This is a genomic window from Mycobacterium sp. URHD0025 (assembly GCF_000426065.1).
In the GTDB taxonomy this organism is placed as follows: domain Bacteria; phylum Actinomycetota; class Actinomycetes; order Mycobacteriales; family Mycobacteriaceae; genus Mycobacterium.
The window spans coordinates 112,387-170,057 of record NZ_AUEQ01000015.1 but is presented as its reverse complement, the minus strand read 5'-3'; the positions used below and the strand labels follow the sequence as shown (position 1 = coordinate 170,057).

The 57,671-nt window shown below is 65.0% G+C and carries 48 protein-coding genes, 1 tRNA gene and 1 pseudogene (2 of these 50 only partly in view); 26 read left to right on the top strand and 24 right to left on the bottom strand.

All coding sequences use genetic code 11. The features are described 5' to 3' along the window. On the bottom strand, positions 1–528 hold the 5' portion of the coding sequence (locus H977_RS0123895; RefSeq protein ID WP_029110229.1) for a hypothetical protein. Its footprint begins 267 nt before the window's first position; 528 of the gene's 795 nt are visible here — the first part of the coding sequence; it begins with the start codon at positions 526–528; its stop codon lies beyond the left edge, outside the window. 547 nt (positions 529–1,075) lie between these two features. On the opposite strand from H977_RS0123895, the gene H977_RS0123890 reads away from it, so the two are divergent. Next, entirely contained in the window at positions 1,076–7,117 is a 6,042-nt protein-coding gene (locus H977_RS0123890; RefSeq protein ID WP_155946801.1) for a tetratricopeptide repeat protein, read from the top strand. Between the two features lie 1,095 nt (positions 7,118–8,212). Here the strand turns inward: H977_RS0123890 and H977_RS0123880 are convergent. The 5 genes from H977_RS0123880 to H977_RS0123860 are packed head-to-tail and all read right to left on the bottom strand — an operon-like array spanning position 8,213 to position 14,389. After that, positions 8,213–9,691 (bottom strand): acyl-CoA synthetase, encoded by a 1,479-nt coding sequence (locus H977_RS0123880; protein ID WP_029110226.1) that lies wholly within the window; start codon positions 9,689–9,691, stop codon positions 8,213–8,215. Then, on the bottom strand, positions 9,688–10,461 hold the full coding sequence (locus H977_RS0123875; protein ID WP_029110225.1) for an SDR family NAD(P)-dependent oxidoreductase: 774 nt from the start codon (positions 10,459–10,461) through the stop codon (positions 9,688–9,690). Before H977_RS0123875 ends, H977_RS0123880 begins: the two co-directional genes overlap by 4 nt. Before the next feature lie 5 nt (positions 10,462–10,466). Then, positions 10,467–12,017, bottom strand: a complete 1,551-nt coding sequence (locus H977_RS0123870; RefSeq protein ID WP_029110224.1) for an AMP-binding protein — start codon at positions 12,015–12,017, stop codon at positions 10,467–10,469. An 18-nt stretch (positions 12,018–12,035) separates the two neighbouring features. Beyond that, entirely contained in the window at positions 12,036–12,773 is a 738-nt protein-coding gene (locus tag H977_RS0123865; protein ID WP_029110223.1) for a GntR family transcriptional regulator, read from the bottom strand. Positions 12,774–12,781: 8 nt separating this feature from the next. Then, on the bottom strand, positions 12,782–14,389 hold the full coding sequence (locus H977_RS0123860; RefSeq protein ID WP_036476976.1) for an SMP-30/gluconolactonase/LRE family protein: 1,608 nt from the start codon (positions 14,387–14,389) through the stop codon (positions 12,782–12,784). Positions 14,390–14,542: 153 nt separating this feature from the next. On the opposite strand from H977_RS0123860, the gene H977_RS0123855 reads away from it, so the two are divergent. The 12 genes from H977_RS0123855 to H977_RS0123800 all read left to right on the top strand — a co-directional run bounded on the left by H977_RS0123855 (position 14,543) and on the right by H977_RS0123800 (position 27,909). Then, positions 14,543–15,391 (top strand): SDR family NAD(P)-dependent oxidoreductase, encoded by an 849-nt coding sequence (locus tag H977_RS0123855; protein ID WP_029110221.1) that lies wholly within the window; start codon positions 14,543–14,545, stop codon positions 15,389–15,391. A 20-nt stretch (positions 15,392–15,411) separates the two neighbouring features. Next, on the top strand, positions 15,412–16,731 hold the full coding sequence (locus H977_RS0123850; RefSeq protein ID WP_051289036.1) for an aromatic ring-hydroxylating oxygenase subunit alpha: 1,320 nt from the start codon (positions 15,412–15,414) through the stop codon (positions 16,729–16,731). Between the two features lie 65 nt (positions 16,732–16,796). Continuing rightward, the gene (locus H977_RS0123845; RefSeq protein ID WP_029110219.1) at positions 16,797–17,969 is read left to right on the top strand and encodes an LLM class flavin-dependent oxidoreductase; all 1,173 of its coding nucleotides are present in this window, start codon (positions 16,797–16,799) and stop codon (positions 17,967–17,969) included. Beyond that, positions 17,966–19,852 carry a flavin-containing monooxygenase gene (locus tag H977_RS0123840; RefSeq protein WP_051289035.1) on the top strand — a complete coding sequence of 629 codons (1,887 nt, stop codon included), beginning with the start codon at positions 17,966–17,968 and terminating at the stop codon, positions 19,850–19,852. The genes H977_RS0123845 and H977_RS0123840 overlap by 4 nt, the downstream gene beginning before the upstream one ends. Beyond that, complete coding sequence (locus H977_RS0123835) at positions 19,849–20,679, top strand: TauD/TfdA dioxygenase family protein (protein WP_029110217.1); 831 nt, start codon at positions 19,849–19,851, stop codon at positions 20,677–20,679. The genes H977_RS0123840 and H977_RS0123835 overlap by 4 nt, the downstream gene beginning before the upstream one ends. Beyond that, positions 20,676–21,596, top strand: coding sequence for an SDR family NAD(P)-dependent oxidoreductase (locus H977_RS0123830; RefSeq protein WP_029110216.1), 921 nt, complete (start codon positions 20,676–20,678; stop codon positions 21,594–21,596). The genes H977_RS0123835 and H977_RS0123830 overlap by 4 nt, the downstream gene beginning before the upstream one ends. Next, the gene (locus H977_RS0123825) at positions 21,593–22,744 is read left to right on the top strand and encodes a CaiB/BaiF CoA transferase family protein (protein WP_029110215.1); all 1,152 of its coding nucleotides are present in this window, start codon (positions 21,593–21,595) and stop codon (positions 22,742–22,744) included. The genes H977_RS0123830 and H977_RS0123825 overlap by 4 nt, the downstream gene beginning before the upstream one ends. Before the next feature lie 23 nt (positions 22,745–22,767). Continuing rightward, on the top strand, positions 22,768–23,946 hold the full coding sequence (locus H977_RS0123820) for an acyl-CoA dehydrogenase family protein (RefSeq protein WP_029110214.1): 1,179 nt from the start codon (positions 22,768–22,770) through the stop codon (positions 23,944–23,946). A gap of 5 nt (positions 23,947–23,951) precedes the next feature. Continuing rightward, the gene (locus tag H977_RS0123815) at positions 23,952–24,875 is read left to right on the top strand and encodes an acyl-CoA dehydrogenase family protein (protein WP_029110213.1); all 924 of its coding nucleotides are present in this window, start codon (positions 23,952–23,954) and stop codon (positions 24,873–24,875) included. Continuing rightward, the gene (locus H977_RS0123810; RefSeq protein ID WP_029110212.1) at positions 24,872–26,035 is read left to right on the top strand and encodes an acyl-CoA dehydrogenase family protein; all 1,164 of its coding nucleotides are present in this window, start codon (positions 24,872–24,874) and stop codon (positions 26,033–26,035) included. The genes H977_RS0123815 and H977_RS0123810 overlap by 4 nt, the downstream gene beginning before the upstream one ends. After that, positions 26,035–27,075 carry an acyl-CoA dehydrogenase family protein gene (locus tag H977_RS0123805; RefSeq protein ID WP_029110211.1) on the top strand — a complete coding sequence of 347 codons (1,041 nt, stop codon included), beginning with the start codon at positions 26,035–26,037 and terminating at the stop codon, positions 27,073–27,075. Before H977_RS0123810 ends, H977_RS0123805 begins: the two co-directional genes overlap by 1 nt. Positions 27,076–27,135: 60 nt before the next feature. Beyond that, positions 27,136–27,909 (top strand): VOC family protein, encoded by a 774-nt coding sequence (locus H977_RS0123800; protein ID WP_029110210.1) that lies wholly within the window; start codon positions 27,136–27,138, stop codon positions 27,907–27,909. On the opposite strand, the gene H977_RS0123795 is transcribed toward H977_RS0123800, so the two are convergent. After that, on the bottom strand, positions 27,884–28,336 hold the full coding sequence (locus tag H977_RS0123795) for a cupin domain-containing protein (RefSeq protein ID WP_029110209.1): 453 nt from the start codon (positions 28,334–28,336) through the stop codon (positions 27,884–27,886). The two genes, H977_RS0123800 and H977_RS0123795, sit on opposite strands and share 26 nt — an antisense overlap. 19 nt (positions 28,337–28,355) lie before the next feature. Here H977_RS0123795 and H977_RS0123790 point away from each other — a divergent pair, with 19 nt between their 5' ends. Then, a complete protein-coding gene (locus H977_RS0123790) occupies positions 28,356–28,793 on the top strand; it encodes a hypothetical protein (protein WP_029110208.1) in 438 nt (145 codons plus the stop codon). A gap of 30 nt (positions 28,794–28,823) precedes the next feature. Next, positions 28,824–29,429, top strand: coding sequence for a GNAT family N-acetyltransferase (locus tag H977_RS0123785; RefSeq protein WP_029110207.1), 606 nt, complete (start codon positions 28,824–28,826; stop codon positions 29,427–29,429). Here the strand turns inward: H977_RS0123785 and H977_RS0123780 are convergent. Beyond that, on the bottom strand, positions 29,426–29,875 hold the full coding sequence (locus H977_RS0123780) for an Hsp20/alpha crystallin family protein (RefSeq protein WP_029110206.1): 450 nt from the start codon (positions 29,873–29,875) through the stop codon (positions 29,426–29,428). The two genes, H977_RS0123785 and H977_RS0123780, sit on opposite strands and share 4 nt — an antisense overlap. A 535-nt stretch (positions 29,876–30,410) precedes the next feature. Here H977_RS0123780 and H977_RS0123775 point away from each other — a divergent pair. Together H977_RS0123775 and tnpB are read left to right on the top strand one after the other, a co-directional pair. Continuing rightward, positions 30,411–30,920, top strand: a pseudogene (locus H977_RS0123775) (IS607 family transposase); the annotation flags it as partial. Then, on the top strand, positions 30,913–32,373 hold the full coding sequence (tnpB, locus tag H977_RS0123770; protein WP_029110204.1) for an IS607 family element RNA-guided endonuclease TnpB: 1,461 nt from the start codon (positions 30,913–30,915) through the stop codon (positions 32,371–32,373). The pseudogene H977_RS0123775 and the gene tnpB, both read left to right, overlap by 8 nt. A gap of 166 nt (positions 32,374–32,539) precedes the next feature. Here the strand turns inward: tnpB and H977_RS33825 are convergent, their stop codons facing one another. From H977_RS33825 to H977_RS33820, 4 genes are all read right to left on the bottom strand, one after another. Continuing rightward, entirely contained in the window at positions 32,540–33,442 is a 903-nt protein-coding gene (locus tag H977_RS33825; RefSeq protein ID WP_036477026.1) for a winged helix-turn-helix transcriptional regulator, read from the bottom strand. A 40-nt stretch (positions 33,443–33,482) separates the two neighbouring features. After that, positions 33,483–34,934 (bottom strand): carotenoid oxygenase family protein, encoded by a 1,452-nt coding sequence (locus H977_RS0123760; RefSeq protein ID WP_029110203.1) that lies wholly within the window; start codon positions 34,932–34,934, stop codon positions 33,483–33,485. A gap of 2 nt (positions 34,935–34,936) precedes the next feature. Further along, complete coding sequence (locus tag H977_RS0123755; RefSeq protein WP_029110202.1) at positions 34,937–36,151, bottom strand: acetyl-CoA acetyltransferase; 1,215 nt, start codon at positions 36,149–36,151, stop codon at positions 34,937–34,939. A gap of 113 nt (positions 36,152–36,264) precedes the next feature. Continuing rightward, positions 36,265–36,492: a hypothetical protein gene (locus H977_RS33820; protein ID WP_036476970.1), complete on the bottom strand. Its 228-nt coding sequence runs from the start codon at positions 36,490–36,492 to the stop codon at positions 36,265–36,267. Positions 36,493–36,803: 311 nt separating this feature from the next. Between H977_RS33820 and H977_RS0123745 the strand changes: the two genes are divergently transcribed. After that, positions 36,804–37,622 carry a mycofactocin-coupled SDR family oxidoreductase gene (locus H977_RS0123745; protein ID WP_029110201.1) on the top strand — a complete coding sequence of 273 codons (819 nt, stop codon included), beginning with the start codon at positions 36,804–36,806 and terminating at the stop codon, positions 37,620–37,622. A gap of 77 nt (positions 37,623–37,699) precedes the next feature. On the opposite strand, the gene H977_RS33815 is transcribed toward H977_RS0123745, so the two are convergent. After that, positions 37,700–38,413 carry a DUF1326 domain-containing protein gene (locus tag H977_RS33815; protein ID WP_036476967.1) on the bottom strand — a complete coding sequence of 238 codons (714 nt, stop codon included), beginning with the start codon at positions 38,411–38,413 and terminating at the stop codon, positions 37,700–37,702. Between the two features lie 105 nt (positions 38,414–38,518). Between H977_RS33815 and H977_RS0123735 the strand changes: the two genes are divergently transcribed. Next, positions 38,519–38,956 (top strand): rhodanese-like domain-containing protein, encoded by a 438-nt coding sequence (locus tag H977_RS0123735; RefSeq protein ID WP_029110200.1) that lies wholly within the window; start codon positions 38,519–38,521, stop codon positions 38,954–38,956. Positions 38,957–38,968: 12 nt separating this feature from the next. Here H977_RS0123735 and H977_RS0123730 read toward each other — a convergent pair whose 3' ends face one another. Next, complete coding sequence (locus H977_RS0123730; protein ID WP_029110199.1) at positions 38,969–39,496, bottom strand: hypothetical protein; 528 nt, start codon at positions 39,494–39,496, stop codon at positions 38,969–38,971. After that, the gene (locus tag H977_RS0123725; protein ID WP_029110198.1) at positions 39,483–40,424 is read right to left on the bottom strand and encodes a hypothetical protein; all 942 of its coding nucleotides are present in this window, start codon (positions 40,422–40,424) and stop codon (positions 39,483–39,485) included. Before H977_RS0123725 ends, H977_RS0123730 begins: the two co-directional genes overlap by 14 nt. A 120-nt stretch (positions 40,425–40,544) precedes the next feature. Here H977_RS0123725 and H977_RS0123720 point away from each other — a divergent pair, with 120 nt between their 5' ends. Then, positions 40,545–40,844 (top strand): hypothetical protein, encoded by a 300-nt coding sequence (locus H977_RS0123720; protein WP_502691200.1) that lies wholly within the window; start codon positions 40,545–40,547, stop codon positions 40,842–40,844. A gap of 72 nt (positions 40,845–40,916) precedes the next feature. On the opposite strand, the gene H977_RS0123715 is transcribed toward H977_RS0123720, so the two are convergent. Both H977_RS0123715 and H977_RS0123710 read right to left on the bottom strand, forming a co-directional pair. Further along, positions 40,917–40,992 (bottom strand) — tRNA-Arg (locus H977_RS0123715). A gap of 149 nt (positions 40,993–41,141) precedes the next feature. Next, on the bottom strand, positions 41,142–41,867 hold the full coding sequence (locus H977_RS0123710; RefSeq protein ID WP_029110196.1) for a Type 1 glutamine amidotransferase-like domain-containing protein: 726 nt from the start codon (positions 41,865–41,867) through the stop codon (positions 41,142–41,144). Between the two features lie 252 nt (positions 41,868–42,119). On the opposite strand from H977_RS0123710, the gene mraY reads away from it, so the two are divergent. Next, positions 42,120–43,199, top strand: a complete 1,080-nt coding sequence (gene mraY, locus H977_RS0123705; protein ID WP_029110195.1) for a phospho-N-acetylmuramoyl-pentapeptide-transferase — start codon at positions 42,120–42,122, stop codon at positions 43,197–43,199. Between the two features lie 133 nt (positions 43,200–43,332). On the opposite strand, the gene H977_RS0123700 is transcribed toward mraY, so the two are convergent. Next, on the bottom strand, positions 43,333–43,950 hold the full coding sequence (locus H977_RS0123700; RefSeq protein ID WP_029110194.1) for a TetR/AcrR family transcriptional regulator: 618 nt from the start codon (positions 43,948–43,950) through the stop codon (positions 43,333–43,335). A gap of 70 nt (positions 43,951–44,020) precedes the next feature. Here H977_RS0123700 and H977_RS0123695 point away from each other — a divergent pair, with 70 nt between their 5' ends. Both H977_RS0123695 and H977_RS0123690 read left to right on the top strand, forming a co-directional pair. Beyond that, complete coding sequence (locus tag H977_RS0123695; protein WP_051289034.1) at positions 44,021–47,266, top strand: arabinosyltransferase domain-containing protein; 3,246 nt, start codon at positions 44,021–44,023, stop codon at positions 47,264–47,266. A 33-nt stretch (positions 47,267–47,299) separates the two neighbouring features. After that, on the top strand, positions 47,300–47,875 hold the full coding sequence (locus H977_RS0123690; protein WP_029110192.1) for a protease inhibitor I42 family protein: 576 nt from the start codon (positions 47,300–47,302) through the stop codon (positions 47,873–47,875). Between the two features lie 19 nt (positions 47,876–47,894). On the opposite strand, the gene H977_RS33810 is transcribed toward H977_RS0123690, so the two are convergent. From H977_RS33810 to H977_RS0123675, 3 genes are all read right to left on the bottom strand, one after another. Further along, positions 47,895–50,078 carry a hypothetical protein gene (locus tag H977_RS33810; RefSeq protein WP_051289033.1) on the bottom strand — a complete coding sequence of 728 codons (2,184 nt, stop codon included), beginning with the start codon at positions 50,076–50,078 and terminating at the stop codon, positions 47,895–47,897. A 264-nt stretch (positions 50,079–50,342) separates the two neighbouring features. Continuing rightward, a complete protein-coding gene (locus tag H977_RS0123680) occupies positions 50,343–50,804 on the bottom strand; it encodes an SRPBCC family protein (RefSeq protein ID WP_029110191.1) in 462 nt (153 codons plus the stop codon). Between the two features lie 133 nt (positions 50,805–50,937). Continuing rightward, positions 50,938–51,408 (bottom strand): MarR family winged helix-turn-helix transcriptional regulator, encoded by a 471-nt coding sequence (locus H977_RS0123675; protein WP_029110190.1) that lies wholly within the window; start codon positions 51,406–51,408, stop codon positions 50,938–50,940. A gap of 269 nt (positions 51,409–51,677) precedes the next feature. On the opposite strand from H977_RS0123675, the gene H977_RS0123670 reads away from it, so the two are divergent. From H977_RS0123670 to H977_RS0123660, 3 genes are read left to right on the top strand one after another with little or no spacing between them, the layout of a single operon-like run. After that, complete coding sequence (locus tag H977_RS0123670; RefSeq protein WP_081681824.1) at positions 51,678–52,169, top strand: MmpS family transport accessory protein; 492 nt, start codon at positions 51,678–51,680, stop codon at positions 52,167–52,169. Next, positions 52,166–55,006: an MMPL/RND family transporter gene (locus tag H977_RS0123665; RefSeq protein WP_502691198.1), complete on the top strand. Its 2,841-nt coding sequence runs from the start codon at positions 52,166–52,168 to the stop codon at positions 55,004–55,006. Before H977_RS0123670 ends, H977_RS0123665 begins: the two co-directional genes overlap by 4 nt. A gap of 1 nt (position 55,007) precedes the next feature. Continuing rightward, positions 55,008–55,454 carry a hypothetical protein gene (locus tag H977_RS0123660; RefSeq protein WP_029110187.1) on the top strand — a complete coding sequence of 149 codons (447 nt, stop codon included), beginning with the start codon at positions 55,008–55,010 and terminating at the stop codon, positions 55,452–55,454. Here H977_RS0123660 and hchA read toward each other — a convergent pair. The 3 genes from hchA to H977_RS0123645 all read right to left on the bottom strand — a co-directional run. Continuing rightward, positions 55,445–56,326, bottom strand: coding sequence for a glyoxalase III HchA (gene hchA / locus H977_RS0123655; protein ID WP_029110186.1), 882 nt, complete (start codon positions 56,324–56,326; stop codon positions 55,445–55,447). The two genes, H977_RS0123660 and hchA, sit on opposite strands and share 10 nt — an antisense overlap. A 73-nt stretch (positions 56,327–56,399) precedes the next feature. Continuing rightward, a complete protein-coding gene (locus H977_RS0123650; RefSeq protein WP_029110185.1) occupies positions 56,400–57,101 on the bottom strand; it encodes an anti-sigma factor in 702 nt (233 codons plus the stop codon). After that, positions 57,098–57,671 carry the 3' portion of a sigma-70 family RNA polymerase sigma factor gene (locus H977_RS0123645; RefSeq protein ID WP_036476962.1) on the bottom strand. 8 nt of this gene lie beyond the right edge of the window, so 574 of the gene's 582 nt are visible here — the last part of the coding sequence; its start codon lies beyond the right edge, outside the window; its stop codon occupies positions 57,098–57,100. The genes H977_RS0123650 and H977_RS0123645 overlap by 4 nt, the downstream gene beginning before the upstream one ends.

The following is a 57,671-nucleotide window of genomic DNA, read 5'->3' as shown; positions in this document are numbered from 1 at the left end:
GTCTGTAGGGCGGCTGGCGAGCGCGAGTTGGAATGTCAGCGCCCCAACGGCCGCCCCGATCGCGAGCACGAGTGACAGAATGCGACTTTGCTTGAATAGTCCAGAGACACTGTAGAATTCGGCTTGGTTGAGGTAGCTGTCTGCCGCGCGGTTGTAAATCTGCGCGTTGCGCTGCGCTTGCTCAGACAGAGTTTTAAGCTGATCACGCCGTAGGTCGGCGTGATGAGATTTGGAGTCTATTCGCGCTAACGCATCGGAAGTCGTAGCGGCGATCGTTCTGTACTTGCGGTAGTTGCCTAGGAATTCAGAGTACGTCCTTGACCCGGACGGCAGACGCACATCTGCGGCGGCGTTGAGGTCACGGATCATGTCCTCGGGAATGTTCTCCAGGCTCAGTTTCACTGGAGTGAGGACATGCGCGATCTGACCGATCAGCAGAATGAGGGAGATCAATCCGACCGCACCGAACATCAGCGCGAGGAGTAGCTGATAGCGATTGTCTGACCACGACAATTCGGGCCGGTTCACAATGGGACCCGCACCAAATATCAACGCTCCAGCTGCGGCGAGGCTGCCGATCAGCCACTTAGCTGTAGTCCTGGTTCCCGCCGCGCCCAGGCTCCATCGGCTTAGACCCGCGCCCGGGCTAGCGATTGTCGACCCTGCCTGATCTAACGGCTTGCCGTCGGAGTCTGCTCCAGACGATTTCGTCACAAACGATCATTCCCGTCAGAATCCTGCATGTTTCGTTGTCGGATAAGCGCGTCGGTCTCGCTCGGTAGACTCGCTACCCAATCGGACCCCCCAAGACAGATCCAGGTACTGGCGCCGTCGAAGTGAATGTCGCCGACCGCTCCCTCTTTAGTAGGTTTTGCCATGACCTTCCTGCCGTGTCGTAGGGATCGACTAATACTTGAGGCATCGTATTGCCACCTTCGTAGCAAGGAACAGTGATGGAGGTAAAAGACCCACTCGATGCGGTGAACACCGGTCGCACCGGGGATGATTGGTGCGCTCGCGTCCGTCCCAACGCTGTTGCTGACGTGCTCCCACGGTGCAGTTCGAGGGGCTTGACATGAACGAAACGCGGGACTGGGCGAACAGCATTGACGTCGTCTTGAGCGTTTCGCAGTCCGCCACGACGCTTGCCGGTAGCAACGTTTTCGAGCGAGCGGTGCACAGGGGCGCCGGACCCGGTTTGGAGAATGCGGTTGCGGACGTACGGCAGGTCCGCGCTTCGACTAGCCGACTTGGTCAGAACTCATCGTATTCCCTGGACCCGCAATGGCTCGATGGTGCTCGCTCAGCGTCGCTCGCGCGAGCAGGCGTGTTGGCATGGCATGCGTTTGTTCAGCCGCCTGTCTCGACGGTCCTTCAAAATCTCCTCGAACAGGCGGCGACCACGAATCGAACGGTCCGCATCGGCATCGATCCTGGGGAATTCGCATGGGTACCTTGGGAGGGATTGTGCGATCCCGAATCGATGGAGCCTCTCGCCCTGCGAACCGGTATCGCCATATATCGCGTGTCGCACAGTCACAGAACAGAAGTGACACCAGGGCCGTTGCGCATTCTGGTGGCAATTGCTGCGCCCAATGGCCACGACGGCGGAATACTCGATTATGAGAATGAGCTCCGGAACGTAGAGGCTGCCGTTAGTGGTGCGCGCGATGCCGACACCGATATCCACATAGTTCAGTTCGCTACGGCTGACGCTCTACGACAGGCTCTGTCAGAGGCAACCGTTCATGTGCTTCATATATCGGGGCATGGCTCACCAGGTTCGATAGTGCTAGAGGACGACCATGGAGGGCCTCGCGTGATCAGTGCTGCTGAGCTCGTGAACGAGGCCTTCGCCGGAGTCTCTGCGCCACCGGTTGTGTGCCTGGCGGCCTGCCATACCGGGGCATCTGAAAGTCCGGGTGGATTGTCCTTTGCCGACGAACTGATCGACAACGGCGTGCCTGCCGTGGTTGCGACGGAGACATCAGTCACCGATACATACGCAACAGCCTTCTTCTCGACCCTCTACCGCGAACTTGCGCGCTCTGAGGTTCCCGACCTCGTGTCTGCGGTCGCTGACGCGCGACGGTCGACACAGAACCGCATCCGGACCAACTCGAGGATGGGTGACTCGCGGCTCGCTGACCTTGATGAATGGAGTGTCGTGACCGTCCGAACTCCATCACCGCGTTTCGAGTTGTACGGCCGGACTCACACCGATTCGCAGGCTCGCACTGGCGCATCTCGAGGACGCGTAGTCGGGAACTTCGTGGGGCGCCGAGCGGAGCAGCGCATGGTGGTCGAGGCTCTCGCAGCGGCGGGCGCCGGAAGCATTGTCATCCAGGGCATCGGGGGAAGCGGCAAGACTGCGTTACTCCAAGGAGTTCTCGCGCATCAGCTCGCCGGGCGGCCGAACGCGGTGATACGGGCTCCTTCGACGATGAACGACATTCTCGGTCCAATCGGGCGAGCCTTGATTTCGACCGCAGATCTCTTTCAGGGCCTGGAGGCTGAGGCACAGCGCCTACTCGCACACGAAATCCTGGACGATCGCCGGCCTCAGGCGGATCGTCTGCGCGCTCTGGACCGGGCGGCGGCAGGAGGCCTGCCGCTGATCGTCGCTTGGGACGACTTCGACAGAACTCAGGTCGACGCCGATATGGCTCAGTTCCTCGCAGATTCGATTCCGAACCACGCTAGGTGGCGGTTCATCTTTACAACGCGGCGAGGTTTCACCCTGGCCAACGATGCGCACAAGAAACTCAGGTGGATTCACCTTGGATCGCTATCTCGCGGGGAGTCGCTAAAACTCATGTGGTCGCTTCCGCACCTCGGCCAGTTGTCGGACGTTGCCTTGCAACATGTCTGGGATGATGTAGGTGGGCATCCGCTCTGCCTCCAAACTGTCGATTCAGCCCTCGCGCTGCAAGACGAGAGCAGGCAAGTTGATGGGCAGTCTGGAGTATCCGACTCTGAATGCGATATCAATGCCGCACTGTCGGCCGCATCCAGTGGCGTGGCCGCGCAGGTCGGAATCCCCGAATTGATAGGGGGTCTCGGCGAATTCGAGCGGGATCTCTTACTTCGGATGTCGGTCTATCGCGAACCGGTCGACCCCACGGGCCTGCTCTACCAAACAGGTGATCCGGATCCTGACGCGTCATCCACGCTCGCCCACGAATCTCTTAGCCATCTTGCCGAAACCCTCCGCACCCACGGGGTCGACCCGTCAGAACCGGAGCCCGATTTGAGCGTATTGAACGCCGATGCCGTAGCGGAACTCGCGCCACACCTCGTTGCCTTCGTCCGTTCTATCGTTCCGCCGGTCATCCCGGATGAACGTGCAGCAGACGCCATCGAGACACTTGTGAGACTCAGTCTGCTGAGCATTTCTCCTCACGATATGAAGGTGTCCGTCGAGCGTCTCGTCGCAGCATTTCTCCGCCGCAGCGATGCCATTGCTCCTGCAGCGATTCGAGATGCTCACAAACGCGCTGCCGGGTACTGGGATTGGCGTGGAGGCATTCTCATTCTCGGTATCGACAGCTGGCTGCACAGCCTCCAACAGGCTCGCCACCACCTCGTCTTGGCGGGCGACCTCGACGAGGTGGCGAATGTGACGGATTCCATCTGCGACCGGTTGCATGATGTGGGGGATTGGGACGCGGAGAGTCGGCTCGTGGACCAAATGCTGCAGATGTTTGATTCCCAGCCCCTTCGGCAAGGAATCTGGCTGCACCGGCGCGGGAACCTCTACTTCCAGAGAGGACAAGTTGACGCAGCGGAAACTGATTATCGACGCGCTGCGCAGATCCATATCGCCAACGGCGCCGACGCTAGCCTTGCTTCTGAGTACGGACAGTTGGCGATCATCGCCCGCGAACGTGGCGATTACGACGAGGCCACGCGGCTCTTCAATGACAGTCTCGCGATTGATGAGCGTCGAGGATCGAACAGTGGAATCGCGCGCACACTTGGTCATTTGGGCACACTTGCCTCGCTGCGCGGTGATGACGACGAGGCTCAGCGATTGCTCCAGCGATCCTTAGACTTGCGCGAGGATGATGAGGACCACGTAGGCATAGCGGCGAGCTGCTTCAAGCTCGGAGTTTTTGCGCAGCAGCGCGGTGATGTCGAAACCGCACGAACAATGTTTGAACGATGCTTTGACATCAGGAGCCGCCTCGGGCTTGTAGCCGACATGTCCGACCTCTTACTGCAGATGGGGATCCTCGAATGTAGTCAAGGCCAAAATACCAAGGCCAAGAGGCTGTTTGCTGAAGCTCGAAAACTAGCGGAGCGAACTGGCGACCATTCCGCCCATGCAGCGGCGATTCTTCAGCAGGCGGTACTGGCACTCGCACTCGGGGATCTGGATGAGGCGCAGCGTTTGTGCGACGACTCGATCGCTCTTGGAATCGGAAACCGACGAGTCGGATCCACGGGGCGAGCACGACTTCTAAGTGCGCACATCGCTTCGCGCCGCGGAGATTTCGAGTTGGCCTTCGAGACTCTCATGGACATCGTGAACGACGGCGAAGAGTCGACACTTCCTGTCGAGCCTGGAACAGTCCAGCACGAACTCGGACAGGTCGAGAGAGCTCGGTCGAACGACGAAGCCGCTATGAGGTGGTACTTGAAAGGAATTGGCCTCCGGCTCGATGCCGGCCGTCGGGTTGAGCCTGAGGTGCTTGAGTCGTTAGACGAACTGGTAATGGATTTCGGCCAACACAGGTTCGAAGAACTCACTGAGACGGTGCTGAGCGCCGAGCAGCGGGAAAAGCTCGAGGATCTACTTTCCTGCGCCGAGGAAGATCGTTTGCAACGATCGCGTAGTCTGTCAGAACGTCTCGCTGCACAGACGGGCAGCCGTCTGCGTCACAGGCTGAGAAGCGTTCTGGACGCTGTAGAGGTCGACCAGAAGGCGGGCCGCCTGGCGGAGGGGATCGCCAGCCAGCGCGAAGCGGTCAGCATCGCCCGATCGATCCAGATGCAGGAGCGGGGTGTTTCCGCCCTTCTGGTTGCAGAGACGCTCCGCAACTTAGCAACTCTGGTCTGGAACCGTGATCGGACGACGGAGTCCATCGCCCTTGCAGCTGAAGCGGCCCACGTCTTCGGCTCGGTACCTGCAGCCCTGTTCGAGGAGGATCCGTTCGAGATTGTTCAGGCGCAATCGACGGCCATGTGGACGCTTGGAATCATACTCGCCGAAATCGCCAGTGAGTTCGACAAAGCCCTTGAAGTGACGAGCGAGGCTGTGGTGATGGTGAGAGCCGCGCAGAACGGTGAGCGGCCCCAAATGGACGCCCTTGCACTCGCGCTTCACAATCAAGGTGTCAGGCTAACCGAGTGCGGCATGCTCGACGAAGCGCTGGATGCAAACTACGAATGCCTCAGACTTACCGAGGAACTTGCTCGAATACATCAGTCGAGGTATGACGAGCGTCTAGCATCGAGTTTGGTCAATTTGGCTAACTCTCTATTGCTGAAGGATGATCCGCGTTCGGCACTGGAAGCAGCAACGAGGGCTCGTGCGATTCGCGCGAGCGCGCTGAGTGATGTCCAGTCAGAGGAGCACCTCAGAGACTTCGCGCGTGCGCTCCAAGTTCTCGGACGTGCACATTGGGCAGCCAGCGAGTACGCCGAAGCTCGGGATTCGTTACAACAAGCAATCGACATCTTTCGGATGGTCGCAGAGACGAACCCTGCGGTGACCCTTGAAATGAACGCCGCCACACACGAGTTCACCGAAGTGTCGGCTCAACGGGAGTTCCTCCCAAGCGGCGGAATCGATCGGCGCCGCTTCGATCCGAGCCTGCTGACCATTGATGCGATTGTCGGCGGTTGTCCCGACGGCCTCCGCCATCTCCTAAAGGTCATCGATGCCGCAAAGGCCGCGGTCAAGCGTGAAGATTACGATCAAGCCCTTCAATTATGTGACGACGTCGACAGTGAGTTGGCTGCACTCGAACGGACCTCAGACGAGAACCTTCCTAATCTCGAACTCGATGTAAGGCGCATTGATCTGCTACATGAGTTCGCCGAACATCTGGACCGGATTGGGGATCCCAATGGATCCATGGGATTCCGTGAACGCTCCCTCAAACTCTTACGGTTACATTCCGAACACGTCGATCAACTGAAGTCGTCACACGCGAACCTCGCTCACCTTCTGGCCGCGGCCAAGCAGGGATTAGCCGATTTTGAATCGGCAATCGCACTCGCTGAGGAAGCAGTGGCCGTTCGCCAGAAGCTCGTTGACAGACCGGAACCGCATCATCGATTCCAACATCTCCCGGCGCTGGTTGCACACATGTTTCTAGCCGGTGAGCTGCTGTTCCGCAATGGGAATCTGGGCGCGGCTGCGTCGGTATTGCGCAACGCGGTAGAGATATCGCGCGAGTGCCTTTACGACCACTGGAATCTGGACGATTGGGAGCCGATAACGCAGATGCATGTCCGTGGTGTGCAATGGCTCAGTATCACTCATGTAGCCCTTGGAGACTTCTGGCCGAGCGTGACGACTGCGAACGATGCCGTACGCGTCGCTCGCGAGTTGTCGGCTCGCGACGGCGATCGCGCGACGCTACTGCTTCCTCAGGCCCTCGTACTTCAGTCCCATCACGCGCTCAATGTGGCTCGACACAAAGACGCGAGAAGGGCGGCTGAGGAGGCCATCGGCTATCTCGAGGCGGCTGATTCCGTTGCCGCGGAGAACGACCGAGACGCGCTACTTGGCGATGCCTACCTCGCCTTGGCGCAGAGTCGTCTCGGAGATGACGTCGACGACGCATTGAATGCCATGTTTCGGGCTGCCGGACTGTACCTTTCTCTTGCCACCCGTACGGGACGATTCGATGCGCTGGTGGCCGTGGTAGAGATTCGCGTGAGGATCAGTGACCAGCTCGTACTTAACGAATCACCACCGACCCATGTAAGGAGCAACGCGGAGGCGCTCACCGAATTGTTAGAAAGGCACGGCCCTGCGCTGCATGGTCTCGTATCGCATCGTGTGCGCGACTTTCTCGCCAAGGTGGCAACCTGCGATGATTCGTACTGGTCGGACGATCTTAAACGTAGGGCCGAGCAGTTACTCGGCGATATCCTGCCTTAAGTTGCGGGGGTCTAAGCGGGCCCTGCGGCGACCGCAAGCGGAGGGCCGAAGTTCTTCCAGAATGCGACTGCCTGAGCTGCGGAGTGTGTTGCGGGCAGAGGAACGTTGACTGGAGACGTTTTTGGCCACAACCGGATCCGTTCGATCTCAGCGGACGCCTCCTCGACGAAGCTCACCGCATGCTGGAGAAGACCATCATCAGAGCCGTATACGCAGACCAGGGTTAGGTGTGGAATGCTGATCATCGCGGCTGCGAATTGGAGCGCGCTGTGTGCCGTGTGTACCGCAGTCCGGACTAGGCTGCGAAATTCGACCGGCGCGACGTGTCCCTCACGCATTCCGAAGGCATCTAGCACTACCGTTCCGGGTAGTTCGGCCGTCGTCGCTATACTGTGCAACGTCTCTGCCACATTTTCACTCAAAGTCTGAGGCGCGGCCGAAACTAGCAACAAGGTCGTCATCAAGGACCACCGGGCTAAAGTCTCGTGGTCGAACTTCGATAGGGCATATCGAGGGCCACTGATGATTCGATCAATGATGGGTCTGGCAGGTAAGTCGACATTGATGCGCAATTGGTCTTGACAGTCCGGACAGATTGCCGGGACACGTAGTTCGTGAAGGAGTCCATCCGCGTTGGTGACCGAAGTCGTGCCGTCTACAAGGGGAACGTGCAGCGGTGTAGTGCCCGGGTGAGTTCCAATCATGATGTGGAAGAAGTCGGAGAAGACAGGAAACCAGAGTTCAGTCGAGGGGGGCACACCTCGGCCGCAGAGCGAACATCGAAGCGAATCGGATGTGTCGCTAGCTGGCGTCATACACCCAATCTAGGTGCATTGGGTGAGTATAAGGTGATTCCGCGCGTTCCTGTTCGGCGGGACTCCATCAAGTTCACTTGACTCAGACTTGCCGGTTGTGAATTTCAGGTCGCGGTTGCTGCGGGTGCGGAGCAAATCGGGCGGGGATCGCTGGGTGTCTTAAGTGCCGGTGAAGCGGTTGGGCCAACACGACGAGATCAAACGCTGCGGTGGTGTTCATGACCTCAGCCCAGAGCAGCGTCATGACCGGGGTGGACGTGGCTATCGACGGTGGGCAGACTCAGCTTTGATGTGCGAGCCGCTCCCGCAGTTCGCGTTTGAGCACCTTGCCGTAGCTGTTCTTGGGTAGCGCGTCGATGAACTCGTAGCGCTTGGGCCGTTTGAACCGGGCGATGCGTTCCAGCAGGTGCGCGTCGAGGTCGGCGGCGTCGACATCTCCGACCACGAACGCGACCACCACCTCACCCCAATCGGCGTCAGGAGCACCGACCACGCCGGCCTCGACAACGCCGGGGTGTTCCAGCAGTGCTTCCTCCACCTCGCGGGGATAGATGTTGCTGCCGCCGCTGATCACCACGTCCTTGGATCGGTCGCGCAGCGTGAGATAGCCGCGCGCATCGAAGGAACCCATGTCGCCGGTGTGCAGCCAGCCGTCCTTGAGCGTGGCGGCGGTGGCGGCGGGATTGTTCCAGTAGCCGGACATCACGACGTCGCCGCGGCAGACGATCTCGCCGATCTCGTCGACGGCTGCCGGTTCGCCGGTCTCGGCCAGCACGGCGACTTCCACACCGGAACGCGGGTACCCGACCGAGCCCAGCGTCGCGTCGTCCGCTCCGATGTGGTCGGCCCGGCGCAGCCCCGTGATCGTCATCGGTGCCTCGCCTTGCCCGTACAGCTGTACGAAGATCGGACCGTAGGCGGCGAGTGCCTTCTTGAGGCTGTCGACGTACATCGGCCCGCCCCCGTAGACCACGGTTTTCAGGTTGTCGGGGCGGGGCCGGCCGGTCTGGATCAGTCGCTGCACCATGGTCGGCGCCAGGAAGGCGCTGCTGCCGGGATGGTGGCCACACAGGTCCAGGAACTCGTCGGGCTCGAATGCGGCGGACTCCGGCACCACCTGGCTGGCACCGCGCAGCACGTACGGCGGGATGTACAGACCGGAGCCGTGTGACATCGGGGCGCCGTGGATCAGGCTGCAATTCTCGTCCGGGTCGTCGAAATCGGCCAGGTGTGCCACCGTCATCGCCATCAGGTTGCGGTGGGACAGCATGGCGCCCTTGGACTTTCCGGTGGTGCCGCTGGTGTAGAACAGCCAGGCCAGGGTGTCCGGATCGGTCACCGGCGGGGTCGCCGGCTCGGCGTTGAACAGGTCCGAGTAGGACTGGCTGCCGATGATCTCGACCGGGACGTCGGTGACGGCGGCAAGGCCCTCGGCGATCTTGGCCGACGCGAACACCTGTGCCGCACCGGAATCGGCCAGGATGTCGGCCATCTCGCGGGGATGCAGCTTGTAGTTGACCGGAACGAATACGCATTCGGCCGCCCAGATGGCGAACATGAGCTCGACGATCTCGGGCCGGTTCTCACTCGCGACGGCGATGCGGGTGCCGCGATCGCCGAGCGTCTTCAGCGTGGTGGCCAGCCGTAACACTCGATCGCGCAACTGCGCCCAGGTCAGTAGCCGACGTTCGCCGAGAAACAGCGCACCCCGGCCACCGAATCGTGCCGCGGCCTGGTCGAGTACGGCGAACACATTCATTGGGCAGTCCACTTTGCGTTGAGTGCGAAATCGGACAGGTACTTCGTCGAACTCCAACCGCCGTCGACGACGATGGTCTGGCCGTTGATGAAGCTGCCGCCCTCGGAGCACAGGAATGCCACGGTGGACGCGATGTCCTCCACCCGGCCGAGCCGGGTGTGCGGGGTCATCTCGGTTTGCATCTTGCGAAATCCGTCATTCTGCAGGCGGTGCTCGACCATCGGCGTCACCGTGACACCCGGTGCCACCGCGTTGCACCGGATGCCCTGTGCACCGTACTGGCAGGCGATATGGGTGGTCAGTGCCGTCAACCCGCCCTTGGCCGCCGAGTACGCGCCGCCGCGCAACCCGCCGACGACGGCGAAGGTCGAGGTGATGTTGATGATCGCAGAGCCGGGGCCCATGTGCGGCAGCACATCTCGCGCCAGCCGGAACGGTGCGCGCAGCATGATCCCCAGGAAGTAGTCCAGGGTGTCGTCATCGGTTTCGTGCAGAGGTTTGGGGCTTCCGATGCCGGCATTGTTGATCAGGAAGTCGACGTGACCCCAGCGCCGCACGGCCGCCTCGACCACTCGGCTCGGACCGTCGTCGGAGGTCAGGTCGGCCGCGACGGTCTCCACCCGCTCCGGATCACCGATCGCGCGTTCCAGTTCGGCCAGCCGGTCCTCGTCGCGTCCGGTGCCGAGCACCGCCATCCCCGCGGCGGCAAGGGCGGTGGCACAGCCGAATCCGATGCCGCTGCTGGCCCCGGTGACGATCGCAACCTGCATTGTGGTCAACCCTTCAGCGTCGCTCGAATGTGGTGCTTGAGCACCTTGCCCGCATCGTTCTTCGGCAGGGCATCCCAGACCTCCACCTGCTCGGGCGTCTTGAACCGGGCGAGCCCGTGTTCGGCCAGCACCCGACCCAGTTCGGTCACATCCGGGCGGTGACCGTCGGCGGTCACCAGGACTGCGCAGGCCCGTTCCCCGGTGCGGTCATCGGGCAGACCGACCACGGCCGCCTCGACGATGCCGAGGTGACCGACCAGGATGTCCTCGACCTCCTTGGGAGAGATGTTCTCGCCGTTGCGGATGATGAGGTCCTTGGCCCGCCCGGTTACCTGCAGGTAATCGCCGTCCACCCATCGGCCGAGATCTCCGGTGCGGAAAAAGCCGTCCTCGTCGAAGGATTCGATCTCGTCCTCCGGATGTAGGTAACCCCGCAGCATCTGCGGGCCCCTGGCGCGGATCTCGCCGGCAACCAGTCGGACCTCGGCGAATCCGGGACGACCATCGGTCTCGGCGGCGTGCTCGACGCTCCGGGGGGCCAGCGAGCCGACAGTGGTGACCGGTACCTCGGTGGAGCCGTAGACCCGGCTGACCGCGGCGCGTTCGAAATAGTCCGACGCCCGTCGGATCAGCGATGGGGGCACCGATGCGCCGCCGCAGATGAACACCTTGAGGTCGGGCAGTCGGGTGCCGGCCAGCTCGGCGGCTCCGAGCAGTTGTTCCAGAAACGGTGTCGCCCCGGCCATGTGGGTGCACTTGCGCTCGGTCATCAGAGCCACGCCGGCCTCGGCGTTCCACCGTTGCATCAGCACCGCGGTGCTGCCGAGCAGCAGCGGACACTCGAAGGCGTAGATGGAGCCGCCGATGTGGGCGATGGGCGAGGGCACCAGGAAGGTGTCACCGGGTTCGATCATCCAGTGCTCACGCAGTTGTCGGATCAGCGCGTGGATCGAATTGTGGCTGTGCAGTACTCCTTTGGGGCGGCCGGTGGTGCCCGAGGTGTACATGATCATCCGGATGTCGTCTGCATCGAGTGCCGGTAGCTCCCGGTCGGGTGCCGCAGGAAGGTCGTCGAACGACCGGTGTGGGCCAGAATCGCCCCGCAGCACCACCACGTGCGGCGGCGTGTCCATCCGGTCGCACACCCGGGTGAGCATCGCGGCGTAGTCATGGTTGCCGAACTCGGCGGGGATGAAGATCGCCCGGCTGTGCGCATCATCGAGGATGAAGCCCAGTTCCCGGTCGCGCAGTGACGGCAGGATCGGGTTGACCGCCATTCCGGCCAACGTGGCGCCCAGGTAGATGATGGCGGCCTCGTGCCAGTTGGGCAGCATGAAGGACACCACGCTGCCCACCGGCATCCATTCGGCCAGCTGCATCGCCAGAGCCTTTGCCCGTTGGTGCAACTCGCGAGCAGTCAGCGTGGTGTCGCCGTCGACCACCAGCACCCGGTCGGGGTTGTCACGCGCCGCGTCGGCCAGCGCGTCGGCCAACGTGGTTCTCACCCACAGGCCCCGGGCGTAGGCGTCGGCCGTACGTGCGTCGTCCTGTCGCACCAGGCTTCGCACCGCTGCTCAGCCCTTGACCCGGCGCATCGTCATGGCGTGACGGAACCGGTCCGACGGATGCGTGTTGACGGTCACCTGAGCGATCTCGCCGTCGGAGGTCGTATACGTGCGCTGCATCTGTAGGGCCGCTGTGCCCGCCGCGACCTTGAGGCCTGCCGCGAGCTCTGGTGAGGTGACGATCGCTGAGATCTCCTGGTGCACTTCGACGATGCTGACCCCGAACAGATCCTCGATGAGCGGGAAGATCGGACCGGAATGTCGCTGCAGCAGTCGCCCGACGGCGGCGAAGCCACGGTTGATGTAGTACTCGGTACGGCACACCGGTGCGGGATCGCCTTCGGACTGCCGGTAGCCCAGTACCGCCAGCCATTGCTCGCCCAGTGGAAGCCCGGTGCGCCCGGCCAACTCGCCATCGATCGTGACCATGGCATTGGACTCGATGGTGAATTGGGCTCCGGTGGCGAATGCCAGCAGGTCGTTGATCGAGACCACGTCCTGGGCATAGGTATTGGTCGCAGCCCGGGGTGCGACGGTGGTCCCCGCGCGGGGCCGTGAGGTGACGAGGTTGTCGTCGCGCAGCCGCCGTAGCGCCTCGCGCACGGTGTAGCGGCTCACCTCGAAGCGCTCACACAGTTCGTGCTCGGTGGGCAACTGAGCGCCCACCGGGTACACCCCGTCGACGATCTCCTTGCGAAGGGTGCGTGCCACCTGCAGATAACGGTGATCCGCTGGGGTGATTGTCATGGTTCTGATCAACCCCGTCGCAGCGCGAGCACACTGCCGTCGCCGTCGCCCGAAATATAGAGTGTGCCATCGGGTCCCGCGGCGATCCCGGCGAACGGGCCCTGCGGGCCGGAGAACGGCGGCATGCCCTTCAAGGGCTTGGGGGTGACTCCGGGCGGCGGGCCGACTGGCAGGCCGCCCGCGATCGTGGTGCGCGCCGCATCGGACAGGTCGTAGCTGATGAGTTCCTTGCTTCCAGAATCGACGATGTACAGCGCACCGTCGCGCACCAGGATGCCGTGCGGTGTGTGCAATCCATCGACGAGCGGCCTGACATCGCCACCATTCACGCTCACGACGGCACCGGCCACTGACACCAGCGGCGCCCCATCGGGTCCGATCGCGACACCTACCGGGGTGTCCAGACCCGAGGCCAGGACCGTGACGGATCCGTCGCGTACCGATACCAGCCGTCCCGCACCCTGTTCGACCACGAGCACCGAGTCGTCGGGGGCGAGCGCAAGGCCGTAGGGCTGATCGACGCCGCCGGCGAGCACCTCGCTCACCTCGTCGTCGGCGCCCGCTGGACGGAATCGGGCCACCGTATCGGCAGCGGTGGTGACGATGAATTCTCCTGGGCCCGAGGCGATCACCCCACGCAGGAACCCTGGGTAGCCGGGGGAGAACAGCATGGCGACGGTCTGCAGGGCGCCGCCGGGGCCGACCCGGTAGAAGTAGGTGCCGTCGGCGACATACAGGTTGCCGTCCGGGCCCACGGTCAGATCCAGCGGCCAGTTCAGCCCGCCCGGAAGCAGGGTCCTGGTGCTGCCCGACAGAATCTCGGTGATCTCACCGGTGAAGTTGGAGACGAACAGGCGGCCGTCGACGAAGGTGCAGTTGTCCAGCCCGGGCGACAACTGGGCCAGCAGCGTCTGCTCACCGTTACGTGGATCGATGCGCAGCACCTGACCGCTCGCCACCTGTGTAGAGACGATGTGGCCGTCGGCGTCGAACTTGACCGAGTCCGGAACCCCGAGTCCGCTGGCCACCACCTGCGGCTCGACAGGGCCTCTCTGGTCGGGGTCCAACCTCCAGATCTCGTTGGCACCCATCACGGGGAAGTAGAGCAACCCGTCGGGGCCCACCTCCATGGCGTTGGGCGATGGCACGTCCTCCAGCAGGATGCGCGGGGCGCCACCGGCCAGGTCGAACTCCATGAGCCGACCGCCCTCGCGGCACTCTCCGACGAACAGGCGGCCCTGATGAAACGTGATGCCGTTGGCCGACGGCACGTCGTCACGCAGGACCCGGGTGGTGCCATCGGCTCCCCGGACGCTGACCCGTCCGTCCATCACCTCGGTGGCATAGAGGTTGCCGCTCGAGTCGAACGCCACGTCGTCGGGGGCGATGATGTCGCCTCCCTTGGCACTGACGGTTTCCAGCTGCCCGGTTTCCAGGTCGATCGCGCTGATCTGGCTGCCGGTGACCTGCGCGACGTAGATGCGCCCGTCCGGGCCGGTCCGCAGGCCGTTCGCGCCGAACAGCCGGCTCGGGCCGGTGACCTGCTCCAGCGCCCAGTTCTCGGCCACGGTCGGGTTTGCGGTGTATCTCGCATCGGATACCGGAGGCGCGCTCATGACCTCGGACGTTAGCAACTGGCCGTAGTCCAGACAATAGCTGCCTGAAACTGCGAATCGACCCTTGACGGTCGAATAACTGCTGGGGAATAGTGTTCTCCAGTATGAAGATCGCTATATGTTGTCCGGACAATTAAGCGAGTTGGGGTGCGAATGGACAGTTCCCTGAGCTTGGACGGCCGAGTCGTGGTGGTGTCGGGTGCCGGTGGTGGCGGCATCGGCACCACGGTCACGCGAATGGCGGCCGAGGCCGGGGCCACGGTCGTGGCGGTGAGCCGATCGCAGGACAACCTCGACACCCACGTCGCGCCGCTGGCCGACAAGGGACTGAACGTGGTGACGGTGGCCGCCGATGCGTCGACGGACGAGGGCATCGCCACGGTGCTCGAGGCGGCACGACAGGCCGACGGCACGCTGTACGGACTGGTCAACGTCGCCGGGGGCGCAGCCCCGTCGACCTGGATGCCGGCCACGCGGGTGTCACGGGCCGACTGGCGTGAATTGTTCACCGCGAACCTCGAAACCATGTTTTTCATGAGCCAGGGGGTGGCCGCGGAGATCCGGTCGCAGGGCACTCCGGGCTCGATCGTGTCGGTGTCCTCGATCAGTGGGATGAACACCGCGCCCTATCACGTCGCCTACGGCACCGCGAAGGCCGCGATCGTCGCGGCCACCCGCACGATGGCCGCAGAGCTTGCAGCCGAAGGCATCCGCGTCAACGCCGTCGCCCCCGGCGTGACCGAAACCGCCGCCTCGGCAACGTATGTCGACGCCGACCCGGAGCGGGACCAGCGGGCCATCGCGATGGGCCGGCGAGGAACCCCCGAAGAGCAGGCCGGGGCCATCCTGTTCCTGCTCTCGGATCTGTCGAGCTACATCACCGGCCAGACCATCCTGGTCGACGGCGGGCTCAACCTGCGCTGGACGCATCTCGGCGCCGACAACACCTCGCTGTTCCTCAAGGACGACGACTTCCGCGCGGCCATAAGGAGGCATGAGTGACCGAAGAGCTTTCCAGCCCCATGACCATCGGGGTCGATGCCTACATCTCGCCGGAGTACGCGCGCAACGAGCGGGATCGCTTGTGGCGCAAGGTGTGGCAGCAGGTCGGTCGCGTCGAGGACCTGCCCGAGGTGGGCAGCTATATCACCTACGACATCCTCGACGATTCGATCCTGGTCGTACGAACGGGCGCGGACACCTTTGCAGCGCACCACAACGTCTGCATGCACCGCGGACGGCGCCTGATCGATACGCCGGCCGGCGCCAAGAACGCCTGCGCCCGCACCCGCAAGTCGTTCACGTGCGGATTCCACGGCTGGACGTACGACCTCGAGGGTGCCTGCACCCACATCCGGGAGCAGGACGACTGGCAGGGCACGCTGACCCCGCAGAACACCCACCTGGCCGGAGTGCGGGTCGACACCTGGGGCGGCTGGCTGTTCATCAACATGGACCCCGACTGTGAACCCTTGGCGGACTTCCTGTTTCCGGCCGCCAAAATTCTGGACCCGTTCGGTCTGGAGAACATGCGCTACAAGTGGCGCAAATGGCTGAAGTTCGACTGCAATTGGAAAGTCGCGATGGAGGCCTTCAACGAGACCTACCACGTGTTCACCACCCACCCCGAGTTCAACAAGTTCGGTGAATTCAAGGGCTGGGCCAAGGCGCAGGGCAAGCACTCCAACATCGGCTACGACGCGCCGAAGGACATGGAGGAGACCAAGTCCAAGATCCGGCTCGGCACCGGTGATCCCCGCATCTCGACTGCCGAGATGCAGGTCTACACCATGGAAGAGACCAACGCGACCACCACGCAGACACTGGTCAACGCCGCCAAACGACTCGTCGACGAACTGCCCGAAGGCACGCCCGCCGACAAGGTGCTCGAGCACTGGTTGTCCTCGGCCCGTCGTGACGACGAGGCGCGCGGCGTGGTCTGGCCGACCATCCCGCCCGACATCCTCGGACAGAGCGGCACCGCATGGCAGATCTTCCCCAACTTCCAGATCGGCCAGGGCCTGACCAGTGCGCTGTGCTACAGCGCCCGCCCCGATCCGGGTTACGACCCGGACAAGTGCATCTTCGAGGTGAGCGTGTTCGAGCTCTACCCCAAAGGCGAAGAGCCGCAGACCGAATGGGAGTACACCCCGGCCGACAGCCCGAACTGGCGCTCGGTGCTGCCGCAGGACTTCTCGAACATGGCCGCGGTGCAGCAGGGCATGAAGTCGGCAGGATTTCCGGGCACCAAGCCCAATCCGTACCGCGAACGCAGCACCGTCAACCTGCATCACCAACTTTCCAAGTACATGGGCACCGGAGAGCCCACCGAGATCCAGTGATTTGGGTGCGTTCAGTAACGCTCGGCGTTACCCAACGCACACAAATCGCCCAATAAGGAGCGAACATGAAAGTCAATCTGGGTACCGGGGCGCAGAACTCCCACGACTGGGAGCGTGTGCTCGCCGGTGACTTCAGCACCCCGCCCGCCACACCGGACTACAAGTGTGTGCAGGCCGCGCTGGCTCTCGGCGACCTCGCCGAGCCGCTGGGCTTCGACGGGATCTGGTTTCCCGAGCACCACGGAACGCCATATGGCATGACGCCCAATCCGATTCAGGCTCTGACGTACTTCGCCGGCCGCACCGAGCGGGTCAGCCTGGGCACGTTTGTGGCAGTGGTGCCGTGGTGGAACCCGATCCGGCTGGCCACCCAGATCGCCTACCTCGACATCGTCTCCAATGGCCGCTACACCACGATCGGGCTGGGCCGTGGGGTGTCCAAGGGCGAGTTCGCAGCGGTCGGCGTGCCGCGTGAGGAGAGCCGCGACCGCTTCAACGAGACGCTGGACATCCTCAAGCTGGCCTTCTCCGGCGAGCGGTTTTCCTACGAGGGCAAGATCTTCAGCTTCCCGGAGATGTCGCTGCGCCCCGAGCCCATCAGCACCGACCTGTTCGACCGGATCTACAGCTCGTCCTCGACCGCCGAGTCGTTGGAGATCCTGTCCCGGCGCGGCATGGTTCCGCTGTTCGTGGGCAACAAGCCGATCACCGATGCCGGTGAGGAGGTGCGCAAGGTCAACACCTTCCGCGCCGAGGAGGGCCTGGGACCATGTCAGCCCAAGAATGTGATGTTCATGTACTGCGTGGGCTCCGAGGATGAGGTCGCTCAAACAGAAGAGTGGATCTGGACGGCCAATCGGGACGTCAACGTGCACTACGGCTTCGCCGATGCCTCGAACTTCAAGGGGGTCAAGGGCTATGAGGCCTACGCCGCCCGCGAGGCCAGCGCGACGGCCGTGCTGGCCTCGGAGGTCGGCAACCAGAAGAAGGGCGGCCCGCCCGGATACCACGCGTCCAACCTGCTGATCGGCACCCCCGAGACGGTGTTCGAGAAGCTCAAGGCCGCGCAGGAGGCCTGCTCGTTCTGTGAGGTCACCATTGTCCCGCAGTTCGGCACCATGCCGTACGAGAAGGCGATGGAATCGACCAAGCTGTTCGCGGCCGAGGTGCTGCCCGCGGTGCACGACATGCCCGCGCCGCTGCACGCTGCCGCGCTGCCGGAGGAGGCCAACGTATGACGGCCGACGAGCGCCTGCGCGAGGAGCCATCAACCCAGCCGACATGCGGGCCCACCGACACCCCCACCGACATCGACATCGACGCGATCCGGGAGCGGTACGCCGCCGAACGGGCCAAGCGTCTGCGGCCCGAGGGTGCCGATCAGTACCTCGAGCTGGAAGGGGAGTTCGCCGAGTTCTATGAGGTGGACCCGTACACGACGGTGACCGAACGGGATCCGATCGTCGAGGACGCCGACGTCGTCATCCTCGGCGGTGGCTTCGCCGGCTTGCTGGCCGGGGCGTACCTGAAGAAGTCCGGCGTCGAGGGCATCCGCGTCATCGAGATGGCAGGTGACTTCGGCGGGGTGTGGTACTGGAACCGCTTCCCCGGAATCCAATGTGACAACGACGCCTACTGCTACATCCCGCTGCTCGAAGAACTCGACTTCATGCCGAGCAAGAAGTTCGCCGACGGAGCCGAGATCCTCCAGCACTGCAGCAACATCGGTAAGCATTTCGGGCTGTACGACGGTGCGCTGTTCTCCACCCAGGTGCGTGAACTGCGCTGGGGCGACGCGACGCAACGCTGGCAGATCAGCACCGACCGGGGCGACGACATCCGGGCCCGCTTCGTGGTCATGGCGCAAGGCTCCTACAACCGTCCGAAGCTGCCGGGTATCCCCGGGATCAAGGACTACAAGGCTGCCGGAGGCCACGTATTCCACTCCGCACGTTGGGATTACGACTACACCGGTGGTGACGCCAACGGTGGTCTGCACAAACTGGCCGACAAACGCGTCGCCCTCGTCGGTACGGGTGCCACGGGCATCCAGTTGGTGCCGCATCTCGGCCGCGACGCCAAGGAGCTGTTGGTTTTCCAGCGCACGCCGTCATCGGTCGACGCGCGATCCAACCCATCCACCGATCCGGCCTGGGCCGCGTCCCTGCAACCGGGCTGGCAGGAAGAACGAAAGCGCAACTTCCACAACTGGTCGCCGTTCGTCGGGGTGGTGTTCGGCGAACCAGACCTGGTGTGCGACTTCTGGACCGAGCTCGGGCGCAACCTGACCGCGCGGATCGCCGCCACACCGAACCCCGCTGAAGTGACCATCGAGCAGATCATGGCCTTCCGCGAAGAGGAAGACTTCAAGATCATGGAGCGGCTGCGCCGACTCGTCGGTGAGATCGTCGAGGATCCCGCGACCGCCGAGGCGCTGAAGCCGTACTACCGATTCATGTGCAAGCGGCCGACTTCCAGCGAGCAGTATCTGGCCACCTTCAACCGACCCAACGTGAAACTCGTCGACGTCTCGGCGTCCAAGGGTGTGGAACGGCTGACGGAGAAGGGAATCGTTGCCGACGGTGTCGAATACGAGGTCGACTGCGTGATCTTCGCGAGCGGCTTCGAGATCTCCACCGAGATCAGCCGGCGGTTCGCGATCGACCGCATCGTGGGCCGCGACGGACTGTCGCTGTTCGACTATTGGCAGAACGACTACAAGACCCTGCACGGGATGACCAGCCGCGGCTTCCCCAACCAGTTCTTCATGGGCTTCATCCAGGGTGGCGTGTCGGCCAACACCACGGCGATGTTCGAGCAGCAGGCCCAGCACATCGCCTACATCATCGCCGAGGCGCAGAACCGCGGTGCCACCACGGTCGAACCGAGCCAGGAAGGCCAGGACGCCTGGGTCTCGACGGTCCGCGAACTGTCGATCGACAACTCGGCGTTCGAGCTGTCGTGCACGCCCGGCTATTACAACAATGAGGGACGCGGTGGCGCCGAACGTAACGGCGCTTTCCTGGGCGATTTCTATTCGCCGGGGTTCTACGCGTTCGACGATCTGATCGCGGAATGGCGCGCGAAGGGTGATCTGGACGGATTAGAGCTCACCACATGACGACAACCACAGCGCTGCAGACGCGGGAGATCAAGCCGCGCATCGGAACCGAGATACGCGCCGACAAGGCCACGCTGCTCTCCGGGGACCATGCCGGGCGCATCCGCGAGCTGCTGGAGCAGCGCGGGGTGCTGGTGTTCCCGCAGATCGGGTTCACCGACGACGAGCAGATCGCGTTCACCGAGACCCTCGGTACCTTCGCCGCCGAGCACCAGGGCGAAAAGCTGTACAAGGTCAGCCTCGACACCGAGGTGAACAAACAGGCCGACTATCTCAAGGGCTCCCTGTACTGGCACATCGACGGCACCATGAACGAGGTGCCGATCCTGGCCTCGTTGTTGCAGAGTGTGGCGCTGGGTAACCCGGAGGAGGGCGACACCGAGTTCTGCAACACCTACGCCGCCTATGACGACCTGTCCGAGGAGGACAAGGCCGAGATCGACGGGCTGCGGGTCATGCACTCGGCATGGAACACGCTGTTCTATTACGACCCGGAACCGAGCGCGAAGACGCTGCGCCGCATGATGGCCATCGGCGATCGGGAGCTGCCGTTGGTGTGGACGCACCAGTCGGGCCGTAAGTCGCTGGTGCTCGGCGCCACCGCGCGTCATATCGTCAACATCGATTTCAGAAGAAGCGCGGAACTGCTCGTGCGGCTGCGGGATTGGGCCACCCAGCCGGACTTCACCTACCGTCACCACTGGACCGTCGGTGACCTGGTGATCTGGGACAACACCGGGACCATGCACCGGGCCACCCCATACGACCCGATGTCCGGTCGGTTGTTGCAGCGCACCAAGCTCGAAGGCGAGGAACCGTTCGCTTGAGCACACTCAGATTCGACGAGCGCGTCGCCGTCATCACTGGTGCAGGCCGGGGCCTGGGCCGTGAGTACGCGCTGCTGCTGGCCGCCAAGGGCGCAAAGGTCGTCGTCAACGATCCGGGTGGCACTCTCACCGGAGATGGCGTCGATTCCGCACCTGCGCAGGCCGTCGTCGACGAGATCGTCTCGGCCGGTGGGGAAGCGGTGGCCGTCACCGATTCCGTCGCCACCGCCGAGGGCGGTCAGGCCATCGTCGACGCCGCCGTCGAACACTACGGCCGCCTGGACATCCTCATCCACAACGCCGGTACGGTGCGCCGTGGCTCGCTGAAGGAGATGAGCTACGACGACTTCGACGCGGTGCTGGACGTTCATCTCCGCGGCGCGTTTCATGTTGTGCGCCCGGCCTTTCCGCTCATGTGCGACGCAGGCTACGGCCGGGTGGTGCTGACCTCGTCGATCGGCGGGCTGTACGGCAACCACGAGGTGGCCAACTACGCGGCGGCCAAGGCGGGGATCCTCGGGCTGTGCAACGTGGTGGCGCTGGAGGGTGCCGCCGAAGGCGTGGTCTGCAATGTGATCGTGCCCGGCGCGGTGACGCGGATGGCCGAAGGCCTGGACACCTCGGCGTATCCGCCGATGGGCCCGGATCTGGTGGCACCCGCGGTGGGCTGGCTGGCGCACGAATCCTGTTCGGTCACCGGTGAATTCTTCGTGGCGATCGCCGGGCGGCTGGCCCGCGCCGTGATCGCCGAATCGGCAGGGGTGTACCGGCCGTCGTGGACCGTGGAAGAGGTCGGTGAGCAGATCGACAGCATCCGAGACACCGGTGACCCGGTGATCTTCCCGGTTGTTCCCGACGGGCACGCCGATCACATCCGCTACAGCTTTGGGCGCACAGTCGAGGGGGCGCGATCATGAGAACCGGTCCATTGCAAGGGGTTCGGGTCATCGACCTGACGGCCATGGTGATGGGGCCGTACTGCACGCAGATCATGGCCGACATGGGCGCCGACGTCATCAAGGTCGAGACACCGGCCGGTGACAACACCCGGTACATCTCGGTGGGCCCGGCGCCCGGCATGAGCGGTGTGTTCGTCAACGTCAACCGTGGCAAGCGCAGCGTGGTGCTGGATCTGCGTTCGGAGCAGGGCAAGGCCGACCTGCGGGCGCTGATCGAGGACGCTGACGTGTTCATCCACTCGATGCGGGCCAAGGCCGTCGCCAAGCTCGGCTTCGGCTACGACGATGTGGCCGCGATCAACCCGGGCATCGTGTACACCAATTGCTACGGGTATGGCCGGCGCGGCCCAGACGCCGACCGCCCGGCGTACGACGACACCATCCAGGCTGAGTGTGGATTGCCTGCGGTGCAACAGCAATTGACCGGTGAGGCCTCCTATGTCGGCACGATCATGGCCGACAAGGTGGCTGGCCTGACCGCGCTCTACGCCACCACCATGGCGTTGTTCCACCGGGAGCGCACGGGCGAGGGGCAGGAGGTCGAGGTCAGCATGTTCGAGACCATGGCCTCCTTCATGCTCGTCGAGCATGCCAACGGCGCGATGTTCGACCCTCCGCTGGGGCCTGCGATCTATCCCCGGGCGGTCACGCCCAACCGCAGGCCGTATGAGACCAAGGACGGCCACATCGCGGCGCTGATCTACAACGACAAGCACTGGAACACTTTCATCGAGCGGGTGCAGCCAAGCTGGAACGGCCCCGAGTTCGCCACCTTGGAGCAGCGGGCCCGCCAGATCGACACGGTGTATGGGCTGGTGGCCCAGACGCTCAAGGAGCGCACCACCGCGGAGTGGCTGGATCTGTTCGCCGAGTTGGAGATTCCGGCGGCGCCCATGCTCACTCCCGATGAGCTGTTCGACAACGAGCACCTCAACGCCGTCGGATTGTTCGAGACCGTCGACACCCCGCACGGCAAGGTGCGCATGCCCGGCGTGCCGACCTGGTTCTCCAGGACACCGGGCCGGATCGCGGGGTACGCACCGGAACTGGGAGCGGACACCGCCGCAGTGCTCTCTGAGCTGGACGCGCGAAATATCGCCGGCTGACGGCCGGAACAGAAAGGCCAGGAGTGGATTTCGATTTTGGTGAGGCGGCCGACACGCTGCGCGGTGAGCTGCGTGCGCTGATCGCTGACCAGGTGCCCGCCGACTTTCTCGGCGCGTTCACCGATGACCCCGCGGATCTGGCTGTGGCCCAGCAGTTCTGCCGGACACTGGCGGAGCGGCATCTGCTGTGCATGTCGTGGCCGAAGGAGTTCGGTGGTGGCGACGCGTCGGTCTGGGAACAGACCGTGGTGCGCGAGGAGATGTGGGCACACCACGAACCGCGTGGCGCGCAGTACATGGGCGTCAACTGGGTGGGTCCGATCATCATGCGGCACGGCACCGAAGAGCAGCAGCGCAAGCACCTGCCCCCGATCGCGAACGGCGAAGTGATCTGGTGCCAAGGGTTTTCCGAGCCGGAGTCGGGTTCGGACCTGGCTTCGCTGCGCACCTTCGCCCGCCGGGACGGCGACGGCTGGCGGGTCAACGGCCAGAAGATCTGGACTTCGTACGCCACCATGGCCCAGTGGTGCTTCCTGCTGGCTCGCACCTCGAAAGGTGAGAAAAAGCAGCAGGGCATGACGATCTTCCTGGTGCCGATGGATTCACCGGGTATCCAGGTACGTCCGATCCGCACCATGATGGGCCCCCATCACCTCAACGAGGTGTTCTTCGACGACCTGTTGGTCACCGAGGCCGATGTGTTGGGCACCGTTGATCAGGGCTGGTCGATCGTGCAGGACGTGGTGTCCTTCGAGCGCGTCGGCATCGCCCGCTATGCGCGTTGCGAGCGGCTGCTGCAGGCTGCCCCGGGGATACTCGGCGACAAGTGGGACGAGCTGCCGGCCGAGCTGCGCGGCCGGTGGACGCGGATGCTCACCCACTGCCGCCGCGCTCGCCTCATGGCCTACCGGGTGGTGTCGATGCAGGCGACCGGCCGGGTGAATCCCGGTGACTCGGCGGCATATCGGATCGCGGTGACGCGCCTGGATCAGGAGAGCGCGGAGGTGCTCATGGAGATCGCCTCGGCGGTGCCGCGCATCAACCCCGCGGCGGTGCCGCGCGGTGGTGACAGTGAAGCCGAGTACTTCCGGGCGGAGGTGGAGGACCACTGGCGGTACTCGCAGGCGTCGACCGTGTCCTCGGGCAGCATCGAGATGCAGCGCATCCTGTTGTCGCGAACCATGCTGGCCGGAAAGGCGTGACGGCGATGATTCTCGATCTCAGCGACGACGCCAAGGAGTTCGGCCGCCAGGCTCTCAAGGCGTTCGAGGCCGCCGGTGGCGATCAACTGTTGGCCCAGGCCGACGCCAAGCCCGACACCCGGGCCGCACTGGTCGTGCCCGTGCTGGACAGCCTCGGTGTTTTTGAACTCGAACCCCGCTCCGACGCCGACTCACTTGAGGCGGCGGCCGCGGTGTGCCGCAGCGCTGGATATTGGGCCTTGCCCTATCCGGTCGCCGAGCGGTTGGCGTCCCCGCACGACCTCGATGCCGACGGGCTGGTCGTCGTCGATCCGGCCGCTCCCGAGGCCGCGTTGCAGGGGCTGGACAACCGTTGGGCCACCGTCACATTGGACGGTGTACGCAGCACCGTGGCCAGACTGGGTGCGGCGGGCCCGTCGTTCGCGACCGCCCTCGAACTGTCCGCAGTGGACGATGCCGGCTGCGATGACGTGGCTCTGGCCCTGACCCTGCCGTGCTGGACCCTGCTCGGAATGCTGGACAGGGCCATCGATCTGACCACCGCGCACGTCAGCCTGCGTAAGCAGTTCGGGCAGACGTTGTCGTCGTTCCAGGGGGTGCAGTTCCAGCTGACCGATGCCGAGGTGGAGCGCAGCGGCGTCGACATGCTGGCCAAGTACACGCTGTGGAGTGTGGGCACGAACCCGGCAGACGAGGCGATCAACGATGCGCTGGCACTGCGCCTGGCCGCGATCGAGGCCGCCGAGGTGGTGTTCCGGGTCTGCCATCAGCTGCACGGGGCCGTGGGATTCTGCGACGAGACCGTGCTCTCGTGGTTGTCGCGCTACAGTCAGCCGTTGCGTCGCTTGCCATTCGGGGTGTCCAAGACCCGCGATGTGCTGACCTCCCGGCTGGGTCGGCGCGGGCTTACCGGATTGTTCTCGTCATGAGCGACCTCGACGAGTTCCGCGCCACTGTGCGGGACTGGTGTGCAGCGCACGTCCCGAAAGACTGGCGCTCCAGCCAGACCGGTGTCAGCGACGACGAGTTCGCGTCGTTCCAGAAGGCCTGGTTCGCCGAACTGCACACCGCCGGATACGCGGTGCCGCACTGGCCTGCCGAATGGGGAGGCGGCATGGGCGTTCCTGAACAGATCGTGCTGTACCAGGAACTGGCCGCGCACGACGCGCCCAGGCTGGTGCTGGCGTTCGTCGGCATCCACCACGCTGCCTCCACCCTGCTCGCCGCGGGCACCGAAGAACAACGCGGCAGACACCTGCCCGCCATCCTCGACGGCGAGATCTGGGTGCAGGGGTTCTCCGAGCCTGAGGCCGGTTCGGACCTGGCCGCGCTGCGTACGACAGCCCGCGCCGAGGGCGACAACTTCATCGTCAACGGTCAGAAGCTGTGGGCCAGCGGAGCGATGCACGCCGACTGGTGTCTGCTGCTGGCCCGGACCGATCCGGAAGCGCCCAAACGACACGGTATCTCGTACTTCCTGATGGACATGACCACGCCCGGTATCGATGTGCGGCCGATCCGGAACGCGGTGGGGGACTCGCACTTCTGCGAGATCTTCCTCAACGACGTCGCGGTGCCCGCGGCCAATCTTGTTGGGCCGGTGAACAAGGGTTGGCAGGTCGCGCAGGCCACGCTCGGCGCCGAGCGCGGCATGACCATGCTTGAGTTGTCCGAACGGCTCGGCAATGCGGGCTTCAAGTGGTTACTCGAAACCGCCCCAGTCGAGGATCCCGTGGTGGCAGATCAATTGGCGCGGTTCGAGACCGAGCTGACAGGCCTGCGGGGGCTGTGCCGAGACCTGGTGGAACGCAGCGAGGCTGGGAAAGCCGGTCCGGCGGACGCCTCGATCGTCAAGCTGTACTACAGCGAACTGCTGCAGCGGATGACAGGTTTCGGCACGGAGATCGGTGGCCTGGCCGCCCACACCGTGTTGACCAAACCGGCCTCCAGCGGCTGGGAGTCGGGCGCCTGGATGCTCGATTTCATCGGATCCTGGGAATGGACCATCCCCGGCGGAGCCAGCGAGATTCAGCGCACCATCATCGGCGAGCGCGGACTGGACCTGCCCCGAGAACCGAGTGCGGTGTGATGAGCGAATTCTCAGAGCTTCATGACGAACTGCGGTCTGTCGCAGCCGATCTGCTGGCCAAGGATGCCGTCGACTGGCCATTGCTCGTCTCGGCCGGCTGGGTCGGACTGGATGCCCCCGAAGAGGCCGGCGGTGCCGGCGCCACCTTCGCCGAGGTCGCGGTGATCTGTGAGGAGCTGGGCCGGGCCGCTGCGGCCACCGGCTACCTGGGCGGTGCCGTCCTGGCCATCGGTGCTCTCAACGCGGTGCAACCCAACGCCTCACGCGACGCGCTGCTGCGAAACTTGGTCACGGGAAGCTCCCGGGCCGCCCTCGCCCTGCCTGGGACCGGTGAATCGGCACCCTTCGATCTGGCCACCACCCGACTGGGCTGGCGCGTCCACGGCCGGGCCACATTCGTCTCCGACGCGGTGGGAGCTCAGCGGTTGCTGCTGCCCGCACGCGACGCCGACCGGGTGGCGGTGCTGGTGGACGTGGCCGCCGACGCCCCGGGGCTGACGATCACCGAGCAACCGGTGCTCGACGAAACCCGCAGGCTCGCAACAGTGACGGCCGAGGGCGTCGAGGTCGGTGAGGATGCGGTGTGGCGGTTCGACGGTCGCCCTGACGCCGCGCTACACGCGCTGACCGAACGCGCTGCGCTCGCGGTGGCCTGTGACAGTCTCGGCGTCGCGCAGGCCATGCTCGACACCACGGTGTCCTACGCCCGGGTCCGTCAGCAATTCGGCCGGCCGATCGGTTCGTTCCAAGCCGTCAAGCATGCCTGTGCCGACATGCTCGTCACGATCTCGGTGGCCCGGCAACTGGTGAACGCCGCCATCGCGGCCGACAGCGACGCCGTAGCTCCAACATCAATGGCCAAGGCCTATGCCACCGAAGCAGCCGTCGATGTGGCAGGCAAGGCCATGCAGTTGCACGGCGGCATCGGCTACACCTGGGAGAGCGGCGTGCACGTCTACCTCAAACGGGCCGCGCTCAACCGATCCCTGTTCGGCTCGCCGGCCGAACACCGCGCGAGGATCTCTGCGCGCTACCGATGAGTTTTCCGCGCGGCGATGGTCAAACTTAGCGACCGACCCATCCCGTGAAGGAGACATATCGTGGTTACCCGTCAGAGCCTGCCCTTGGGCGCTCCCAATTGGATCGACTTGACCACCTCCGACCCGGAGCGTGCCCAGCAGTTCTACGGCGCGGTGTTCGGTTGGACGTTCGAAACCGGCGGCGCCGAGTACGGCGGCTACGTCACCGCAGCCGTCGACGGTCATGTGGTGGCGGGGCTGATGCGCAACGACCCGCAGTGGAACGCCCCCGACGCCTGGACCACCTACCTACACACCGCGGACGCCGACGCCACGGTGGCGGCGGCCACGGCTGCCGGTGGGGGTAATTGCGGTGGGGTGATGGACATCCCGGCGAAGGGGCGGATGGCGATGATGACCGATCCGGCCGGCGACTTCTACGGCATCTGGCAGCCCGCCGGACATGAGGGCTTCGCGTTGTTCAACGAGGCCGGTGCACCGGCATACCACCAGCTGACCACGCGCGACTACGCCGGCGCGTTGGACTTCTACCGCACAGTGTTCGGCTGGAGCACCGAGGTCGTGTCGGATACCGATGAGTTCCGGTACAGCACCGCGAGTTTCGACGGGGAGGCGCTGGTCGGTGTGATGGACGGTTCGGCTTTCATCCCCGAGGGTGTGCCAGGAGCGTGGACCACGTTTTTCGGTGCCGAGGATGTGGACAAGACGATCGAGGTGATCGTGGCCAACGGCGGTTCGGTGGTGCGTCCGGCCGAGGACACGCCCTACGGCCGGTTGGCCGCGGTGACGGATCCGACCGGTGCCGGGTTCAATCTGACGTCGCTGCAGGGCTGAGCGCGAAGTCGGCGAAGTCGAAGCCGGGCACCACCACGCAACTGACCAGCGTGGGCTCGTCATCGCGAGGTTTGGCGCGTTGCCAATGGCCGGGCGGCACCAGCAGTTGCGGGTGCTGCCCGGCCGAGATGTCGGGGCCGAGCAAGTGCGTGGCTGCGGTGTCCTTGTGCGCACCGATCTCCAGCAGCAGCGGGCTGCCGCGATGGTGGAACCACAGTTCGGCGCTGCGGACTGTGTGCCAGGCCGATTGCTGGCCGGGCATGAGCAGGAAGAGGATCGCGGTGCCGGCGCTGCGGGGCCCCGAGTAGCCGGCCGACAGGGACGACTGACTGATGGTCAGATCGCTGCGCCAGGTCTCGCGGTACCAGCCGCCCTCCGGGTGCGGGGCGAGATCGAGCTGTCTGGCCCAGTCGGGTAGTTCGGTCACACCCGATAGTCTCGTCGCCATGGTTCGTCTGCGTCCAGGGTGGCGCGTGGCCCCGGGGTGGCTGACAGCGCTGTGTGCCGCAGTCCTCGTCGTGGTGGCCTGGTTGCCCTGGCTGACCACCGGCGCCAACGGCGGTGGCCGGGCGAATGCGATCGGCGGGTCCGTGGGAAGCATCGTGCTACCACACGGTTTCGGCGTCGGGCAGTTGATCGTTCTGCTGGCGGCCGGGTTGATCGTGGCCGGTGCGATGGCCGGGCGCGGCCTGTCGCAGCGGTGGGCTTCGGCTGCGGGGCTCGTAATTTCGCTCGGCCTGGTGGCGTTGACGGTGTGGTACTACACGCTCAACGTCAAAGCGCCGGTGGCCGCGGGTTACGGGCTGTACGTCGGCGGTGCCATGGCGGTGCTGGCCGGGTTGTGTTCGGTGTGGTCTCTGTTATCGACGTTTGGGGCCCGATGAGCGCTTGCGCGAAGAGCAAGAGGTGAAGTGGTGACCGAATTTGTGACGCCCGTGGAGTTGACCGGGCAACGCTGGGTGACGCTGGAGCCGTTGACCACCGCACATGTTCCCGAGATCGATGCTGCCGCCGCCGATGGTGAGCTGGGATCGCTCTGGTACACCACGCCGCCGGCGCCCAGCGGTGCCGCCGAGTGGGTGCAACACATGCAGCAACTGCGCGCCGCTGATCACGGCGTCAGCTTTGTGGTGCGCACTCTGGACGGCAGGTTGGTGGGGTCATCGAGCTATCTCAATGTCGACGGCCGGAACCGAAGGCTGGAGATCGGACATACCTGGTATGTCGCGGACGTCCGCAGAACAGGCGTCAACGCCGAGACCAAGCTACTCATGCTCGGTCATGCCTTCGACGAGTTGAATTGTGTGGCAGTGGAATTGCGCACTCATTTCTTCAACTTCACCAGCCGGGCGGCGATAGAACGGCTCGGCGCGAAGCTCGACGGGGTGCTGCGCAGCCATCAGCTGCTGCCTGACGGCTCCCGCCGTGACACCGTCGTCTACTCCATCTTGGACATCGAATGGCCCGCAGTGCGGTCCAGCCTGGAGTTCAGGCTGGACCGCCGCGGCGGGATCAACTAGTCCGCGTCGACCGTGGTGGTTTCGATCGACTTGCGGTCGGCGCCATGGGCCACCTCGATCTTGCGTGGCCGGGCGCGTTCGGCCATCGGGATCGTGACGGTGAGGACACCGTTCTCGTACGTCGCGGAGATCGCCGACGTCTCTATTCCCTCGCCGAGCGACAGCTGGCGTCGGAAATTGCCGAAGAACCGCTCATTGGTGAGCCACTGGGCGGATTCCTCGGATCGGGCGGTCCGGTGCGCCGAGATGGTGAGCGTGCCGTTGTCCACATTGACGTCCACCGAGCCCGGATCGACGCCCGGAAGGTCGGCTGTCAGGACGTAGTGGTCCCCGATCTTGCAGAGGTCCATGGGCATGAACCTGGGTGTACGCGTTGACCCTGAATCACCTGTTAGCAAACTCCTGGTCAACACATCAAGGTCGCTGAACGGATCAAAACGAAGCACAGCAATTCACCTCCCGTACCGTCTCAGAGCCCGCCACCCTGGCGGGCAGCCAATCACTGTGCAACGCCGATATTAGCACTCGGCATTGGAGAGTGCCAGAGTATTTGTGGCGAGATTTTCGACAGTTTTGCATGTCACAGATGTGCGTCTCGGTGTGCGGAGTAAATTGGTGCCGCCGATGGGGTGGGAGGTGCAAGGCCGCGCCGCGTCCTCGGTCGGGAACGCCGCATCGGCCCGGGCAGCTGCCCACCACGGTGTCCCCGAGCTCGCCGGCGGCGCACCCGCGGCGTCGAGATGGGAATGGCAGCAACCTAGACCCGGGGGCCTTCTGCAACGTCTTCAGATTAATTTCGGTTGTCATTGCGCCCCGGGCGTTGAGTAGGGCTGGCATGTTGAGCCCGGAAGCGTACGAGTTGGGGTTTGAACTGCTCGCCGGAATGTGAGTATTCGTGATCGTGTGTGTTTGTGGGCGTGTAGTTGGCTGTGTGGGCGCGTGCGAAATGGTGTGCATCCGCAGATGGCGCACTAGCGGTTGCGTGAGGACCGGATGCCGGTGCGCGCTCGCTGGCTGGACATCGGGGCTGCGTCGGCCGCAGAGGCCGGTTGGACGGTGGTGTATGCACGGGTGTCCTCGCATGATTGGCGCCATGATCTGGTCCGGCAGGTCGCACGGGTCACTGATTGGGCCACCTCGAGCGGGTGTGTGGTTGGTGAAGTGGCGTGTGGGGTCGGGGTTGAACGGGAGCGGCCGAAGTTGCGCCGGATTCTGTCGGGCCCGTCTGCTTGGCTAGTGATCGTGGAGCATCGGGACCGGTTGGCCCGCTTGGGGGTCGAGCATCTCGAAGCGGCGTTGTCTGCGCAGGGCCGCCGGATCGTGGCCGCTGATCGGGGCGAGACCACCGATGATCTGGTGCGCGACATGATCGGGGTGTTGACCTCGATGTGCGCGCGACTGTGCGGCCGCCGCGGCGCCCGGAGCTGCGCGATGCGGGCGGTCACCGCTACCAGGCAGGCTGAGCCTGTCGAGGTGGGTGGCGGTGGCTAGGTTCGAGGTTCCCGAGGGGTGGACGGCGCAGGCATACCGGTTCGCGTTGGATCCCACTGCAAAACAGGTGCGGGCGTTGGCGTCTCATGCTGGTGGGGCACGGTTCGCGCACAATCACATGCTGGCGTTGGTGAAGGCGGTGATGGACCAGCGCGCCGCTGAACGCAGCTACGGCATCGACGAGGCGCAGTTGACTCCGGTGTTGGGGTGGTCTTTGCCGGCGCTGCGCAAGGTCTGGAATCAGCGCAAGGCGTCATGCGCACCGTGGTGGGGTGTGAACTCCAAGGAAGCCTACAACACCGGGCTGGACGGGTTGGCCCGCGGACTCGATGCGTGGTCGAAGTCCCGTACCGGTAAGCGCAAGGGTCGGGTGGTCGGGTTCCCTCGGTTCAAGTCGGCCCGCAGCCCGAAGTCGGTGCGGTTCACCACCGGGGCCATCCGGGTCGAGGCTGACCGTCGCCATGTCACCCTGCCGCGGCTGGGTGCGGTCCGCACGCATGAGTCGACCCGCAAGCTGGCCCGTCGGGTCGAGGCTGGGTCGGCGCGGATCTTGTCTGCCGCCGTGTGCCAAGACAGCACTGGGCGCTGGCACTGCGCACTGGCGGTAATCATCGAGGGTAAGACGCGGCCGGCGCACGCACGCCGGTCGGCCCATTCGGTGGTCGGTGTCGACGTCGGGGTGAAAGCCGACAGCCTCCTGGTGGTCGCGACCCCGGACGGGATTGAAGTCGGTCGCATCGCCGCGCCGAAGTCCTTGAGCGCCGCGCAAGCCCGGTTGCGTTTGCTGCAGCGCCGGGCCGCCCGCCAGCACGGGCCCTACGATCCTGCCGCCACGGCCAAGCAGACGCCGTCGAAGCGGTGGCGCAGAACCCAGGCCCGGATCGGCCGCACGCGCGCCCATGCCGCGGCGGTGCGCCGCGACGTGCTGCACAAGGCCACCACCGCCCTGGCCCAGCAGCACGATGTGGTGGTGGTCGAAACCTTGAACGCCGCGGGTATGCGCGCCAAGGGAGGCGGCCGCAAGCGGGGTCTGAATCGATCACTCGCCGATGCTGCTCTGGCCGAGATCCGTCGCATGCTCGGATACAAAAGTCGTTGGTACGGCAGCCAGATGGTCGAAGCCGACCGGTTCTATCCGTCATCGAAGACCTGCACGGCCTGTGGGAGGCGAAAGTCAAACCTCACCCTGGCCGATCGAATCTTCGAGTGTGACGGCTGCGGTATGCGGATCGACCGTGATCTGGGTGCCGCGATCAACCTCGCCCGACTCGGCGTACCCACAATGTTGGGTGAACAGAGTCCCGCCGGGAGTGGCCCGGTGGCAGGACGTGGAGCCACGCGTGAGACCGAACCCGCGCCAGCGGGCGACGCAGCCGGCGATGAAGCGCCAACCCCGCACCACCACACCGTGGGTCAGACGGGGACCGCTTCACCGCAAGGCGAGGCTGCCTGATGAACACGCGGACTCACATTCGCTCACCAAAGGGCAACGGCTTTCGGTCACGCCGTCACCCCCGGCATCCACTGACTTCTTGAGTCTTTGCGCGCCTGGGTGCTGGCGGCGGTCTCGCTTAGTGGCCCGGCCGGCAACCTGGGCCCGGTGTGGGTCAGCGTTGTACTCACCGTCGTTGCGATAGTGGTGGCCGTGCCCATGACCATTCGACGGCGGACACGGTCGCGCCGGTGAGCCGATCTCCGCAACCATCGCACCTGAGCACCGGGGAGAAGTCGTGCCCGGGACCGGTGTGCGTGAGGATCACGGCGGGGCCTTCGACGGCCGGGAACGACCGCTGGGCCCAGGCCAGCGCCGTCACCAGTACAGGGAGAAACGCCGCGCCCTTCGGCGTCAGCCGATACCGCGGATCATCGTCGGCGGTGGTGAGGATGCCGTTGGCCCGGAATGTCTGCAGGCGGTCGGCGATCGATGTCGGCGGTGCGCCGAGCACGCGCTGAAACTCTGAGAACCGGCTGGTGCCGGTGAATGCCGCGACCAGGATCGCAAATGCCCAGCGGTTTCCCAGCACACTCATGGTCTGGGGGAACAGCCCGGACGGGGAGTCACGCCGATCATCCTCGGAGCGGCGCCGGGTCGTCACCGCGGGCAACGATCGCCGCCACCCGCCACTGGGTCCCCATGCGGCAGTCACCTCATCGGAGGTGGTTGGCGCCCCGCACTCGGCGCACGTGAGAACAGGCGTGACATCGGCGCCACAGGCCAGGTGACGCATCCGGGGCAGTGACTCACTGTGCTCGGAAACCCAGTGGCGTTCCCACTCCCAGATCGACACCAGCACCGGCCACAGTGCCCGCCCGCGCGGCGTGGTGAGGTATTCGGCCCGTGGCGGGCGCTGCTGATAGCGGTGACGTTGCAGCAGACCGTCTTCGGTGAGAGAAGCCAGGCGGCGCGTCAGCACCGAGTTTGAGATCGGCAGCCTGGTTGTGAACTGCCCGTAGCGAGTGGCGCCCAGCAGGGCCTGTTGCATCACCAGCAACGTCCATTCGTCGCCGGCGAGCGCCAGCATCTGCCCGACGGCGTTCGTGGCGCCGCCCGGCAGTGCTGCGTCAGTCACGCACCAGCCAACGACGCAGCTCGTCGCCCGGCGCCCAGGTGGCGTGGGTGCCGCTGGAAACACGTTCCGGCAGAGCGAGTTTGCACACCGGGCCGTCAGGAACCCGGGCCGCGTCGAACACCAGGCAATAGGATGCGTCGTCGTTCATGTCCGTGGTGATGGTGACCAGGTAGCCGTCGTCCTCACCGCGGCTGCCCACTCGCGGGGCCATGGCCGTCTCGCTGCCGTACACCCCGTCCTCGAAGGCATAGCGTTGTTCCGAACCGGTGTGCAGGTCGTGGCGGACCAATCCATCGAACAGGAACCAGCCCGGCTTGCCCGTGGCGGCATAGGCGTAGCGGTACTCGCGTCCGGCGTGCCGGGAGTTGATCATGCCGAATTCGGTGATATTGTCCGACAATTGCTCCTCCCGGGTCCGCCCGGTGACGAGGTTGAACCGCCAGCGGTGCAGCCTGGTCTGCATCTTGTCGAGCGCCAGGGCGGGTGCCGCGTTGCCCTGGAAGAATCCGTCGAGCACGATCTCGTCGCCGTCCTCGAAGGCGTTGGTGAAGTGCAGCACGTAGGTGGTGTCGGCCTCGAACCACTTGACGTCGCCAGCCGTGCCGCGCCGGGGGAGTACTGCGAACCGGGATGGCATGTCGCGGTGCAACTTTGGCAGGTGCACATTGTTCTTCAGGAACTCGGCGTCCCAGAACAGCGGAAAGTCGTTGAGAATCACGTAGTTTTCGGTGAATGCCATGTCGTGGGGCAGCCGTGGTCCGGGCAGTTCTACGTCGATGTAGTGCACCAGCCGGTTGTCGGCGTCCACCACGCCGTAGTGCATGTAGGGCGCCTGCTTGCCGTAGTTGAAGAACAGCAGTTCACCGGTGGCGTCGTCGGCCTTGGGGTGCGCCGATACGCCCCAAGCGGTGGGGAAGGCTCCACCCCAATCCTGCTTGCCCAGGGTGTCTCCGGTGTACGGGTCGACGCGGTACAGGTCGCCGCACTGGTAGAAGCTGGTCAGCGCGACGCCACGGTGCACGGTCACGTCGGTGCTCGAGGCGTCCTTCATCAGCGTGCGGGCGCCCCAGCCGTGGTCGCGGCGGGCCAGTTCGACGGGCTCGGCGATACCGGGCCACAGCGGCCCGCCGGCCTCGTTCTCCGCCAGGAAGCCGTCGGTGCGGATGAACCTGTTGCGGTAGAACGCTTTTCCGTCGCGGAAGCCGACGATGTGCAACATTCCGTCCCCGTCGAAGGGATGGTAGGTCTGCAACGCCGGATGCAGCGGGTTCTCGGTGTTGCGCAGGTAGACGCCGTCGAGGTCGGAAGGGATCTCACCGTCGACGACCCATAGGTCATCCGCGTCGAATTCGGTGGTCTGCGGACGCCACGCCCCGGTGCGGTAGGGGTGGGTGTCATCCTCGGGCAGGGTGGACAGGAATTTCGTCACGATCTCGGTGTGCATGCCTACTCCTTGCCCGCCGTGACGACGAAGCTGACAGTGGTCGCGGTGCTGCCGCCGAAGTTCAAGGTGCCGAAGGTCTTTGCGTTCTCGATCTGATACGCCCCCGCGTCGGCGCTGACCTGTTTGGTGGCGTCGAGCAGCATCCGCACTCCGGAGGCACCGACCGGGTGGCCGCCACCGATGAGGCCGCCGCTGGGATTGATCGGCAACCGGCCCCCGATCTCGATCTCGCCGTTCTCGATGGCCTTCCAGGATTCGCCGGGATCGGTCAGCCCGATGTGGTCGATGGCGAGGTACTCGCTGGGGGTGAAGCAGTCGTGGACCTCGAACCCGTCGACGTCATCGAGGGACACCTTGGCCCGGCCGAAGGCATCGAGCACCGCGCCACGGACATGTGGCAGCAGATAGGGATCATCGGCGCTGTGGTCAAGTTTCTGGCGCAGGCCGAGGCCGACGGTACGGTGGCCCCAGCCCTCGATGCGGGCGATCGGCCGGGCGTGTGGATGCGCGCGCAGAAAGCTGTCGCTGACCAGCACCAGCCCCGCTCCGCCGTCTGTCATCTGGCTGCAGTCGAAGCGGCGCAGCCGGCCTTCCACCAACGGATTGGTCGCATCGTCGTCCTCTATCGGGTCGGGCACCGTCCAGCCCCGGGTCTGGGCGTTCGGGTTGGCCCGGGCGTTGCGGAAGTTCAGCGCGGCGATGGCACGCAGATGCTCGGCGTCCAGGCCGTAGCGCCGGTCGTACTCGTCGGCGATGTCGGAGAACATCGACGGCCAGATGAACCGGGCGTCATCGGCTTCATGACCGGTCCAGGCGGCGGCGCCCAGATGCGCCGCCGCGGTATTGCCGGGCACTGTCTTCTCCAGCTCCACCCCGATGACCAGGGCACTGCCGTACGCGCCTGAGCGCAGGTCGGCGACGGCCGCCAGGATCGCGATGCTGCCCGACGCGCATGCGGCCTCATGTCGGGAAGCGGGGGTGCCCCACAGGTCGGGATGCACTGTGGCGGGCATGGCACCCAGGTGGCCCTGGCCGGCGAACAGCTCACCGAAGGCGTTTGCGACGTGCACGACGCCGATGGCTTCGGCGTCGACGCCGGCGTTGTCCAACGTGCGGTCGACGACCTCATGGGTGAGGCCGGCGAAGTCGACATGCTCACGAGTGAGATTGCGCGCGAAATCGCTCTGATAGCCGCCGAGAATCCAGACGTCCTCCATGGCGGTGACGCTACTACAACTAAGAGAGTGACTCGGGACCTTGAAACGAATAACGCCGTGGCGGAAATCCATTCTTGGATTCCCGCCACGGCGTCACCGTGGTTAAAGCCGAATCAGTCGTCGTGCCCGTGGCCGTGGCCACGACCGTGCCAACCGTTGTCCCATCCGTTCCAGCGACCCCAGCCGGGTCCTTCGACGCAAGCCTGTACGTAGCCGTACGGACCGGTCGCGCAGATCTCGGGACCAGCCGATGCCGGTGCTGCACCCGCCACTGCGACGCCGACCGGCACGGCCAACGTACCCAGCCCGACTGCAGCGGCTTTCATCAGTTTCGAACGCATCTTTCTCGCCTCCGGGTTGTTAGCTGTGTGTGAGCTGAAGACCCCCGTCTGGAGATAACATTAGTACAACTCACGATATTCCTGAAAACCGCCTGGGACCTCACGGTGCAGCGGATTTGCTCTCAAGGAACTCTCCCCGGTCAGGCCATTGAATTCATTTGCCAGGGAAAATAAGGCTCGCCGACGACTTCTCGGTGTGTTGCCAGCCGGCTCCTGTGACACGTGAGTCCAGTGGTGCGGCCAGGCGCGTCGACGAGTTTTGCCGCCGCTTCTGGTCTCCATCTGTAGGCCGAACTACAGGAGGGGTATTCGTGGGAGCGCTGGATGGCAAGACGGCTCTGGTGACCGGAGGGGCCCGCGGACAGGGGAGAGCGCATGCCACGACGCTGGCACGCGAAGGCGCCGACATCGTGGTGTGCGACATCGTCGCGCCGGTCGAATCGGTTGACTATCCGTTGCCCACCCCGGCCGATCTGGAGCGGACCGAGCACGAGGTGTCCGCGCTCGGCCGGCGCTGCCTGGCAGTGACCGCCGACGTTCGCGACCTGGCAGCAATGCAGTCGGTGGTGAACGCCGCTGTTGCGCAGTTCGGTGGAATCGACGTGGTGCTGGCCAACGCCGGCATCGCCAGCAGCGGCCCGATCGCGACCATGGACGCGCAGCGGTGGCAGACCATGATCGACATCAACCTGACCGGGGTGTTCAACACCTTCCGGGCGGTACTGCCCCACCTGATCGAGCGCCGGGCCGGGCGGGTGGTCGCGACGTCGTCGATCGTGGCGAACAGTGGGGCCACCAACGCCGGGCACTATGCCGCGGCCAAGGCCGGGGTGGTGGCGCTGGTGAAGTCGGTGGCATATGAGGTTGCCGAGTACGGCATCACGGTCAACGCGGTGCTGCCGTCCGGAGTCAATACGCCGATGATCCACAACCCGGCGACCTACAAGATGATCCGCCCGGACCTGGAGAATCCGGGCCTCGAGGATGTCGAAGAGATGTTTCAGCAAGGACGGCCGCGACCGGGTTTGCTTGAGCCGCACGACGTCGCCGAGGCCGTGCTGTACCTCGTCTCGGATCGAGGTCGGTTGCAGACCGGAGAGTCGATGATCTTGTCGAATGGGTTGAACTGACCCGCTTCTGAGGAAGCATCGTGGCCCGAGGCCGGGCGGAGGCGGTGGTGCCTCCGCCCGGCTGACGGCCGACCGACTCAGCAGCCGCAGGTGCAAGAGGCCTGCGCTTCCGTGTCGGCCTCACGCGAGCCCTTGTTCTCGGACTCGGGACGCCAATCGAACGGGAAGTGCTTACTCGAGTCGCCACTGTGCTCATGTGACCAGTCGAAGCCCACGGCGTGGTCCTCCTTGACCACTCCCCATGTCGCGACCTGGCCCGGCCCGACCTCGGCGCCCGGCGCGTTGGTCGTGGTCACCCGTCGGTTCGGGTCGGCTGTCGGACCGGTCAGGGCCTCCACTTTGAGGTCGACCTTGCCCGGAATCTCGGCGCGCCAGTAGGCGAGGTCGTCGGCGGCCTCGAAATTGATCGGCGCGTATTCGATGCCGCGCAATTCCTCGATCAGGCTGGCGAATTCGGCCGGCCAGCCGCCTTCCTTGCCGGTGAAGATGCGCTCGAGTGCGTCACGCTGAGCGGCGTCACCCTTTTCGTCGATGTAGAACATCAACTTCATCGTCGCGTTCGGATCGCCGATCCACATGTTGCCGGCGAACTCGCCGAGCGCGATCACGCTGAGGCCCGCCAGGTCGGTGTCGCCGTAGTGTCCTTCGCGGACGTGCCATACCAGGGTGAACAAGCAGTCTCCGTGCGTCGGCTCCTGGGCGAAGCTGCACGGGCAAGGCAGCTTGCAGCTGCACACGTCGAACCATTCTCCGCGCAAATGCCAATCGACCTGCGTCGACGAAGTTGTCATCGATTCCGCTCCTTCTGTTTGATACCCCCTGAGGGTATGTGACACGGCGACCGTAGCACCGGAGAACTCCCGCCTGCAAGTACCCCCTGGGGGTATGATTCAGGCATGTTCAAGAGGATGTGCACTGGGGCAGTGGCCATGGCCGCCTCGGTGGTTCTGACGTCATGCGGTGCCTCGGCCGACCCGCCGGCGGCCGCGCCCGCCGGATCCGGCACGGTGAACGTTGTGTCGCACCGCCTGGTCGGCGCCGCCGAATTCGCTACTGTCATCGCCGAATCCGAGACGTTGACGGTCAACGTTCACGTTCCCTACGAAGGCGACATCCCTGGCACCGACCTCTTGATTCCATTCGATCGGGTCGCCGAGCAATCCGGCCGGCTGCCGAATGATCGTGATGCCACGATTGCGATCTACTGCCGAACCGGACCCATGAGCGCGACTGCCGCCGAAACGTTGAAGAACTTGGGCTACACCGATGTGGTCGAACTCGACGGCGGAATGAAGGCCTGGCAGGCCAGCGGTCGTCCCCTCGTGGACAACTGAGCGCCGAGCGGTCTATCCGTCCGAGGACAGGGCGAGCAGGCGTCGCAGGACCCACACGACCCGCGCGATCGACGCCACGGCCGCGAGGGCTGCCCCGATGATCGCGGCCTGTATCCACCAGTAGCCCTCGTCGCGGTTGGCGTCGGTCATCAGCCCGACAAGCGCCACGACGAACAATGTGAACAGGGTCGGCAACGCCGAGACGAATGCGGTGCCCACCCGGCGTTTGTCATCGGCGGGTAGGAGCTTGTCCACGGTCGTCATCGGTGCCCGCAGCAGGTTGACCAGGATCGAGATGCTGGTCAGCGTGAACCCGCCCATGGTGGCTGCCACCGTCGCGACCACCTGATACGCGGTGCGGCGGGTATCGTGCGGAACCTCGGTCAGGGCCCATGGCAGCCAGTCGGCCCAGCCCAGCGCCAGCCACACGCCGACCACCGCCAGGGCGAGCAACCAGTCCGCCCATTGGTGGCGAACCCAGTTGTGCTGCAGCCTTTCCCGAAGGCTGAACGGCACAACCGGGCGCTTATTCGCGTTCATCGTCGGGCGTTTCGATGAACGTGTCGGCATAGGGCGCGGGCTCGGCGGAAACCTCCGCGACGGCCGACAACAGATACTCGCGATTGCGAGTCACTGACTGCCGCAACAGCTCTCGCGCATAGGCGGTCGACCGTACCGGATCGTTCAGGCGGTCGGCATCGACCACGGTCCGCTCGACGAACCTGTCCTCGAGCAGATCGACCGACTGCTGCGTGCCGCTGACAGATCCGACGACGCGCGCACTCTCGAACTCCGACAGCGCGCCGGAGCCCCGCAGATGATCGACCAGCTCGCGCAACCGCCGGCGGATCGCGTCCTTCTGCGCCCCGGTACCCCGACGGCCCACCGAGATCCCGATGCGGACGACACCGTCCTGGGCCAGCGCGCGGGCCCCGTCCAGCGCCTGTACCCAGTCACCACCCACCAGCTCGCGGTTGATGCGGGTGGCCGGGATCGCGACGTCGATCCTCGACACACTCATCTCATCGAGGGCCTGCTCGAGGTTCTGTGTGAGTACCGGCTCGATACCGACCTCGATGTCGAGCTTGTGCTCGAGATAGTCGACGAGCCGCCGCGCCCTGGGGCCGTCACCGCTTGTCAGCATGGCAACGATGTTGCGCTCACCGAACAGACAATATGTCGGTTCCAGCAGACCCTCGTCCGGAGTGAGACCGATGGCGCGCCGGGCGCCGGCCGCGCTGCCGATGCTGGGCAGGTTCTCCCGGCGCACCTTGTCGAGGATCAGCATCCGGTTGTCGTCCGTACCGTGCGCGATGAGCAGCATCCCGTCCGGGCAGCGACGGTAGCGGTTGAGGTCGCCGGCCTCGGCCCGGCGGAGCCGGCGCACCACCTGCTCGGCCGGGAACTCGCCGGGTAGCGGAGTGCCGTCCGGCTGCAGAAGCCGCCAGTACTGCACGGTGCGGTTCACTCGTCATCCCCTCGTCAATCTGCTGCTGACGCTACTGGCGCTCGCCGACAAAATCGGGATGAAGCGCGACCTTCACGCAACAGCGGCAGCGTTCGAACATATGATCGACAAGTGGGCGACATGCAGGCCATCGGCTATGGCGGTCAGCCGGTCCGCGACGTGTTCCGCGTCGTCCGGCCACCGGCCACCGTCCTGGTCGACCTGATGGCCCTGTTTCCCCGCGAGCCGCACTCGCTCGGCCGCTATCACCCGTGCGGCATCCAGATGGCCCGCGTTGTCGAAGGCACACTCACCTGCTGGGCGTTGTGCGAGCAAGGTCAGTGGTGGGGCCTGGTCACCTACCCCGTGCGATACGGGGCCGAGAGCAAGACCGTTACGCACTGGATCCCGGCGTGGGTGCTCAAGCCGAAGGAGGTGTAAAGCACCACCCGAAGTAGGTGTAAAGCATCAGCCGAAACACTGTCAGCCATCACCCGACGTCATACAAGAACCTGGTGCCCCCGGCAGGATTCGAACCTGCGACACCGGCTTTAGGAGAGCCGTGCTCTATCCCCTGAGCTACGGGGGCGAGGGGCCTATCGAAACAGGCGTCGAAAACCCACAGGGACGATTCATGGTAGTTGGTGACGCCTCAATCGGGGGCATCGGGGTTTCTGTGCGTTGTGCCGGTGCGGGTCAGGAAGCTGGTGGGCTGGGTGAGATAGGTGTGAGCATCGTCTACAGCCGCCTGACATCGAGTGCCGTCTCGATTGCGGCACCGTCTCGCGCTTCGACGAAGTAGGCCCCGGCAGTGGGGTTTTCGGCAACAGCTTCCACCAACGCGGTGCCACGGTAGAGCAGCCCCGCGCCGTCGTCGGTGGCGTAGGCGTCAGGCAACAACCCAGCACCCACCATTGCGTGCAGAAGGGGGCGGCGTTGCTCTTCTGAGTCGTAGTGCACACCGTTGGCGTACGGAACGAAACCGAGGCCATTCGTGACTGGCTGTAGGCGGGGTCCGAACGAATCTGTGGCGCCGCCGGCATGCCAGCAGATCGAACCCGCCGAGATGCCGGTCAGCACGACCCCGGCCTGCCACGCCGTACGCAGAGCGTCATCCACGCCATGAAGGCGCCACATCGCCAGCAGGCCGGCAACGCTGCCACCGAACACCCACACCACGTCTTGGTCCAACAGGTGAGCCGTGATGTCCTCAACTGTGGGCATCGGGAACAGTGCCACATGAGACGGCGCGAATCCCCGGCTCTGCGCGGCCTCGGTCAGGTAGTGCAGCACGGCCTTGTCGTCACCCATCGCCGTGGCCAAAAGGCAGACCCGCGGCACACGGCCGGTCAGCCCGGAGAGCTCCACCGCGAAATCGGTCAGTGCCGTAAACGAGAACCGGGTGCGTTGCCCCGCGGCGATTCCACCGCTGGTTGCCAAAATTGTGGGAGCGTCGGCAGGCATGACGCGACGCTATGCGCACACACCAAGCAAGACAACCGAATACTGAGGGTGTTGTCTTCACCTCGCGCGAAGTTCGGCACCTGTCCCAGAGTTCGGAGCAGGACGTGATCGGCCTCGTTGTTGGCGCACCATGAGACCGCGAATGTCGCCGGCGTCCGCGTAGTGGGGCATCGGCCATACTGGCCCGGTGGGGGGATGGATTCCAATGTGGTGCAAATATCGACCGGGTCGCGCGGTAGCGGGCGTCGGTCGATGAGCCAGATACTCGTGGCCGCGGGAATAGCCGTGGTGGTCGCGCTTCTGCTGACCCCCGCGCTGATCCGGGTGTTCACCCGGTGGGGGTTCGGACAGGAAATCCGCGACGACGCCCCTCGGACCCACCAACGCAAGCGTGGCACCCCGACAATGGGTGGCCTGGCCATCCTCACCGCGATCTGGGCAAGCTACCTGAGCGCCAACCTCATTGGGCTCGCACTCGGCGAAGGCGGCCCGTCAGCATCTGGTCTGCTGGTTCTCGGACTGGCCACCGCACTGGGCGCGGTCGGCTTCACCGATGACTACGTCAAGTTGCGGCGGGCGCGCAATCTCGGCCTGAACAAAAGAGCCAAGTCCGCTGGACAATTGGTCGCAGCAGTCCTTTTCGCCGTCCTCGCGCTGCAGTTCCGCAACGCCAACGGTCTTACACCAGCAAGCGTCGAGCTATCCTACGTCCGCGAGATTGCCTCATTCGCGCTGCCGGTTGCGGGGTTCGTGCTGTTCTGCATCGTCGTCGTCTCTGCTTGGTCGAATGCCGTCAACCTCACCGACGGTCTCGATGGGCTCGCCGCGGGTGCCATGGCGATGGTGAGCGCCGCCTACGTTCTCATCACCTTCTGGCAGTTCCGAAACACGTGCGCCGTCAGTTCGGGGCCGGGTTGCTACCAGGTTCGGGACCCCCTCGATCTGGCCCTCGTCGCCGCAGCCACCGCCGGCGCCTGCGTCGGATTCCTGTGGTGGAACGCCGCACCCGCCAAGATCATCATGGGTGACACGGGTTCGCTCGCGCTGGGCGGCATCATCGCCGGCTTATCGGTGGTGAGTCGCACCGAGTTCCTAGCCATCATCGTCGGTGCCCTGTTCGTGGCCGAGGTCACCTCGGTTGTCATCCAAGTCGTAGCGTTCCGCACCACGGGACGACGGGTCTTTCGATTGACCCCGCTGCACCACCACTTCGAGCTGATGGATTGGCCGGAAAGTGCACTGACTATACGATTCTGGCTGATTTCGGCAATCGCCTGTGGTCTCGGAGTCGCGCTCTTCTATGGCGAATGGTTCACGGCCGTCGGCGCCTGAGCGTTGGGCGGGATGGGAACTCCACCGGAGCTGATCAGCTACACCGGGGCTTTCAACAAGTTCCCGGGGGCCGGGGGCCTATCGAAACAGGCGTCGAAAACCCACAGGGACGATTCATGTAGTTGGTGACGCCTCAATCGGTCGCATCGGGGGAGTCCGCTGAGTCGGCGGTACCGAAGGGTGCCAGCAGGAATTCATCGACGAATCTGGCGAAGGTGTCGTCGACGAAGGCGGGGTCGGGTGCGGTGAAGTACTCGATGATGAAGCCCTGGAAGGCCGCCAGCGCGATACGCGAACGGGTTTCGGCGACGTGGGCAGGCATGCCGAGTGCTTGCAGGCGGGCCTTGGAGTTGCGGGTCAGTAAGGACAGGGTGTCCCAGGTGTATTCGCGGTATGGACTGTCGAGCCCGCATGCGGCGCCGAAGACCTGCAGCACGATTCGGAGACTGTCGCGACGCTCACCGCGCGTGCACGCATGCCAGTCCTCGAAGCACCATTGGCGATGCGCCGCAATCGAGTCCGGAAGATCCAGCTCTTCGGTCTGCGGGATCGCCGCGCGCTGCTGCCGGTTCAGGACGTCAAGGATGAGTTGCTCCTTGCTGCCGAAGTAGTACACCAGCATCCGAGCGCTGGTTCCCATCTGCGAAGCGAGCTCGCGCAGTGACGTATCGACCACACCGGTGCGCGCCAAGATCGCGCCGGCAGTGGCCAGTAGTTCTTCGCGTTTGGCGTGGTCGAACGGCCGCGGCACACTTGACTGTAACAGTTGCTTCGGATACTCATGGTGCGGTGCGTGCGAACACGACGGGCGGGGAGGCCCGATGAGCCTGGTGCGCGACGCCACCTCGGCCGCCGACGGTGCACCCGTTGAAGAGCCGTTGCCTCGATCGGGCCGGCCGTTGCGAGTGACCCGGCTCGTGGCGGTCGTGGCGGGCCTGGTGGGGTTTGTCGCCAGTGTGCTCATTCCGGTACTGCCGGTCGTGCAGACGACGTCGACACTGAACTGGCCACAGGCCGGGCAATTGGGCAGTGTCACCGCGCCGCTGATCTCGTTGACACCGGTGTCCTTGACGGCATCGGTGCCGTGCTCTGTGATTCGCGAGATGTCGACTGGCACTGAGCTGGTGCTGGGGACGGCGCCGGCAGCCGGCAAGGAGGCGATGCTCAACGGGCTGTTCGTGAGGGCCACCACGCAGCGCGTCGATGTCACCGCACGCAATATCGTCATCCTCAGCGTGCCGCGCAACCGAATGGCGGACCCGGCTTGTCAGCGGCTGGACGTGTCCTCGTCGACGGCGGGCACGTTCGCCACGGTGGACGGACTGAAAGATCCCGACACCGGCACCACACTGCGGGGCGGATATGCCGACCCGAACCTACGTCCCCAGATCGTGGGTGTGTTCACCGATCTAACCGGTCCGGCGCCGTCCGGGCTGTCGTTGTCCGCGACGATCGACACCCGCTTCACCAGTACTCCGTCACCGCTGAAATCCGCGGCGATGGTAGCCGGAATTCTGGCCACTGTTGTTGGCCTGCTGGCATTGTGGCGCCTCGACCGTCTCGACGGGCGCCGCGGGCGGCGACTCATTCCCGCTCGGTGGCGCTATTTCAACGCGGTGGACGCGACTGTGATCGCGGTGTCGGTGTTCTGGTTCGTCGCCGGCGCGGGATCTTCGGATGACGGTTATCAGTTCGGCATGGCCAACACCGCCAGCCATGCCGGTTACATGGCGAACTACTTCCGCTGGTTCGGCAGCCCCGAGGACCCGTTCGGTTGGTACTACGAACTGATCGCCGCCATGACCCATGTCAGCCACGCCAGCCTGTGGTTGCGCCTGCCGGATCTGTTCTGCGCGTTGGCGTGCTGGCTCTTGCTCTCCCGTGAGGTGCTGCCCCGACTCGGTCCGGCGGTGGCAGGCAACCGCGCAGCGGTGTGGGCTGCGGCGCTGGTGTTCATCGCAGCGTGGATGCCGTTCAACAACGGACTGCGCCCCGAAGGCCAGATCGCCACCGGCGCCCTGATCACCTACGTGCTCGTCGAACGCGCCATCATGACCCGCCGTGCAACGCCGGTAGGGCTGGCGATCGTCGTAGCCGCATTCACGCTCGGGATCCAGCCCACCGGCATCATCGCTGTTGCCGTTCTGCTGGCAGGTGGGCGTCCGATCCTGCGCATCATCGTCGCCCGCGCGAAAACGGTTGGGATCTGGCCGGTGCTGTTGCCGTTGGCGGCGGCCGGGGTCGTAGTGCTGACGGTGATCTTCGCCGACCAGACCATCGCCGCGGTGCGCGAGGCCACCGCCGTACGCACGACGATCGGGCCCGCTCAGCCCTGGTACACGGAGAATCTGCGGTACTTCTATCTGGTCCTGCCGACCACCGACGCCGCCGTGTCGCGTCGTTTCGGGATTCTGATCACGATGGCGTGCTTGTTCCCGTCGATACTGTTGTTGTTGCGGCGCAAGCGGATTCCAGGCATCGCCACCGGACCGGTGTGGCGCTTGATGGGTGTCATCTTCGCCACCCTGTTCCTGCTGACGTTCGCTCCGACAAAGTGGATCCACCATTTCGGGTTGTTCGCCGCCGTCGGCGCCGCCATGGCCGCGGTGGCCACCGTACTGCTCGGGCCGATGGTGCTGCGCTCGGCGCGCAACCGGGTGGCCTTCGTGGCGACCGTACTTTTCGTTCTCGCTGTGTGTTTCGCATCCACCAATGGCTACTGGTACGTCTCCAGCTACGGGGTGCCGTTCAACGACAGCAGTCCGCACTGGGGACCGGTCACCGTCAGCGCGGTCCTTTTCGCCATGAGTCTGCTGACCGCCGGCTATGCCGGTTGGTTGCACCTGGCCGGTCCCACAGGTTCCGAACCGCGGTTGGTCCGCGTGGTGACTACTGCACCCGTGCCGGTGGCGGCAGGGCTCATGGTGGTGGTGTCCGTCGGCTCGATGCTGACCGGAGCGATCAAGGAGTACCCCAGCTACTCCAACGGGTGGGCCAACCTGCGCGAGCTGACCGGCGGGTGCGGGCTCGCCGACGACGTCTTCGTCGAACCCGATCCCAACACCGGATTTCTGACCCCCCTGCCCGGACGCTACGGCGCACTGGGGCCACTGGGAGGCAGTGAACCGATCAGCTTCAGTCCCGATGGAGTGCCCGAACACACGCTGGCCGAGGCCATCTGGCAAAGCCAACCCAAGTCCGGAACCGATTACGACTGGGACGCGCCCACCGCTCTGGGCCAGGCCGGGATCAACGGGTCCAGCGTCGTGCTGCCCTACGGACTGGACCCCGCGCGCGTCCCCATGGCGGGTAGCTTCACCGTCGGGCCTCAACAAGTCGGTACGTTGACCTCGGCGTGGTATCGACTTCCGGCAGAAGACGAAGACCACCCGCTCGTTGTGATCACTGCCGCCGGCACCATCACCGGCAACAGCGTGTTGTCCGGACACACTGCAGCGCAGACCGTCGCTCTCGAATACGGAACACCGGGACCCGACGGCACCCCGGTACCCGGTGGCCGGCTCACCCCGTATGACATCGGTCCGCAGCCCGCTTGGCGCAACTTGCGTTTCCCCCGCGCGCAGATCCCCACCGATGCCCGCTTCGTCCGGGTGATTGCCGACGACCGTTCGCTCAACGTCGGTGACTGGGTGGCCGTCACGCCGCCCCGCATGCCCGAATTGCGTTCGGTACAAGAGTATTTGGGGTCCACGGAACCGGTGCTGCTGGACTGGGCCGTGGGACTGGTGTTCCCGTGTCAGCAGCCCATGCAGCATGCCAACGGTGTCACTCAGATCCCCAAATACCGGATCTCCCCGGACTATCCGGCCAAGGTCGAGATGCCCGACACCTGGCAGAGCGGAGACAACGGCGGGCCACTCGGCATCACCGATCTCTTGTTGCGCGCCCACGTCATCCCCACGTACCTGTCGCGCGACTGGGGACGCGATTGGGGCTCTCTGCGCCGTTTCGAACCCATCGTCGACGCCCCCGAAGCGCACCTCGACCTGGGTACCGCCACCCGCAGCGGCCTGTGGAACCCGGCCCCGATCCGCATCGGACCGTGAGAAGCGTGAGGGCCGGGCCCATACGATCGCAGAATGTATCCCTGGGCGCTGATCGGCAAAGGTCTTGGCGCGGCCCTTGTTGCCCGCCGCGGGCTGTTGAAGGTTGCGGTGTTGTGCTGCCTCGTATTGATGGCGGCTGGGTGCGCGCCGCAGCCGGATGTGATCGCCACCGATGACGACAACGGTGACCATATCCAACTCCGCGCGGGTCAGCTCTTCGACATCGTGCTCGCCGACGATTACGACGTGACCGGCTGTCAGTGGCGTGAAGACCACAACTCCGGTCCTGACACAGTGGAGTTTCTGGGCCAGCGCTACGAGCCTGGCCGAAAGCCACCAGCCGGGAACGGCAACGGCACCAACACCGAGAGGTATCGCGCGCGGCACACCGGGACCGCGCGGATCGGCCTCGTTGAATCCGACAACGGCGGCAAGGTGTGTCGGCGTTACGCGGTGACTGTCACGGTGGGGCCCCCGAACCTGGCGGACAGCATCGTCGCCGGCGTCAAGTCCGGGTTCCCCGCCGTGGCGACCTTGGTAGTTGTGCTCGCGACGCTCGGATTGATCGGACGCCTGGTGTACATGCTGTTCCGGAAGCGGCGTGAGTGATCATGCGGGACAACGATGCTCAACACATCGGAAATGACGAACACTTGGGCCCCTTCGACCGCGGCTGCTCGGGCGCCTGACGCGGACCCGGATCAGACCGCGGCGCCTCGCGTACGGGCGGTGCCTGCCGCTCTGGCCTCTGCCTGGCGGGCGCCTCCCGCACTGGCGGTGCCTCTCGGACCGGTGCTTGCTGGGCCGGCGCTTGCTGGACCGGCGCTTCGCGGACCGGTGCTTGCTGGGCCGGCGCTTGCTGGACCGGCGCTTCGCGGACCGGCGGTGCTTGCTGGACCGGGACCTCGGGCGCAGGAGCCTCAGCCGTTGGTTCCGGTGCACTCCGCTGCGGTCGTTCACGAACCGGAGTCTGTGCCGGTTCTTCCGGAGCGGTCTGCTTCCGGGGAGGCTCTTCGCGGGCCGGCGCCTGCTGTGCGGGTGTTTCCGGCGCGGGCGCCTCCCGAACGGGATCGTCCGGGCGAGGTGCCGAGTCATCGCGGGGAGATGTCGCCGCAGGGTCGTGCGGGCTCTGCGGTTTCGGTTCGGACGACGGTGCGTCGGCTGGAGAATCTGGGGTCGGCGGCCTCAATTCGGGCGGCAGAGACCCGCCATGGCCCGGGTCGCCCGCCTTCGGCGGGGTGGCAGTCTCCCCGGAAGACGGGTCGGAATCCGTTCCCGGCGAGACGCTATCCCGTTGACGCTCATGCTTATCCCGTGGCTTGTCGGCAGTCGGCGGAGTGTAGGCGGGCACCGGGTCAACTTTGGGTGCGGTGAACCCGGGTGACACCTTCGAGGGCGGAGTAGCCGGCACAGGCGCGGTCAAAGCCGGTGGTGCAACTGATGTCTCGCGGCTTGCGGTGACCGTGTCGGGTCGCTTGCGCAGCGCCGATTCCAGCGGTTCGCTGATGGCGTTGCGCCGCGGCGAGAGTTCCTTGGTGAAGTCACGCGCGGATTTGTCGGCGAGGCTCTTCATCAGCGGTCGAGTGCCGGCTGTCGCCTTGTCATCGGAGATGAACTGCGACAGTGAGGCGTTCAGGTTCACCACCGGCAACGAGACGTGGATGTCCACGTTGACGACTGGACGAGGCGGTGCCCAGTCGCGGTGGCGCGGATTGTGCCAATCCCGGTGCCGGTTCCAGTCCTGGTACCGATCCGGGTTGAAGCCGTGGGCCCTGTTCCACTGGGTGCGGCGGTACACCGGATCGTGGTGTTGGAACTTCCAGTCGTAGTACTGCCGGTAGGGATGGTGGCGGTCGTACCAGTCGTGCCGGCGGGGGTCACCGGGGTGGTCGCGGCGCTGGCCCCATTCGTTGCAGCCGTTGCGGTCCCAGCCGTGCCGGTCGTAGCCGGCCCAGTTGTAGCCGGCCCAGTTGTATCCCCAACGGTCGTATCCCCAGCGGTCGTATCCCCACCTGTCGTAGCCCCACCGATCGAAGCCGAGAAAATCGTAGCCGTACTGGTTGTAGCCGCCGAGGTCGTAGTTGTACCAGTCGTTGGAGTCGTAGCCGTAGAGCTGGTTCCAGGACGGATCGTAGTAACCGAGGTATCCCAGGTTCGGTGTCAGGGGAGGGTCAACCGGCTGAGGCCAGTCCGCCGCCGGGGCGAGCGGAACATCGGGCGGCGGTGCGGCGAACCCGTCGTCGCCTTGGGGCCCGTACCCCCAGGTCGGCGCCGACGCGCTGGTCAGTGTCGCCGCCTCGGGCGCCTCGGGCACCTCGGGCGTTTGGGGTGCCGGAGCCGGTGCCGGCAGCGCCGTGAGGCGCTGCACCGTGTCGGGCGTGTACTGCATGAGTTGTTGTGTGAGTTGCAGATAGAGGTTCTGCAGACTCGTGCGCTCAGGTGACGGGGACACGTAGTCCAGGCTCTGCTTGGCCTGATTGAGTGCCGTGCGAGCGTCGGTCAACTGGTCCGCTGTGGGCTGTTGTCCGGTGCCGAGGATTTCCTGTGCCGTCTTCAGGTCGTCGACGACGCCGGCCAGGGCAACGTCTTGCGTGTGCCCGGGGAAGACCGTTTTCGCCAGGCCCCACAGTGCACCGCCGGGTGAGGTGTTGTACGTGGCGCCGAGTAGCCCGGCGACGAGTAGCACGACCAGTCCACCGGCGACGGCGGCCTTGGCTCGGCGGGACCGGGGGATGAACCTGCGCCGCCGCGGCAGCGGCTCAGCGGGCTGCAGGGAGCGCAGGTCGAGGGGTGGGGGGATGAGTGCAGTCATGCCGTCCTCTCGATGATGACCAGTGACCTGGTCACATCACTCCCCGACCGCGTGATTTCCAGATGTTCAGGTGCCAGTAGGTGTGGGCCCCGTTTCACGCCCACGGATGCTAAGCATAACTAATCTTTAGGTCGTGTCGCCAGCGCACCCGGCGGTCCGCAAGAATCCACATCGATTCACAGCTCTCGCATAGAGGCGCACAGGAAACGCTCACTTGGCCGACCGCAGGACGGCCAGTCAATAGGGACGCCGGGCGCGACCGTTTTATTTCTCGCCGTTCTCCACGACGGCCTTGATCCGCTCCAGCGTCTTGCGCATGTCGCGGACATTGCGGCGACGACGGAGCTGTCCGCCGAGTACCGAGAACACGGTGGTGAACGCCCCCGGGGTCATCCGGAACGACTCGGTGACGTCTGTCTCCGCCCCTGCCGGTGTCAGCCGGTAGTGCCAGTTGTTGACTGATCGGTCGCCGAGCAGGACCGCGAAACCGAACTCGCGTCCCGGATCGCAGGCGGTCACCTCGCAGGTCGTCCAATAGACGGGCCCGATCTCATTGCGCTTCACGTGGCCCCGGAACCTGGCGCCCAGCGCGGGTCCGGTCGCACCGCCGAGCCACTCGGCTTCCATCACCTCCGGCGAGAACTTTCCGGTGTTACGTACGTCGGAGATCAGGTCCCAGATGCGGTCTGCCGGCGCGGACATCCGCACCGTGACTGAGCCGTCCATCGCCATTGCGTTCGCCTCCTGGGGGATCGGCGTCAACGTAGCCCCGGTGCGGGCAGAGGACTACGTATTTTCCGGGGTTCGCAGCGATGGTGGCCGGTGCGATTGTCGACGTGTGAAGGTCTCGGGCATCACCCTATTCGCCGGTGATGTCCGGAGCGTCGGCTGTCGCGCGCATCTGATCGACCAGCCGGGCCGCGACCTGAGCGGCGAGCCACAGTGTTGTCTGGTCGTCCTCCGGCAACGCGGCCAACAGCTCGGCGATGCGTTGCTTGCGGACGACGGCACGTTCCTCCCACAGGCGGCGGCCACCCTCGCTGACCTTCACCAGGCACGCCCGGCCATCGTCGGGATCGCTGCAACGTTCCAGCAGCCCTTGGCTTTCCAGGCGCTGCACCAGTTGTGTCATGCCCGATTGGCTCGCCCCCTCTGCCTCGGCGAGCGCGGTGACCCGCATCGGCCCCTCCCGGTTGAGACGGACGAGAACCAGCGTCGCGCTCGCGCTCAGCCCCTTGCGATCGGCGAGGTGGCGCCACATCAGATCGGCGCTCGCCACGAGCATCGCCGAAACCGCTTCCACGCTGCTGTCGGTGGGTGTGCTGGCCACGACCCATTTATATCAGAAATGGGAAGTAAATTGAGCGCACCGAGCGTGCGGCTCGCTTGGCCTGCGGTCGCGAAGTCGGGCCGGCGCAGGACGATGTGGGGAATCCGCGAGCTGGGAAAGTCGGCAGAATCCCCGGTAATTCGTGCGATTATTGACCGTCGGCGCCGTCACGGCCTGTCGGCAGGCGCCTGTCAGCCTGCTGTGAATGTGCGTCCGAGCGCCGCGAGCACCTTGAGGATTGGTTCCTATATGCGATATATATTTCCGTCATGAGCGGCGAGCAACCCGCGAGCGGCGGCGATCGAGAACCCGGCAGAGTCGGACGCAGACCGCGAAGCCTGACCATCCTGGAGAACGGATGGCTGCCGCTGGTCACCGTGATCGCCGTCGGTGTGGGAGGGCTTGGGGTCTGGAAGGTGCATCAGATGTCCGAACCGGGCCCGGTGCCCGCCGTCCTCGCCGCGCAAGCGCCCGAGCAGTTCACCCCGAAGCAGCTGACCTATGAGTTGTTCGGCTCGATCGGTGAGGGCGGGATGTTGAGTTATGTCGACATCGACGGGCACCCGCACAAGGTGGATCTCACAGAGCTGCCATGGACACACACCGAGACGTCCACACTGACCGTCGTGTCCGGCAGCATGTCGGCACAGGTCAGCGGGGGCGAAGTCGGGTGCCGGATGCTGGTCAACGGCGTTGTGCGCGATGAACAATCGTCCACCCATGCCGAAGCCGACGTCACCTGCCGGGTGAAGTCCGCGTGAGCAATCATCGGGCCAACCGCCCACTCGTCGCCCGCTCCGTGCGCGTCCTTGTCGTGCCGATCATCGTGTTCTGGGCGCTTCTCGCCGTCACCACCAACACCTTCATCCCGCAGGTCGAGCACGTCGCTGAGCAATTGGCAGGCTCGATGATCCCGAACTACGCACCCTCGCAGGTCGCGATGCTGCGCATCGGCGAGAAGTTCCAAGAGTCCACCTCCACGAGCCTCACCATGTTGGTGTTCGAGGCCGACCGACCGCTCGACGACGGCGATCACCGGTATTACGACGATCTGATGAACCGGCTCAAGCAGGACCCCGAGCACGTGCAGTACGTGATGGACCTGTGGGGCAAGCCGATCACCGCGGCCGGTGCCCAAAGTGTGGACGGCAAGTCAACTTTCGTGTTGCTGCGGTTGGCCGGAAACATCGGCCAGCTCCAGGCGAACGAGTCGGTGAACGCGGTGCGGGACATCATCGCCGATGACACCCCACCGCCGGGGCTCAAGGTCTACGTCAGCGGTGCCGCCCCGCTGGCATCGGACACGCTGACCATCGCAAACTCCAGCCTCAACAACATCACGATCCTGACGATCATCCTCATCGTGATCATGCTGCTCGTGGTCTACCGGTCGGTGGCCAACGTACTGGTGCCGCTGGTGAGCGTGCTGATCGAAATGCTTGTCGCCAAGGGCGTCATCGCGACGCTCGGTCACTTCGGCATCATCCCGTTGTCGTCGTTCGCGGTGAACATCGTGGTGGCACTGACATTGGGGGCGGGAACCGACTACGGCATCTTCTTGATGGGGCGGTATCAGGAGGCCCGACAGGACGGCGAGAGCCGCGACGACGCCTTCTACACCGCCTACCGCAGCGTCGCTCCCATCATCATCGGCTCCGGACTGACCATCGCCGGGGCCTGCTACTGCCTGAGCCTGGCCAGGCTGGACTATTTCCACACCATGGGGCCGGCGGTCGCCATCAGCATGCTGTTCACCATCGCCGCGGCTCTGACCCTCGCGCCGGCACTGCTCACCCTCGGCAGCCTGTTCGGTCTGTTCGATCCCAAGCGCATGACCAAGGGGCACTTGTACCGGCGGATCGCGACGAGTGTGGTGCGATGGCCCAAACCCGTCTTCGCCGCCAGTGCCGCCGTGGTGATGATCGGTGCGGTTTTCGTACCCACCTTCAAGGTGAGCTACGACGATCGTGCCTATCAACCTGCCGATGGTGCAGCCAATCTCGGTTTCGAGGCCTCTGATCGCCACTTCTCGCAGAGCAAGTTGTTCAGTGAGATGCTGATGGTCGAGAGCGATCACGACATGCGCAACTCGGCGGACTTCATCTCATTGGACCGGGTCGCCAAGAGCCTCATCCGGCTACCCGGTGTCGCGATGGTTCAGAGCATCACCAGGCCACTGGGCCGGCCGCTGGAGCACGCCACGATTCCCTACTTGTTCACCACCCAGGGCAGCGGAAGCGGCCAGCAGTTGCCGTTCACCGAGCAGCAGAACGAGAACACCGACAAGCAGGCCGAGATCCAGGCGCGTTCGGTCGAGGTGTTGCAGAAGGTGATCGGGCTGACCCGGCAGATGGCGGACGAACTGCATTCGACGGTGCTGACACTGGAGAATCTCAAGCAGGTCACCGACGACATGAACGCCGGGATCTCCAACCTCGACGACTTCCTACGGCCCCTGAAGAACTACTTCTATTGGGAGCCACACTGTTTCGACATCCCGGCCTGCTGGGCGATGCGATCGCTGTTCGACTCACTCGACGGCATCGACAGCCTCGATGCCCAGATCGCCGACGCCGTCACATCGTTCGAGGCCATCGATCGGCTGCTGCCGCAGATGATCTCGCAGTTGGAACGGATGATGGCCGACAGCCAGTCCCTGCTGGGCGTTATCACGAACAACTACGGACCCGCGCATCTGCAGTCCACCCAGACCGACCAGACGTACTACGACCTGATCAACGTGGGCAACGACTTCGACAAATCTCGCAGTGACGACTTCTTCTACATCCCGAGGGAGGCGTTCGACAACGAGGATGTCAAGACCGGCATGCAGCTGATGATGTCGCCCGACGGGAAGGCCGCCCGGTTCATCGTCACCCACGAGGGCAATGCCATGGGTCCGGAAGGGATCGACCACGTCGAACAGTTCCCCGACGCGATCAAGGCGGCACTGAAGGAGACCTCGCTGGCCGGTTCCAAGATCTACATCGGCGGCGCGGGGTCGAACAACAAGGACATCAAGGCCTACGCCGCGTCCGATCTGCTCATCGTGGCGATCGCCGCGTTCGTGCTGATCTTCTTGATCATGCTGTACCTGACCAGGAGCCTGGTCGCGGCCATGGTCATTCCCGGCACGGTGGCCTTCTCGTATGCCGGCGCGTTCGGGCTGTCAATCCTGGTGTGGCAGCACCTGATCGGGCTGCACCTGCACTGGCTGGTATTGCCACTGACCTTCATCATCCTGGTCGCGGTCGGCTCGGACTACAACCTGTTGCTGATTTCGCGGGTCAAGGAGGAGTCGGGTGCGGGGCTGAACACCGGCCTGATCCGCGCTCTCGGGAGCACCGGTGGTGTGGTGACCTCCGCGGGTCTGGTGTTCGCGTTCACCATGCTGGCCATGTTGATCAGCGATCTGCGCACGATCGGCCAGGTGGGCTCGACGGTGTGTATCGGCCTGCTGCTCGACACACTGGTCGTGCGGTCGTTCGTGGTGCCCTGCCTGTTGCGTTTCCTCGGTCCGTGGTTCTGGTGGCCGACTTTCATCCGGCAGCGCCCGCTACGGCAGCCGCTGACCCAACGGCAGCGAGTGGAGGCGTGACATGACCACGTCGACTCTGTACGGCATCCTGTCGATCGTCTCCTTCGCACTGATCTGGCTGTTCGCGGTCGTGGCATTCGTGTTCACCAGGCGGATGAGGAGCCACTCCCACGTCACCTCGAAGCTCGCCGTCGGCGCCCTGTCGGCGACGTTGGGCAAGGTTCGTAAACGTGAAGCGCTCACGGACGACGAGCTGTCCCTGGCACGGCAGGTCCTCGCCGATCGTGGCAGCGTCCTGGCGCTCGCCGTTCCGGCCACCTTGTTCTGTATCGGATGCTTCTATGTCTTCGGCAGCCTCGAACAGCTACACGGACGCACCCCGTCGGAGCGCACGTTTCTCGGCGTCTTCCCGATGATCACCTCCACCAACATGGCGATGCAGATACTGCGGAGCGCGCGCCTGAAGCGGCGGCTCCCGAATCCGGCTCCGCCGCGGATTCAGGCCTGAGGCTGCTGCCCGAGCGCGTCGAGCAGGCAGTTGACCGCCAGTTTGCCCAGCGCGTCTGAGGCCAGCGGGCTGTCGCCCGTGAGCAGGCGGCGGTCTTGGTGCACGGTGCCGGCCATGTCGTCGTTGACGATGGTGAGCCCCTGCTTGGCGAGCAGGTCGGCGACGAGCCACTGCAGACGTCCGGGCAGATAACCGATATCGATGTTGGGTCCCTCGTCGAGCGAGTCGGGGAACACGCACACCGAGTATCCGGCGAACGGCGACGGGGCCTCGCCCAGACCGGCTGCCAGCAGCGCGGCCGGGCCGTGGCAGAGGGTGATGATGAACCGGCCGTGGTCGAGCGCCCAGTTCAGTGTGTGACCTACTGCTTCGCTGCCCGGCAGTCCCACGACGGCGCCGTGCCCGCCGGGAACGAAGATGGCGAGATAGTCGGAGGCCTTGAGACCCGCGACCAGCTCGGACAGCTTGAGGGGTTGTTTGAGCTTGGGCTTGAGTGCCTCGTACGTCGACAGCACGGCTTGGTCCTCGTGGGGCATGGCCCACAGTTCCAGCTTGGCCGGGTACCCCGAGATGGTCGCGACGTCGACGTCGAATCCGGTCTGCATCAGGTGGTGCAGCGGCAGCAGCGTCTCCACCGGATGGTTACCCGTAGAGAACATCTTTCCGTTCTGGCACAACACATATCGCTCTTCGGTGGCGATCATGAGGACCTTCCACCGGCCCTCGGTGTAGGCACCGGGGTGTTCGACGCCGGCGAAGTCGGTCTTGGCGGACGTGTATTGACTCAACGAGTAGGGCGAGGGGAAGAACGCGTTGTCCTCGGCCTGATCCGGTGTGGGCGCCTTGCTGAGGTCGTTCGCGGCTTGTGACATGTCGTGCACCACTTCCTTCGCCGACTTGTGCGGTGAGGTCAGTAATACCCGGCGTCGGCCCACCTCATGCGTGTCACCGCAATGGCAGCTCGGCAAAGATCGGCGTGGTCGGCGTGGTCGAACCACCGCCCGGCTCGACGGTGAAGGCCAGGGCCGATGCGTCGCCGAGGTTTGGCAGCACCGCCGTGGTGGACGGCGCGACGGCGGCGGAGTCCATGGTGCCCGCCGACTCCGCACCGCCCTCACGCAGCAGCCACATCTGATAGACGGTGCCGGTTTGCGGGGGCGTGACGCCGTTCATCACCAGCACCCCGGCGTTGCGCTCGCGGGAGAACACCACGGTCGCGGTCCCGCCGGTGGGGATGGCCCCGGACACGGTCCGTACGTCGGGTGAGGCGAAGATCTGCTCAGCGGTCGTCGTCTGCGGGCCGGGCCGCAGCGCGATCCCGATACCGACACCGGCGAGGGCGATGACGACGGCTGCCGCGGCCGCCAGGGCCGTGGTTCGCCAGCGCGGTGAGGGCCGCAACTCGCGAACCGAGACCGCTGCCAGAATCTGCGCGCGCAGATGCGGCGGTGGTTCGACGGCGGTGGATCCCGCCAGCCGGGCCATGGTCTCCCGCACGTCCTGGACCTCGCCCGTGAACTGGGCGGCGATCTCGGCTGGGGCCACTGCCAGACGTCGTTCGATGTCAGCGCGCTCGCTGTCGGACACCGCGTTCAGCGCATACGGCGTCGCCAGCTCGATCAGTTCGTGGTCAACGGGTCCGGTCATGCGGCCCCCAGACAGTTGCGCAGGCCGCGGAGGGCATCACGCATCCGGGATTTGATGGTGGCGAGGTTGGCCGCCAACCGTTGAGAGACCTGGTTGTAGGTCAGTCCGTCGTAGTAGGCGAGGTGGATGCATTCGCGCTGGGCGGCGGTCAGTCCGGACAGGCATTCGGCAACGCGCCGCTGCTCGTCCTGGGTGATGACCGACTCAGCGACGTGATCGGCCGGCGGCTCCACGTTGGCCGCACCGTAGCGGGACTCACGATGGCCGGCGGCTTGTTCGGCACGCACCCGGTCCACCGCCCGCCGGTGTGCCAGCGTCATCAGCCAGGCCATCGGGGATCCCGCCGTCGGGTCGTAGCTGTCTGCTGTGCGCCACACCTGGAGGTAGATCTCCTGGGTGGTTTCCTCGCTGTATCCCGGATCCCGCAGAACCCGCATGACCAGGCCGAACACCCGTGACCGCGTATGGTCGTACAGCTCGGCAAAGGCGTCGACGTCGCGTCGGGCGACCCGGCGCAACAGCGCGTCGAGTTCGGCGGTCACCCACAGCAGCCTAGCTACCGGGGCCTGC

What these genes read in the sequence shown, in the direction of transcription:
- H977_RS0123890 (WP_155946801.1), top strand. Translation starts at nt 1,076, where the DNA reads ATGAACGAAACGCGGGACTGGGCGAACAGCATTGACGTCGTCTTGAGC.
- H977_RS0123880 (WP_029110226.1), bottom strand. Translation starts at nt 9,691, where the DNA reads ATGAATGTGTTCGCCGTACTCGACCAGGCCGCGGCACGATTCGGTGGC.
- H977_RS0123875 (WP_029110225.1), bottom strand. Translation starts at nt 10,461, where the DNA reads ATGCAGGTTGCGATCGTCACCGGGGCCAGCAGCGGCATCGGATTCGGC.
- H977_RS0123865 (WP_029110223.1), bottom strand. Translation starts at nt 12,773, where the DNA reads ATGACAATCACCCCAGCGGATCACCGTTATCTGCAGGTGGCACGCACC.
- H977_RS0123860 (WP_036476976.1), bottom strand. Translation starts at nt 14,389, where the DNA reads ATGAGCGCGCCTCCGGTATCCGATGCGAGATACACCGCAAACCCGACC.
- H977_RS0123855 (WP_029110221.1), top strand. Translation starts at nt 14,543, where the DNA reads ATGGACAGTTCCCTGAGCTTGGACGGCCGAGTCGTGGTGGTGTCGGGT.
- H977_RS0123850 (WP_051289036.1), top strand. Translation starts at nt 15,412, where the DNA reads ATGACCATCGGGGTCGATGCCTACATCTCGCCGGAGTACGCGCGCAAC.
- H977_RS0123845 (WP_029110219.1), top strand. Translation starts at nt 16,797, where the DNA reads ATGAAAGTCAATCTGGGTACCGGGGCGCAGAACTCCCACGACTGGGAG.
- H977_RS0123840 (WP_051289035.1), top strand. Translation starts at nt 17,966, where the DNA reads ATGACGGCCGACGAGCGCCTGCGCGAGGAGCCATCAACCCAGCCGACA.
- H977_RS0123835 (WP_029110217.1), top strand. Translation starts at nt 19,849, where the DNA reads ATGACGACAACCACAGCGCTGCAGACGCGGGAGATCAAGCCGCGCATC.
- H977_RS0123825 (WP_029110215.1), top strand. Translation starts at nt 21,593, where the DNA reads ATGAGAACCGGTCCATTGCAAGGGGTTCGGGTCATCGACCTGACGGCC.
- H977_RS0123815 (WP_029110213.1), top strand. Translation starts at nt 23,952, where the DNA reads ATGATTCTCGATCTCAGCGACGACGCCAAGGAGTTCGGCCGCCAGGCT.
- H977_RS0123810 (WP_029110212.1), top strand. Translation starts at nt 24,872, where the DNA reads ATGAGCGACCTCGACGAGTTCCGCGCCACTGTGCGGGACTGGTGTGCA.
- H977_RS0123805 (WP_029110211.1), top strand. Translation starts at nt 26,035, where the DNA reads ATGAGCGAATTCTCAGAGCTTCATGACGAACTGCGGTCTGTCGCAGCC.
- H977_RS0123790 (WP_029110208.1), top strand. Translation starts at nt 28,356, where the DNA reads ATGGTTCGTCTGCGTCCAGGGTGGCGCGTGGCCCCGGGGTGGCTGACA.
- H977_RS33825 (WP_036477026.1), bottom strand. Translation starts at nt 33,442, where the DNA reads ATGCTGGCGCTCGCCGGCGACGAATGGACGTTGCTGGTGATGCAACAG.
- H977_RS0123760 (WP_029110203.1), bottom strand. Translation starts at nt 34,934, where the DNA reads ATGCACACCGAGATCGTGACGAAATTCCTGTCCACCCTGCCCGAGGAT.
- H977_RS0123755 (WP_029110202.1), bottom strand. Translation starts at nt 36,151, where the DNA reads ATGGAGGACGTCTGGATTCTCGGCGGCTATCAGAGCGATTTCGCGCGC.
- H977_RS33820 (WP_036476970.1), bottom strand. Translation starts at nt 36,492, where the DNA reads ATGCGTTCGAAACTGATGAAAGCCGCTGCAGTCGGGCTGGGTACGTTG.
- H977_RS33815 (WP_036476967.1), bottom strand. Translation starts at nt 38,413, where the DNA reads ATGACAACTTCGTCGACGCAGGTCGATTGGCATTTGCGCGGAGAATGG.
- H977_RS0123735 (WP_029110200.1), top strand. Translation starts at nt 38,519, where the DNA reads ATGTTCAAGAGGATGTGCACTGGGGCAGTGGCCATGGCCGCCTCGGTG.
- H977_RS0123730 (WP_029110199.1), bottom strand. Translation starts at nt 39,496, where the DNA reads ATGAACGCGAATAAGCGCCCGGTTGTGCCGTTCAGCCTTCGGGAAAGG.
- H977_RS0123720 (WP_502691200.1), top strand. Translation starts at nt 40,545, where the DNA reads ATGCAGGCCATCGGCTATGGCGGTCAGCCGGTCCGCGACGTGTTCCGC.
- H977_RS0123710 (WP_029110196.1), bottom strand. Translation starts at nt 41,867, where the DNA reads ATGCCTGCCGACGCTCCCACAATTTTGGCAACCAGCGGTGGAATCGCC.
- mraY (WP_029110195.1), top strand. Translation starts at nt 42,120, where the DNA reads ATGAGCCAGATACTCGTGGCCGCGGGAATAGCCGTGGTGGTCGCGCTT.
- H977_RS0123695 (WP_051289034.1), top strand. Translation starts at nt 44,021, where the DNA reads ATGAGCCTGGTGCGCGACGCCACCTCGGCCGCCGACGGTGCACCCGTT.
- H977_RS0123690 (WP_029110192.1), top strand. Translation starts at nt 47,300, where the DNA reads ATGTATCCCTGGGCGCTGATCGGCAAAGGTCTTGGCGCGGCCCTTGTT.
- H977_RS33810 (WP_051289033.1), bottom strand. Translation starts at nt 50,078, where the DNA reads ATGACTGCACTCATCCCCCCACCCCTCGACCTGCGCTCCCTGCAGCCC.
- H977_RS0123680 (WP_029110191.1), bottom strand. Translation starts at nt 50,804, where the DNA reads ATGGACGGCTCAGTCACGGTGCGGATGTCCGCGCCGGCAGACCGCATC.
- H977_RS0123670 (WP_081681824.1), top strand. Translation starts at nt 51,678, where the DNA reads ATGAGCGGCGAGCAACCCGCGAGCGGCGGCGATCGAGAACCCGGCAGA.
- H977_RS0123660 (WP_029110187.1), top strand. Translation starts at nt 55,008, where the DNA reads ATGACCACGTCGACTCTGTACGGCATCCTGTCGATCGTCTCCTTCGCA.
- hchA (WP_029110186.1), bottom strand. Translation starts at nt 56,326, where the DNA reads ATGTCACAAGCCGCGAACGACCTCAGCAAGGCGCCCACACCGGATCAG.
- H977_RS0123650 (WP_029110185.1), bottom strand. Translation starts at nt 57,101, where the DNA reads ATGACCGGACCCGTTGACCACGAACTGATCGAGCTGGCGACGCCGTAT.